At 28.4% G+C, this 57,671-nt stretch carries 58 protein-coding genes and 1 riboswitch (2 of these 59 cut by a window edge); of the genes, 31 read left to right on the forward strand and 27 right to left on the reverse strand.

Going from position 1 to position 57,671, the window contains the following annotated elements; translation table 11 throughout:
* The 4 genes from T483_RS0112150 to T483_RS0112165 all read right to left on the reverse strand — a co-directional run.
* Positions 1-328, reverse strand: partial view of a hypothetical protein gene (locus tag T483_RS0112150; protein WP_026887098.1) — the 5' portion only. Its footprint begins 275 nt before the window's first position; only the first 328 of its 603 coding nucleotides appear in the window; its start codon is at positions 326-328; its stop codon lies beyond the left edge, outside the window.
* 154 nt (positions 329-482) lie between these two features.
* Positions 483-1,085 carry a trimeric intracellular cation channel family protein gene (locus T483_RS0112155; protein WP_026887099.1) on the reverse strand — a complete coding sequence of 201 codons (603 nt, stop codon included), beginning with the start codon at positions 1,083-1,085 and terminating at the stop codon, positions 483-485.
* Between the two features lie 150 nt (positions 1,086-1,235).
* Positions 1,236-1,322, reverse strand: a riboswitch (glycine riboswitch).
* 449 nt (positions 1,323-1,771) lie between these two features.
* Positions 1,772-3,520 carry an ATP-dependent metallopeptidase FtsH/Yme1/Tma family protein gene (locus tag T483_RS0112160; protein ID WP_026887100.1) on the reverse strand — a complete coding sequence of 583 codons (1,749 nt, stop codon included), beginning with the start codon at positions 3,518-3,520 and terminating at the stop codon, positions 1,772-1,774.
* A 144-nt stretch (positions 3,521-3,664) separates the two neighbouring features.
* A complete protein-coding gene (locus T483_RS0112165) occupies positions 3,665-4,072 on the reverse strand; it encodes a GtrA family protein (protein WP_026887101.1) in 408 nt (135 codons plus the stop codon).
* A gap of 851 nt (positions 4,073-4,923) precedes the next feature.
* Here T483_RS0112165 and T483_RS0112170 point away from each other — a divergent pair.
* The 4 genes from T483_RS0112170 (at position 4,924) to T483_RS0112185 (ending at position 7,360) form a co-directional block, all read left to right on the forward strand.
* Positions 4,924-5,838, forward strand: a complete 915-nt coding sequence (locus tag T483_RS0112170; RefSeq protein WP_026887102.1) for a S66 peptidase family protein — start codon at positions 4,924-4,926, stop codon at positions 5,836-5,838.
* Between the two features lie 35 nt (positions 5,839-5,873).
* Positions 5,874-6,692, forward strand: coding sequence for a C40 family peptidase (locus T483_RS0112175; RefSeq protein WP_026887103.1), 819 nt, complete (start codon positions 5,874-5,876; stop codon positions 6,690-6,692).
* A 142-nt stretch (positions 6,693-6,834) separates the two neighbouring features.
* Positions 6,835-7,053 (forward strand): hypothetical protein, encoded by a 219-nt coding sequence (locus T483_RS0112180; protein WP_026887104.1) that lies wholly within the window; start codon positions 6,835-6,837, stop codon positions 7,051-7,053.
* A 1-nt stretch (position 7,054) separates the two neighbouring features.
* Positions 7,055-7,360 (forward strand): spore coat protein, encoded by a 306-nt coding sequence (locus tag T483_RS0112185; RefSeq protein WP_026887105.1) that lies wholly within the window; start codon positions 7,055-7,057, stop codon positions 7,358-7,360.
* 99 nt (positions 7,361-7,459) lie between these two features.
* Here the strand turns inward: T483_RS0112185 and T483_RS0112190 are convergent, their stop codons facing one another.
* The gene (locus T483_RS0112190) at positions 7,460-8,356 is read right to left on the reverse strand and encodes a DMT family transporter (RefSeq protein ID WP_026887106.1); all 897 of its coding nucleotides are present in this window, start codon (positions 8,354-8,356) and stop codon (positions 7,460-7,462) included.
* Positions 8,357-8,776: 420 nt separating this feature from the next.
* Here T483_RS0112190 and T483_RS0112195 point away from each other — a divergent pair, with 420 nt between their 5' ends.
* The 4 genes from T483_RS0112195 to T483_RS0112210 all read left to right on the forward strand — a co-directional run bounded on the left by T483_RS0112195 (position 8,777) and on the right by T483_RS0112210 (position 11,805).
* The gene (locus T483_RS0112195; protein ID WP_017211634.1) at positions 8,777-9,001 is read left to right on the forward strand and encodes a FeoA family protein; all 225 of its coding nucleotides are present in this window, start codon (positions 8,777-8,779) and stop codon (positions 8,999-9,001) included.
* 53 nt (positions 9,002-9,054) lie between these two features.
* Positions 9,055-10,863, forward strand: a complete 1,809-nt coding sequence (gene feoB / locus T483_RS0112200; RefSeq protein ID WP_026887107.1) for a ferrous iron transport protein B — start codon at positions 9,055-9,057, stop codon at positions 10,861-10,863.
* 78 nt (positions 10,864-10,941) lie between these two features.
* Positions 10,942-11,130 carry a FeoB-associated Cys-rich membrane protein gene (locus T483_RS0112205; RefSeq protein WP_026887108.1) on the forward strand — a complete coding sequence of 63 codons (189 nt, stop codon included), beginning with the start codon at positions 10,942-10,944 and terminating at the stop codon, positions 11,128-11,130.
* 153 nt (positions 11,131-11,283) lie between these two features.
* Positions 11,284-11,805, forward strand: a complete 522-nt coding sequence (locus T483_RS0112210) for a metal-dependent hydrolase (protein ID WP_026887109.1) — start codon at positions 11,284-11,286, stop codon at positions 11,803-11,805.
* A gap of 94 nt (positions 11,806-11,899) precedes the next feature.
* Here T483_RS0112210 and T483_RS0112215 read toward each other — a convergent pair whose 3' ends face one another.
* Positions 11,900-12,859 (reverse strand): DUF1189 domain-containing protein, encoded by a 960-nt coding sequence (locus tag T483_RS0112215; RefSeq protein ID WP_026887110.1) that lies wholly within the window; start codon positions 12,857-12,859, stop codon positions 11,900-11,902.
* Positions 12,860-13,222: 363 nt separating this feature from the next.
* On the opposite strand from T483_RS0112215, the gene T483_RS0112220 reads away from it, so the two are divergent.
* The 9 genes from T483_RS0112220 to T483_RS0112260 all read left to right on the forward strand — a co-directional run bounded on the left by T483_RS0112220 (position 13,223) and on the right by T483_RS0112260 (position 21,099).
* Entirely contained in the window at positions 13,223-13,651 is a 429-nt protein-coding gene (locus T483_RS0112220) for a 6-pyruvoyl trahydropterin synthase family protein (protein WP_026887111.1), read from the forward strand.
* Between the two features lie 12 nt (positions 13,652-13,663).
* Positions 13,664-14,332 carry a putative 7-carboxy-7-deazaguanine synthase QueE gene (queE, locus tag T483_RS0112225; protein WP_026887112.1) on the forward strand — a complete coding sequence of 223 codons (669 nt, stop codon included), beginning with the start codon at positions 13,664-13,666 and terminating at the stop codon, positions 14,330-14,332.
* An 89-nt stretch (positions 14,333-14,421) separates the two neighbouring features.
* Positions 14,422-15,015, forward strand: a complete 594-nt coding sequence (gene folE / locus T483_RS0112230) for a GTP cyclohydrolase I FolE (protein WP_026887113.1) — start codon at positions 14,422-14,424, stop codon at positions 15,013-15,015.
* Between the two features lie 68 nt (positions 15,016-15,083).
* Positions 15,084-15,743, forward strand: a complete 660-nt coding sequence (queC, locus tag T483_RS0112235; RefSeq protein WP_026887114.1) for a 7-cyano-7-deazaguanine synthase QueC — start codon at positions 15,084-15,086, stop codon at positions 15,741-15,743.
* Between the two features lie 30 nt (positions 15,744-15,773).
* The gene (gene queF / locus T483_RS0112240; RefSeq protein WP_026887115.1) at positions 15,774-16,277 is read left to right on the forward strand and encodes a preQ(1) synthase; all 504 of its coding nucleotides are present in this window, start codon (positions 15,774-15,776) and stop codon (positions 16,275-16,277) included.
* An 89-nt stretch (positions 16,278-16,366) separates the two neighbouring features.
* Positions 16,367-17,584 carry an NAD(P)/FAD-dependent oxidoreductase gene (locus T483_RS0112245; RefSeq protein ID WP_026887116.1) on the forward strand — a complete coding sequence of 406 codons (1,218 nt, stop codon included), beginning with the start codon at positions 16,367-16,369 and terminating at the stop codon, positions 17,582-17,584.
* 95 nt (positions 17,585-17,679) lie between these two features.
* Positions 17,680-18,333 (forward strand): (d)CMP kinase, encoded by a 654-nt coding sequence (gene cmk / locus T483_RS0112250; protein WP_026887117.1) that lies wholly within the window; start codon positions 17,680-17,682, stop codon positions 18,331-18,333.
* Between the two features lie 13 nt (positions 18,334-18,346).
* Positions 18,347-20,254: a bifunctional 4-hydroxy-3-methylbut-2-enyl diphosphate reductase/30S ribosomal protein S1 gene (locus tag T483_RS0112255; protein ID WP_026887118.1), complete on the forward strand. Its 1,908-nt coding sequence runs from the start codon at positions 18,347-18,349 to the stop codon at positions 20,252-20,254.
* A 236-nt stretch (positions 20,255-20,490) separates the two neighbouring features.
* Complete coding sequence (locus tag T483_RS0112260) at positions 20,491-21,099, forward strand: NUDIX hydrolase (RefSeq protein ID WP_026887119.1); 609 nt, start codon at positions 20,491-20,493, stop codon at positions 21,097-21,099.
* Between the two features lie 172 nt (positions 21,100-21,271).
* On the opposite strand, the gene T483_RS0112265 is transcribed toward T483_RS0112260, so the two are convergent.
* Positions 21,272-22,564 carry an NCS2 family permease gene (locus T483_RS0112265; RefSeq protein ID WP_026887120.1) on the reverse strand — a complete coding sequence of 431 codons (1,293 nt, stop codon included), beginning with the start codon at positions 22,562-22,564 and terminating at the stop codon, positions 21,272-21,274.
* A 301-nt stretch (positions 22,565-22,865) separates the two neighbouring features.
* Here T483_RS0112265 and T483_RS0112270 point away from each other — a divergent pair, with 301 nt between their 5' ends.
* The gene (locus T483_RS0112270; protein ID WP_026887121.1) at positions 22,866-24,188 is read left to right on the forward strand and encodes an ATP-binding protein; all 1,323 of its coding nucleotides are present in this window, start codon (positions 22,866-22,868) and stop codon (positions 24,186-24,188) included.
* 112 nt (positions 24,189-24,300) lie between these two features.
* Here the strand turns inward: T483_RS0112270 and T483_RS0112275 are convergent, their stop codons facing one another.
* Positions 24,301-24,813, reverse strand: coding sequence for a ferritin (locus T483_RS0112275; RefSeq protein ID WP_026887122.1), 513 nt, complete (start codon positions 24,811-24,813; stop codon positions 24,301-24,303).
* Between the two features lie 219 nt (positions 24,814-25,032).
* Between T483_RS0112275 and T483_RS31585 the strand changes: the two genes are divergently transcribed.
* From T483_RS31585 to miaB, 7 genes are all read left to right on the forward strand, one after another.
* On the forward strand, positions 25,033-25,176 hold the full coding sequence (locus tag T483_RS31585) for a hypothetical protein (protein WP_196244871.1): 144 nt from the start codon (positions 25,033-25,035) through the stop codon (positions 25,174-25,176).
* A gap of 268 nt (positions 25,177-25,444) precedes the next feature.
* Positions 25,445-26,083: a pentapeptide repeat-containing protein gene (locus tag T483_RS0112285; RefSeq protein WP_026887123.1), complete on the forward strand. Its 639-nt coding sequence runs from the start codon at positions 25,445-25,447 to the stop codon at positions 26,081-26,083.
* A gap of 175 nt (positions 26,084-26,258) precedes the next feature.
* Positions 26,259-26,768, forward strand: a complete 510-nt coding sequence (locus tag T483_RS0112290) for a hypothetical protein (RefSeq protein WP_026887124.1) — start codon at positions 26,259-26,261, stop codon at positions 26,766-26,768.
* Between the two features lie 70 nt (positions 26,769-26,838).
* Positions 26,839-27,060 (forward strand): hypothetical protein, encoded by a 222-nt coding sequence (locus T483_RS0112295; protein ID WP_026887125.1) that lies wholly within the window; start codon positions 26,839-26,841, stop codon positions 27,058-27,060.
* 48 nt (positions 27,061-27,108) lie between these two features.
* Complete coding sequence (locus T483_RS31590) at positions 27,109-27,279, forward strand: hypothetical protein (RefSeq protein WP_196244872.1); 171 nt, start codon at positions 27,109-27,111, stop codon at positions 27,277-27,279.
* 292 nt (positions 27,280-27,571) lie between these two features.
* A complete protein-coding gene (locus T483_RS0112305) occupies positions 27,572-28,441 on the forward strand; it encodes a GNAT family N-acetyltransferase (RefSeq protein WP_026887126.1) in 870 nt (289 codons plus the stop codon).
* A gap of 120 nt (positions 28,442-28,561) precedes the next feature.
* A complete protein-coding gene (gene miaB / locus T483_RS0112310; protein ID WP_026887127.1) occupies positions 28,562-29,935 on the forward strand; it encodes a tRNA (N6-isopentenyl adenosine(37)-C2)-methylthiotransferase MiaB in 1,374 nt (457 codons plus the stop codon).
* Between the two features lie 708 nt (positions 29,936-30,643).
* Here miaB and ybaK read toward each other — a convergent pair.
* The gene (gene ybaK, locus T483_RS0112315) at positions 30,644-31,120 is read right to left on the reverse strand and encodes a Cys-tRNA(Pro) deacylase (protein WP_026887128.1); all 477 of its coding nucleotides are present in this window, start codon (positions 31,118-31,120) and stop codon (positions 30,644-30,646) included.
* 810 nt (positions 31,121-31,930) lie between these two features.
* On the opposite strand from ybaK, the gene T483_RS0112320 reads away from it, so the two are divergent.
* On the forward strand, positions 31,931-32,920 hold the full coding sequence (locus T483_RS0112320) for a tyrosine recombinase XerC (RefSeq protein ID WP_026887129.1): 990 nt from the start codon (positions 31,931-31,933) through the stop codon (positions 32,918-32,920).
* A 147-nt stretch (positions 32,921-33,067) separates the two neighbouring features.
* On the opposite strand, the gene T483_RS0112325 is transcribed toward T483_RS0112320, so the two are convergent.
* The 3 genes from T483_RS0112325 to T483_RS0112335 form a co-directional block, all read right to left on the reverse strand.
* On the reverse strand, positions 33,068-33,793 hold the full coding sequence (locus T483_RS0112325; RefSeq protein WP_026887130.1) for a hypothetical protein: 726 nt from the start codon (positions 33,791-33,793) through the stop codon (positions 33,068-33,070).
* Between the two features lie 96 nt (positions 33,794-33,889).
* On the reverse strand, positions 33,890-34,324 hold the full coding sequence (locus T483_RS0112330; protein WP_026887131.1) for a hypothetical protein: 435 nt from the start codon (positions 34,322-34,324) through the stop codon (positions 33,890-33,892).
* Between the two features lie 143 nt (positions 34,325-34,467).
* Positions 34,468-34,971, reverse strand: coding sequence for a GAF domain-containing protein (locus T483_RS0112335; RefSeq protein ID WP_026887132.1), 504 nt, complete (start codon positions 34,969-34,971; stop codon positions 34,468-34,470).
* 248 nt (positions 34,972-35,219) lie between these two features.
* Between T483_RS0112335 and lexA (T483_RS0112340) the strand changes: the two genes are divergently transcribed.
* Entirely contained in the window at positions 35,220-35,825 is a 606-nt protein-coding gene (gene lexA, locus T483_RS0112340; RefSeq protein ID WP_026887133.1) for a transcriptional repressor LexA, read from the forward strand.
* Positions 35,826-35,966: 141 nt separating this feature from the next.
* Here the strand turns inward: lexA (T483_RS0112340) and T483_RS0112345 are convergent, their stop codons facing one another.
* From T483_RS0112345 to mutL, 4 genes are all read right to left on the reverse strand, one after another.
* Entirely contained in the window at positions 35,967-37,259 is a 1,293-nt protein-coding gene (locus tag T483_RS0112345) for an aminotransferase class I/II-fold pyridoxal phosphate-dependent enzyme (protein WP_026887134.1), read from the reverse strand.
* A gap of 66 nt (positions 37,260-37,325) precedes the next feature.
* Positions 37,326-37,571: an RNA chaperone Hfq gene (gene hfq, locus T483_RS0112350; RefSeq protein ID WP_026887135.1), complete on the reverse strand. Its 246-nt coding sequence runs from the start codon at positions 37,569-37,571 to the stop codon at positions 37,326-37,328.
* A 44-nt stretch (positions 37,572-37,615) separates the two neighbouring features.
* Positions 37,616-38,545, reverse strand: coding sequence for a tRNA (adenosine(37)-N6)-dimethylallyltransferase MiaA (gene miaA, locus T483_RS0112355; RefSeq protein ID WP_026887136.1), 930 nt, complete (start codon positions 38,543-38,545; stop codon positions 37,616-37,618).
* Positions 38,546-38,605: 60 nt separating this feature from the next.
* Positions 38,606-40,600: a DNA mismatch repair endonuclease MutL gene (gene mutL / locus T483_RS0112360; RefSeq protein ID WP_026887137.1), complete on the reverse strand. Its 1,995-nt coding sequence runs from the start codon at positions 40,598-40,600 to the stop codon at positions 38,606-38,608.
* 378 nt (positions 40,601-40,978) lie between these two features.
* On the opposite strand from mutL, the gene T483_RS31595 reads away from it, so the two are divergent.
* Entirely contained in the window at positions 40,979-41,134 is a 156-nt protein-coding gene (locus T483_RS31595) for a hypothetical protein (protein ID WP_196244873.1), read from the forward strand.
* 49 nt (positions 41,135-41,183) lie between these two features.
* Here T483_RS31595 and T483_RS0112370 read toward each other — a convergent pair whose 3' ends face one another.
* The 11 genes from T483_RS0112370 to lexA (T483_RS0112420) form a co-directional block, all read right to left on the reverse strand.
* Complete coding sequence (locus T483_RS0112370; RefSeq protein WP_026887138.1) at positions 41,184-42,347, reverse strand: class I SAM-dependent methyltransferase; 1,164 nt, start codon at positions 42,345-42,347, stop codon at positions 41,184-41,186.
* A 159-nt stretch (positions 42,348-42,506) separates the two neighbouring features.
* Positions 42,507-43,157, reverse strand: a complete 651-nt coding sequence (aat, locus tag T483_RS0112375; protein WP_026887139.1) for a leucyl/phenylalanyl-tRNA--protein transferase — start codon at positions 43,155-43,157, stop codon at positions 42,507-42,509.
* A 120-nt stretch (positions 43,158-43,277) separates the two neighbouring features.
* Entirely contained in the window at positions 43,278-43,454 is a 177-nt protein-coding gene (locus T483_RS31015; RefSeq protein WP_155268476.1) for a hypothetical protein, read from the reverse strand.
* A 57-nt stretch (positions 43,455-43,511) separates the two neighbouring features.
* Complete coding sequence (locus T483_RS0112385; RefSeq protein ID WP_035790146.1) at positions 43,512-44,375, reverse strand: pentapeptide repeat-containing protein; 864 nt, start codon at positions 44,373-44,375, stop codon at positions 43,512-43,514.
* A gap of 268 nt (positions 44,376-44,643) precedes the next feature.
* Positions 44,644-47,433, reverse strand: coding sequence for a DNA mismatch repair protein MutS (gene mutS / locus T483_RS0112390; protein ID WP_026887141.1), 2,790 nt, complete (start codon positions 47,431-47,433; stop codon positions 44,644-44,646).
* 184 nt (positions 47,434-47,617) lie between these two features.
* Positions 47,618-48,619: an acyltransferase family protein gene (locus tag T483_RS0112395; protein WP_026887142.1), complete on the reverse strand. Its 1,002-nt coding sequence runs from the start codon at positions 48,617-48,619 to the stop codon at positions 47,618-47,620.
* Between the two features lie 88 nt (positions 48,620-48,707).
* Entirely contained in the window at positions 48,708-49,076 is a 369-nt protein-coding gene (locus T483_RS29065; protein ID WP_035790134.1) for a hypothetical protein, read from the reverse strand.
* 290 nt (positions 49,077-49,366) lie between these two features.
* Positions 49,367-50,827 (reverse strand): NADP-dependent glyceraldehyde-3-phosphate dehydrogenase, encoded by a 1,461-nt coding sequence (locus T483_RS0112405; RefSeq protein WP_026887143.1) that lies wholly within the window; start codon positions 50,825-50,827, stop codon positions 49,367-49,369.
* A 268-nt stretch (positions 50,828-51,095) separates the two neighbouring features.
* Entirely contained in the window at positions 51,096-51,875 is a 780-nt protein-coding gene (locus T483_RS0112410) for an ABC transporter permease (RefSeq protein ID WP_026887144.1), read from the reverse strand.
* On the reverse strand, positions 51,868-52,503 hold the full coding sequence (locus T483_RS0112415; RefSeq protein WP_026887145.1) for an ABC transporter ATP-binding protein: 636 nt from the start codon (positions 52,501-52,503) through the stop codon (positions 51,868-51,870). Before T483_RS0112415 ends, T483_RS0112410 begins: the two co-directional genes overlap by 8 nt.
* Positions 52,504-52,830: 327 nt before the next feature.
* Positions 52,831-54,399 (reverse strand): transcriptional repressor LexA, encoded by a 1,569-nt coding sequence (gene lexA / locus T483_RS0112420; protein ID WP_026887146.1) that lies wholly within the window; start codon positions 54,397-54,399, stop codon positions 52,831-52,833.
* A gap of 251 nt (positions 54,400-54,650) precedes the next feature.
* Here lexA (T483_RS0112420) and T483_RS0112425 point away from each other — a divergent pair, with 251 nt between their 5' ends.
* From T483_RS0112425 to T483_RS0112435, 3 genes are all read left to right on the forward strand, one after another.
* On the forward strand, positions 54,651-55,439 hold the full coding sequence (locus T483_RS0112425; RefSeq protein WP_026887147.1) for a Cof-type HAD-IIB family hydrolase: 789 nt from the start codon (positions 54,651-54,653) through the stop codon (positions 55,437-55,439).
* A 94-nt stretch (positions 55,440-55,533) separates the two neighbouring features.
* Positions 55,534-56,547, forward strand: coding sequence for a hypothetical protein (locus tag T483_RS29070; protein ID WP_051560368.1), 1,014 nt, complete (start codon positions 55,534-55,536; stop codon positions 56,545-56,547).
* Positions 56,548-56,635: 88 nt separating this feature from the next.
* Positions 56,636-57,671, forward strand: partial view of a DNRLRE domain-containing protein gene (locus T483_RS0112435; protein WP_026887148.1) — the 5' portion only. Its footprint extends 299 nt past the window's final position; the window shows 1,036 of its 1,335 coding nt (coding positions 1-1,036); its start codon is at positions 56,636-56,638; its stop codon lies beyond the right edge, outside the window.

Raw genomic sequence — 57,671 nt, forward strand, 5'->3', positions numbered from 1 at the left:
CGATTATAACTCCATATGCACCAAATATACCATGAAGAAGTATATCCCACCACCAAAACATACTATAAAACTTTAAAGTTTCTCCTAGATATAAAGTAATAAATATAAATATTATTGATGCTGATAAAAAACTAGATGGAAGGGTTATTTTTTTTAAATTAGCAATTCTAACAATAATAAAAGGAATAAATATACTTACAGCATCCCACAATAAAAAAAGTAAATAACTCCATGGATTAGATGAAGCACTCTTAATAGCTGTAATAATAATTAATATTTCAAATAATATTGCTAGTACTATGGCAATTTTACTGTTTTTGTTAATCATTAAAATCAACCCCTTTCTAATGTATAATATTTATATGGATTCTAAGTCTAATGATATCTTCTCCTTTTTTATATAAAAATATGTACTTATAAGAATAGGCTTGTCCTAAAGTAAATTATTTTTGTATTAATTTATTCTAGGATGCCTATTATAATTAGTTCTTATTAATTATCGGAAGATTTATTTTTTTTATATAACAAATCATTCTAATCGAGAAAGTGGCAATTAATGATATATGCTGAGAAAGATGAGTTCCTAGAAGTGGATATAAAAACCACAGTAAAAGTGAACCGAGAATACATGCGATACAATAAACATCAGTCTTAAAAATTTCAGGCTTTCTACTAGTAATTATATCTCTAAGCACTCCTCCGCCAACTCCAGTAATGCTTGTAGCGAATAGAAAGAGCATTAAATTATATCCACTTTCAAGAGCTTTAATTCCAGAGGAAACAGAAAAAGCCGAAAGTCCTATTGCATCTATTACTACAAACATAGTATTATATTTTAATTTTCCGCCAAGAATAACAGGAATTGTTGCACCTAAAATAATAAATGGAATTGTCTTATAATTTGAAAAGAATAATGGAATACCAACATTTGTTACAATATCACGGAGAACCCCTCCACCCATAGCTGTTACAGTAGCTAGAATGTATATACCAAATAGGTCGAATTTTTCATCAATTGCTATGTGAGCTCCAGATGCTGCAAATGCAAATATGCCTAAATATTCTAATATATTAATATCACTCATAAATCAAATACCTCTTTCAATTTAAATTTTGATGCATAAAAAAAGACGAACTGCGTAAACAATTCGCCTCTGTTATTGTACCTGAAAGATTCTCTTTTAATAACTAATTAAAAGATTGCTTCTTGGGTGTCATAAGACTTTCCAGAGTTTCGTCAGAATTCGGTCCTTTTGCCTGAGAGTTTGTTGCGGTTTCACCTTCGGCTCTACATTGTTTGTAGCATCTCCCAAATTCATCACACGATTACTATAATTAATCAAACAAATTATAATTTAGTTTTAATAACATGTCAAACTAAATATATTGATATTTATCTATTTTTATGTTCGAAAAATTTAAAATAATAAAACTAATTAAAATTTCTCATAAAACACTATATTATCTAGAGATTTGCGTTTAGCAGAATTCCTATAAGGAGATTCAGTAAGTACAGCTGAGTAACCTATAGTTTACCAACAACTTGACGCGTTATGATTGTGAAAAGTCCAACAAAACGAAATGAAAGGCTATATTTAGAGTAAAGATATAAAATAGCACATAAAAATGGAAGGCTACTATATTTACTGAATGTCCCAATATAAAGGGAACATTCACCAAATATATACAGCCTTCCACTTAGAATATTTAGAATAAATATTCTCAAAAAATTAAATTATGGATATATTTAATTTGACTCGATTAACTTACTTTAAGTTATTTGAATAACTAATTTGTTCAATTCATCTTCGTGTAAAGTCTCTTTTTCTAATAACGCTATAGCAATTTTATCTAACGAAGCTCTATTTTTATTTAGAATTTTTAGCGTTTCGTCGTATAGATCACTAACAATATTTTTACATTCTTCAATAACTGGGTTTCCATAACTACTATACAAAGGACCTACACTTGATAGATTTATAAGTCCTAAGGTTTCACCCATACCATACTCAGTAACCATTTTTAAAGCAATATCAGTAGTTTGAGATATATCTCCATGTGCTCCAGTAGAAATTTTATCTTTGCCAAAAATAATTTCTTCTGCAGCTCTACCGCCTAGTGAAACTTTAATTTTATTTCTCAAGTAATCTATTCTGTGGTAGCTAGTATCCTCAGGAATAGATAGCGTGTAACCTCCGGCACCTTTTGTTGTTGGTATAATTGTTATCTTAGAAACTTTATCTTGAGGAAGTAGTAGCATATTAATCAATCCATGTCCGGCCTCGTGATATGCTGTGAGAAGTTTATCTTCTTCTTTAAGATAACTTCTTTCTTTCTTCTCATGCCCAGCTAAAGTTATAGAGTAGGCATTTTCTATATGGTAAGAAGTTATATAATCGCTATCGTCTTTAGCAGCTAATATAGCACTTTCATTAATTAAACTTTCTAGCTTTGCACCAGAAAAATATACTGTTTTTTTAGCTATATCTTTAATATCAATATTTTCATATGGTTTGTCCTTTAAATGAAGAGATAAGATTTTCTCTCTTGCATTAACATCTGGCAATGCAACTTCTATGTGTCTATCAAATCTTCCTGGTCTAAGAAGAGCTTTGTCCAACATATCAAGTCTATTTGTAGCTGCAATTACTACAATTCCTTCTTCTTGTCCAAATCCAGACATTTCAGTTAAAAGAGCATTTAATGTTTGATCTTTTTCATCATTATTAGATCCATTTTTTCCATTACCTCTTGCTTTACCTATAGCATCGATTTCATCAATAAATATTACAGCTTTTCCTTGAGATTTTGCCTTCTTGAATAAATTTCTTACTCTCGCAGCACCAACTCCAACATATACTTGAACAAAATCAGAACCACTAAGTGCATAAAACGGAACTCCTGCTTCACCTGCAACAGCTTTTGCAAGTAATGTTTTACCTGTACCTGGATCGCCATAAAGAATAACACCCTTTGGCATTCTAGCGCCATACTTTTGATACTTTTCTGGATTTTTAAGAAAATCTACAACATCCATTAAACTATCTTTAGCTTCTTCATTTCCAGCTACAGCATCAAAATTTAGAGCTGATTTCTTATCTTTACTAAAATCTTGCATTTCCATAGATGTTACAGAAGAAACGCCGCCTTTTGATCTGTATACAAGCATTGCAACTATTGCAAAAAGTGATACACCTAAAACTCCTGAAGGAATAGTTTTAGTAAGAGGGGGAGTGGTCTCATCCTTAACCTCTATTCCATTTAATAAGAGTTTTTCTTTTAAAGTATCAGTATGTGGGTTATCTGTAGAGTATTTATCACCACTGTTAAGTATTACAGTCATTTTGGGAGAAGTATCAACTATTACGGTTGATATTTTATTAGAATTAAGATCTTCATTAAAATAAGAGTAACCTTTATTAATTACCTTTGAGTTTATTGATGTTACTATCATTACTATAAGAGACAGAATCGCCGTTATTATAGGAATAATAATATAGTATTTTTTTATCTTATTCATTAAGTACCTCCAATTCATTAAAAGATAACTTAAGGCATACATATTTAAAACTTATTTTGTATGCCTAATATTGATTATACATATTTAAAATTAGAAGTCTAATTTCTTTCATTGATTTTACCAATGTAATTTTTGGAGAAATACTCAATTAATTTTTTTGTTGAATGCAAAAAATTTCATTAATATAAATGTAATTGGAATACCTATAATTGCTGCTAATAAATAGGCAATAAGCTTATTTAGGCCCAGAAGATTAAATACTATTACCACAACTATATTTTGGATGATAAAATTTGGAATATATGATATTACAAACTTGATAAATTTATTGAATTGCAGTCTTTCCTTAAAGGTTATAAAACTATTCAATAAATACGATATAATCAAACCTGAAATATAACCAACTATAAATGCTATATTTTCATTCAAAAAACTTGAATATAGGTAAGAAAAAGCAGTTCCGTTAAAGGTATTTATAACGCCTATTATTAAAAAGGTAATGAATTCTTTTGTATAGAAAGTATTTTTAAACTTTTGAACTATGTTATCCATAAATTGCCTCCCACATATTTTCTTATCTATGCTAATTAATTATCAAAGATGAGAAATCTGATCTTTATTTAATTTCGTTATATATTTTCAAAATACACTTTTGTATTATTCAATAGGATAAAAGCTAAGTTGATCCAATAAGTGAAAATTTATAGAAATATGAAATTCTAATTAACAACTGTCCAATGGAACCCTCCCCTTAAGAAATAAATTAGAATCTCTAAATTGATTTAATGATTATAAAGCATGTTTATTAATGAGCATATAGTTAGGATTGTTATGCATAATATCAATTAAATCCAATCTATTAGTTTATAAAAAAATTAAAGACGTTTCTCTATTTAAGAAAAATAGTACATTATTTTAAATATATTACATAATAAACAATATCACTTTCACTATAATATTATTCAACAAATTTATCAATAAAATTAACGTAATATTGTAAAACTGACTCAAGGGATTTAATTACATCAATAATATCTTTAGCTATAACTAAGCTAGTAGCCAATGCATAGCTTAATTATATTTATTATTTCTGAATAAACGCTTAACAGATTATAAAGATTTCACCTTCATTGAAAAATTAATTTAAAGAGAGTATTTCTACTATCATATTAACTCTTAAAACTTTGTAATTTACAAATATTTTAATAATATATTATAAAGAATATTTCAAACTCATATAATTAAGTGTATTTTATAAATGATTATAAAATATCATTGAACTTTTAAATATCGTCTGTGTGATCTAATAAAATTTAAAGTATAGATTATACGGACTTATATATTAAATACAATGATCTTTTTTATTAAGTTTGCAATGTAACAATTATATGGGAGATATAAATATGATAAGACCAAAATCTCTAAAAAAAGGTGATAGAATAGGATTAATTGGAACTTCTGGTCCAGTAAAAAAGGAAAGAATAGAACCATCGATTAAGGCTATGGAAGAGTTAGGGCTTGAAGTTGTTTTAGGGAAAAGCTGCAAATGCCACCATGGATATTTATCTGGAAGCGATAAGATCCGAGCAGATGATATTAATGAAATGTTCGAGGATAAAACCATAAAGGGCATTTTTGCTATAAGAGGCGGATACGGAGCTGGAAGAATTTTGGACATGTTAGATTATAATATGATAAAAAGAAATCCAAAGGTTTTTGCAGGATATAGTGATGTAACGGCCCTTCATAACGTATTTAATGAAAAATGTAAACTCATAACTTTCCATACTCCAATGGCATCAACTGAATTTTATAAAGGTGTAGACAATTATACAATGGACTATTTTATAAGAAACATATTCAGTGATAAACCATTAGGAATACTTAAAAATCCAGATGGACAGGAAATAAAAACACTAGTAAATGGAAAAGCAATAGGAAAGCTAGTTGGAGGAAATCTGTCTTTGATTACTTCTTCTATGGGGACTCCACACGAACTTGATACAAAAGGGAAAATATTATTCTTAGAAGATGTAGACGAATATCCATATAAAATAGATCGAATGTTACTTCAATTAAAGCAATGCGGAAAATTTAGAGATGCAGCTGGAATTATTCTAGGATCCTGGAATGGATGTAATCCAATAGAAGGAAGTAGCAGCTTAACGCTAATTGAGATATTTGAAGAATTGATAAAGACAGAAAATAAGCCAACAATTTATAATCTGGCTTGCGGGCACGGCACTCCTACTATAAGCATTCCACTAGGGGCAAAAGTAAAGATAAATGGGGAAAGAAAAGAAATTGTTATTCTTTAGTTGATCATTAAAGATTGTACGTTTGGGGGGATTAAATGAAAAATGCAGTAGTTATTAGTGCAATAGGGATATTAAAGAGTGAACCAAAAAATAATTCTGAAAATGTTGACGAAGTTCTATTTGGAATGAATGTTGAAATAGTTAGAAAGGAGTTTAATGACTGGTTTTATATAAGAACCCATTACAACTATGAGGGGTATATTAATAAGGTTGATTTAATAACAAATGATAAATTAGCAGAAAAGTGGGAAAAGGAGAAAAATTCAATAGTAATTAATTCTTTTGCAGATATTCTTAATAAGCCGCAAGCATCTGGGTATCAAATTGAAAGCCTGACAAGAGGAGCTAACTTAATTTCTACTTCTGAGCATAGTGAAGATAATAAGTTTACAAAAGTTATACTACCAAATCTTAATGTGGGGTGGATAAGAAGTAGTTTCATGTCAAATTTGAAGAAGAGTTATGATATAAATGATGAGGAAAGTCTTAGGGATAGTTTGGTATCTTCAGCAATATCATATATTGGTACTCAATATAGATGGGGAGGAAAAACGCCTCTTGGAATTGATTGTTCAGGTCTTTGTTCTATTGCGTATATGCTGAATGGAATTCTAATTTATAGAGATGCAAAAATTAAAGAAGGTTTTCCAATTAAAGAAATAAAATTTAATCAAATAAAAAAAGGAGATCTAATATTTTTTCCAGGACATGTTGCTATGTACTTAGGGGAAGGGAACTATGTACATTCCTCCACAAGTAATGATGTAGTGAAAATAAATAGTTTTAATAAAAATTCAGATAACTATAATGAGTATTTAGATAGAAGTTCAAAATTCTTTGGAAGTATATTTTAAAAGCAATTGCATAAATTATGTAACATAATCGTATATTGGGTTAATATATATTCTATGATGAAAAGAGATAAAATTTACACGACTATTAATAATTCAAAAACACATAATATAAAAGTAAAATATATTATGTGGAGGTAATGATATGAGAACACTTTCAGAAGCAGAAATATTATCTTTAACATCTGTTTTAAAGATGGAAAGTGATGGATTGGCAATGCAAAGAGCTGTTAGTTCATTAATTACGGATGGAGATTTAAAAAGACAATCAGAGGCAGGCTTATTAGCAACTGAAGGCAGAATAAAAGGAATTCAGCAATTTATGAATGAAAATGGAGTGCCAATTTCAAAGGAGGTATTGTAATATGGGAAGTATAATTGGAGATATGATTAAGAGTACCATTGATATAGATGATGAGATAATAGCATCAAGCATGCTTTCTACAGCTAAGGAAGGTGCAGATATGTATCTAAATGCAGCACTAACAAGTAGTACACCTGAATTGAGGGCTATATATTCAGCTTCATTAGGACAAATTGTTGAAGGTCATACAGCTCTTACAGAATTAACTGTTAATAGAGGATGGGTAAAACCTTATGATACACCTCTTAAACAATTAGAGGATTCTTATAATGAATCCGAAGATATAATTAACGAAATCAAAAAATAGTAAAAATGGCTTTTAGAAAAAGGTACCTGATTATAATATCATGGTACCTTTTTCTAAATTCTTAAACAAATATTAATTAGTTTTCAACTTTCTCTTATGTTAACTTGGAATTTTTCTAGGCTTGTTATATATTAAAAATAAGAATATGCCAAACAAAATAATTGTAGAACCAATAAGCTGTTTAAGAGTAACTATATCTCCAAAAATAAAATATGCTAATATACAAGTTCCAATGGGCTCACCTAAAATACTCATTGAAATTGTTGAAGTATTTACCCATTTAATCAGCCAATTAAAAATAGTTTGTCCCATTATGGTTGAAATAAATGCTAGACCAAGAAACCATAACCAATCTACTGATGGATATCCAACCAATGGATATCTACAAAATAAAGAATATGCTAGCAAAAATAAAGTACTTGATGAGTATGCTATTAAAGCATATACAATAAGAGATAAATTTTTCCTTAAATATTGGCCTATAAAAAAATAAACAGTTATAGACGCCGCGGCTATTAGGGCAAGAGAATCTCCAGTCAATGCTTTGCCTCCAATATTAAAGTCTCCAAATCCAACTATAAAACTCCCAATAATAGCTAAAATACCTCCACCAAGAGCAAGCCCCCTCAATCTTTCTCCAAAAAAGAAATACCCACCTGCAAAAGCAAATAGCGGCTGAAGAGTTACAAATATAGTAGAACTTGCAACAGATGTGTAAGTTAACGATTCAAACCAAAGCCCATAATGTAATGCAAGAAAGGCACCGGAAATGCTACCTAAAATCAATTGTTTATGTGATAAATTGATTAATTCCTTAATAGTACCTTTTCGTATAAGCAAAACGGGTAGCAAAATAAAGGTAGAAAACATCATTCGATAAGTGGCTATAATAGGTGCTGGAGCGCTTGAAAGTTTTACAAATATTGCAGATGTTGAAAGTGCAACAACTCCAATTAATAATATTAAATAAAGAAAAAAACTTCGACTATTGTTCATAACTTACCTCCAAATTAATTGTAAAAATGCATGACTTTATTATATTATTGAAAAATTTGTTCATCTATACAAATAATAATTATAGCAAAAATGCTAGTATTAATTAATCTATTTTTGAAATTTTGAAATCCTAAGTAATTTTTTATTAATAGACTAGTATATTTGATTTATAGAATTTTAAGTAATAAAATAATAGTATGAATTGTTAAATATATACTATTATTTTCAGTCTAGGAATATAAATATAGCCTTTAATGTTAAATCATATATGGAAATTATTTTATATTATTATGCAAGAAAAAAGTAACTTAAATATATCAAAAAAGTGAGTAAATATACCAATTTTATATTGCTTATTATAGGCAATAATGATATTCTTAATTATATGATAAATAATTTCATTTAGGAGGTGTCATTATTATGAGCATTTGCAGTTTAAATCCAGGAGAAAAAGGAATAATTTCATCTATTAAAGGAGATTCAAAATTAGTTAAGCGGTTGTTTGCATTAGGATGTATTGAAGGAACTGAGGTTGAACTTAGAAGAACAGCACCACTTGGTGATCCAATTATTATAAACTTTAGAGGCTTTGATTTAGCTATCAGAAAAAAAGATGCTAAGAATATATTATTAAAAAAATTATAATAATAGTGGCTTAAACATCTAAATTATTAGCAAAATAGGGGAGACTTAAATAAATGATAAACGTAGCTTTACTTGGTAATCCTAATGTAGGAAAAACTACATTATATAATTTACTCACTGGCTCCAATCAGTATGTTGGTAATTGGCCAGGTGTAACTGTAGACAAAAAAGAAGGTTTTCTTTTTGAGAATATTAAGATTGTTGACTTGCCTGGAATATATGCTATGGATACTTTCTCAAATGAAGAAAAAGTGTCCAAGCGTTTTTTAGAAGAAGGTAATGTTGATTTAATATTAAATATTGTGGATGCATCTAATCTAAATAGAAATTTATACCTTACAACTCAACTTAAACAATTTAATAAACCAATAATATTAGCCTTGAATATGATTGATGTTTGCGAAAATAAGGGAATTGTTATTGATTATAATAAGTTGTCTAAAGAATTAGATGTCGAGGTAATTCCAATTATTGCAGGAAAAAATATAGGAGTAGATAAAGTTAAAGAAAGACTTAAAGAAGGAAACTTTACTAAACCATTGAATCATAGAAAATTTGATTTTTCATCTGAAAAAGAAGCATATAGTTTTATAGAAAATGTATTAAAATCATGTATGACAAAAAAAGAAAACATGCAGGAAAGCATTACTGAGAGATTGGATAAGTTTGTTCTACATCCAGTTCTAGCATATCCTATTTTTCTTTTACTTATGGCCCTAATGTTTCAGTTAACATTTTCTTGGGTTGGGCAACCAATTTCAGATTTGTTGGATGACCTTTTAAATAATAACATTATACCGACTGCGCACCAACTATTATCGAATTCTTCTGCTTGGTTTAGTTCCCTAATTGTAGATGGTATTATTTCAGGTGTTGGGGGGATTATAGTATTACTTCCAATAATATTAGTACTATTTATATGTATAACTATTTTGGAGGATAGCGGTTATATGGCTAGGGTCGCATTCATGATGGATAAGTTAATGAGGAAAATGGGACTCTCTGGTAAAGCTTTTATTCCTATGATAATAGGTTTTGGATGTACAGTTCCAGCAATTATGACTGCTAGAACTTTAGAAAGTGAAAAAGATAGAAAACTTACAGCATTACTAGTGCCATTTATGTCATGTAATGCCAGGCTTCCAGTTTATACTGTATTTGCAGCTGTATTCTTTGATACTCATAGAGGATTAGTGGTATCTTCTCTATATCTACTTGGCGTTTTTGTGGCATTTTTGCTTGGTATTTTATTCAAAAATACATATTTCAAAAAAGATGAAGAACCCTTTATAATTGAAATTCCAGAATATAAGATGCCTAAAATATCATCTATTTATAAACAAACTCTAGATAAAGCTAGCGGCTTTTTACAGAAAGCTGCAACTATTATATTTGCAATGAGTGTGGTAGTATGGTTTCTGTCGAATTTTAATCTTCATGGTATGGTAAATCAAGTAGATGATAGTATATTAGCGTCAATTGGAAATGTTCTCGCACCAATTTTTAAACCTTTAGGTTTTGGTAATTGGCAATCAGCAGTATCCTTACTTTCAGGACTGCTAGCTAAAGAATCAGTTTTGGCTTCTATGCAAGTAATTTTTGCGGGGGATTTATCAGTAATTTTACCAATTCATTTTACTAATATTTCTGCATATGCCTTTTTAGTATTTATACTACTTTATACTCCATGTATATCTACAATTGGAACGATGCAAAAAGAATATGGAAGTAAATTAACTTTGTTTTCAATTTTCTTTCAGTTGGTTGTGGCATGGATTGCTTCTTTCCTAGTATTTAATTTGGGTGGTTTTCTTTATAACCTTGTGTATTTATTTTTAAAAACGAATAGTTTGTTTTTTTAATAATTGTTAAGAATATGATTAAGTATCATTATCAAAACTTAAATCATACTTTTATAATATCAGGTAGGTGAAGTTTCAATGATAGAAATATTAATTACGATTATAATAATTTCTTTTGCTGGATTTATAATTTTTAAATCTCTTAAGAATTCTTCAAAAGGAAAATGCAACTGTGGATGTAAGGGCTGTAAATCAGAAAAAATTTGTTTAGACAAAAGTAATACAGGTATAAAAATTACTCAAACAAATAAGCCTAATAATCAATAATAAAAATTAACATTAAATATATAAATTTATCCACTAAAAACATAGTATTTTAGTGGATTTTTCTTTAAATTATAAAATAGTCTATAGTATAATAACATAATGAAGAAATTTAAACCTATGATAAAATGAGAAACTGAAAGTAGGAATTAAAAAATGAATTACAAAACACATATAAATGGTGGAATACTAGCGGGCTTATATATGAACTGCCAAATGATCCACATGCCATTTTCATCTACAGCAATATTTCTTGGTGGAGCTTTTGTTGGTAGTATATTTCCAGATATAGATCACGGAAATAGTTACATTGGTAAAAAAACTAAAGGTGTATCAAAAGCAATAAATAAATTAGCTGGTCATAGAAAGTTATTTCATGCACCACTTGTATATTTATTTTTATATTCAGCTGTTATTGGCATGTTTATAAATAAATTCATGTTAATTGGTATAAAGGGGGTATTTTTAGGAATACTTTCTCACCTAGTTCTAGATAGCCTAACAGTTGGAGGTTTGCCATGGTTTTACCCCTTTAGCAAAAAGAGATTTTCAATTGGGATGATAAAGACAAATAGTAAAATTGAGGATATACTATGTGGAATGCTTATATGTATTAATGTAGTAATATTACTTGACATGTTTCACATAACTTCAATATTTACATTTACTCATAGATAAAAATATGAAAATAACCTAGAGATTATTTTAATTAATCTCTAGGTTATTTTTTATAAGACACATTTATGTTATAAAGAATAAATTTAATATAAATTTACCTCATTAAATTTAATTTAGATTTATCAATATTTTTAATTTCTCTTATAGCCAAACTGCAATAAATTAGTGTAATAATGCAGAATATAAGGAAAAATTCTGGTATTATTATTCCGGCAACATGTATTAAAGCTTCAAGTAAAAGTGGTAAACTCATCGCATAGAAACTTAGAGTACAAGCTCTAGAGTATTTTAATTTCACTCCCATAAACGAACCTATAGATATGGCAAGTGGCCCGAATATTAATAATCCCAAAATCAAGTTAATAATAAAGGAATTAATAGGGGTAACTACTAAAAGAACCATAGGTGTAAGTGTTTTAATTATAGAAAGATAGTAACCAGAACCTTCGTTATCAATATTTATACTAGGGAAATCGGAAAAGTTGATAGTTCCAGCTGTTCTATAATTTTTTCTAAGATATATGCTACTAGAATCAATAAATACAGCATCCTTGTAGGAATTTAAAATTGATTTATCAGTTTTACCTTTAGTATCAATAATAAAAGTGTAATAATTTAACTGATTTGAATCTACATTTATTATTGAGCCGTCAGTGTCGAAAGTTGAAGGATCATTTTCACGCTTGTCCTGAATACTTAAAGTATCAGAGTCAAGTGAATTTACTGTATTTATATTTCCCATAAAAGTTGATATTAAATCAAATAAAAAATCACCTTCATGTTTATAATAAATAGTTTCATCTGAATTAACAGATAATACGCCATTCTTAAGTTCAAAATTTGGTGCATTATTCACAAGCACATTTTGTATTAGAGATATTTCAGTAGCAATCATATTTATTTCTTTAACATTAGTTATTGTTGAGAATAGCAAAGTAACCAGAAAAACATATAATATTGATTTTCTAAGCCCTTGTATTAAAAATTCCCTGTATGCTTCAAAATTAAAGAAACTATAAGCGAATTTATGTTTAAATCCCATTATGTTTTTCAAAAAAAGACCTCCTAAAATAAAAGTTAGATAAATTTAACTGATTATTGCTAATTATAACACATTGGTTGAAAATGCAACAGAAAGTTTGCATAATTAAATGAAATATGTTATCATTACCAATATCAAGTGAAATTTTATGGAAAATTAAATACGGACAGTTCATTAAGACCATCCTGTCATTAAACAAAACTAGGCATTTTAATTTTGAATTATTTTGAATTTAAGATTAATTTTGTTGCGCTAGTTTCAGTCGCTCAAAATTAGTCTTTTTTGCATTTAACATGTAAAGTTAATTTAATTAATGGATGTTTTAATATAAACTAATCACTAAAACTTTTATATAAATTACGTAAGGAGAAAAGTATGTTTAAAATAAAAAGTGAAGTACAATTTGATATGGCACATTACTTAAGTGGATATAAAGGAAAATGTTCTAATATTCATGGTCATAGATACAAGTTAATTGCAAAACTAAGTTCTGAAAAGCTACATCAAGATGGCCAGCTTAGAGGAATGGTAGATGATTTTGGAAACTTTAAAAGTATATTAAAAGATATCGCAGAAGTTTTTGACCATAAATTAATTATTGAAAATAATGAAGATGGAAAAGCTTTGGCTAAGAAATTAGAGGAACTTCAAAATAACTTCAATATTTATTTAGTTGATTATAGACCTACCGCAGAAGAAATGTCTAGAGATATTTTTAATAGATTAAAAGCTAAGGGATTGCCTGTGTGTGAGGTAGAATTATTTGAAACTCCGAATAATAGCTGCATTTATACAGAGGATTAATGGAGGATAATTATGTTTAATATAATTGAAAAATTTCTATCAATAGATGGAGAAGGACCTACTTCTGGTGAACTTGCGACATTTATAAGATTTCAAGGCTGTAATTTAAGATGTTCTTGGTGTGATACAACTTATTCGTGGGAAAAAGAAAATACTTCAGAAATCTTAAGTGCCGAAGAAATTTACAAGTATATAAAAGAAAATAAAGTTACTAATGTTACTTTAACAGGTGGCGAGCCACTTATTCAGAAGAATATACATGAATTACTGGAACTTTTAAATTTAGATAATAAGTTAAAAGTTCATATAGAAACAAATGGTTCAGTTAATATAGGGCCTTTCAAGAAGAAATTCATAAAGAATAATATCAGTTATATTGTTGATTTTAAACTTCTTAGTAGTAATATGATGGATAGAATGGATTTGGATAATTTAAATATTGTAGAAATGAATGATGTTTATAAATTTGTAGTGGGAGGCAGAGAAGATTTGCAAATAGCATATGAAATAATATGTAAATACAATTTGACATCAAGGTGTGTAGTTTATTTGAGTCCAGTTTCGGGAAATATAGAAATGCAGGAAATTGTAGAATTTATGAAAGATAAAAATTTAAATAAAGTAAGATTACAAGTACAATTACATAAAATCATCTGGGATAAAAATGCACGCGGAGTTTAATCTGTGAGTGGTTACTATATATTATATAGACTAGCTTATAGTAAATTTCATTTTCATAAAAGGTTTAGAAATACAAGGAGGCTTAAGCTATGCCAAAGAAGATAGATATTAAAAAAATAGAGGAATGTATAAGGGAAATTATTGTTGCTTTAGGAGATGATCCTAATAGGGAAGGACTATTAGATACACCTAAAAGAGTGTCTAAAATGTATGAAGAAGTTTTTCAAGGTATGACTCTTTCAAATGGAGAAATAGCAGAAATGTTTGGAACTACATTTGAAAATGAAGATTATGATTCAGAAACTCATAACAATATGGTTGTAGTTAAAGATATACCAATTAACAGTTATTGTGAGCATCATTTAGCTCTTATGTATAATATGAAAGTTACAGTAGTGTATATACCAAAAGATAAAATAATTGGTCTTAGTAAAATTTCAAGAATTGCCGATATGGTTGGACGAAGACTTCAACTTCAAGAACGTATTGGAACAGATATAGCAGAAATAGTTTCTATGGTTACAAAAAGCAGTGATGTTGGTGTACTTATAACCGGAGAGCATGGATGCATGACCTCAAGAGGAATTAAAAAGCCAGGAACACTTACTACAACAACTACTTTTACAGGAAAATTTCAAAATAATGATTTGTTAAGACAAGAAGCTTTACTAATTATGAGATAAGTAAAGCACACAGAAATATTTCTTTGTGCTATTTTTATTAAATAAATTTATTTTAGGAGGTTTTAGATATGAATAATAAAGCGGTTGTTGTATTTAGTGGAGGACAGGATTCTACTACATGTCTATTTTGGGCATTAAAGGAATTTGATGAGGTTATAGCAGTAACTTTTGATTATAATCAAAAACATAGAAAAGAAATAGAATGTGCGACTAGTATAGCAAAGGAATTAGGAATAGAGCACCATATATTAGACATGGGTCTTCTTAATCAACTAGCGCCTAATGCACTTACAAGAAATGATATAGAAATAAAAGCTGGAGAAAATGGTTCTCTTCCATCAACATTTGTTGAAGGACGTAATATGTTATTTTTAACTTTTGCAGGAGTATTAGCTAAAGTTAAAGGTGCAAAACATATAGTAACAGGAGTATGCGAAACTGACTTTAGTGGATATCCTGATTGTAGGGACATATTTATAAAATCTCTTAATGTAACTTTAAATTTAGCAATGGATTATAATTTTGTAGTTCATACTCCATTAATGTGGATAGATAAAGCTGAAACCTGGAAGATGGCAGATAGCTTTGGGAAGTTAGACTATGTAAGAGAAAAGACTCTCACTTGCTATAAAGGAATTGTTGGCGACGGTTGTGGGGAATGTCCAGCTTGCAAGCTTAGAAAAAATGGTTTAGATAAATATTTAGAAAATAAGAAAAGTAATAATTAACATATAAAATAAATTTAAGGAGAAAGAATAATGAGTGAAAGTGGAAGAAAATCAAAAGAGCTTGATGGTATAACATTACTTGGAAATCAAGGAACAAAATATAATTATGGATATAATCCTGAAGTATTAGAAGTTTTTGAAAACAAGCACCCAGATAATGATTATTTTGTGAAGTTTAATTGTCCTGAATTTACAAGCCTTTGTCCAATTACAGGACAGCCTGATTTTGCTACAATCTATATAAGTTACATACCAAACATAAAAATGGTAGAAAGTAAATCTTTGAAATTATATTTATTTAGTTTTAGAAATCATGGAGATTTCCATGAAGATTGTATGAACATTATAATGAAAGATCTAATAAAGCTTATGGACCCAAAATACATTGAAGTATGGGGAAAATTCACTCCAAGAGGAGGCATAAGTATAGATCCTTATTGTAATTATGGAATGAAAGGAACTAAGTTTGAAGAAATGGCTAATCATAGAATGATGAATCATGATATGTATCCTGAAAAAGTGGATAATAGATAATAACCAACTTTAATGTATTGCATGACTAGGTTATAATAGATGGTAAATTAAAAACTGCAATATATTTATTAAGGAGCTGATATTTAAAATTGAGTAAAGTAATTGTTATAGGTGCAGGGCCAGCAGGAATGATGGCGGCTATACAGGCAGCAAAGAAACATGATGTAATATTATTAGATGGTAATGAAAGGATTGGTAAAAAGCTTTTTATTACTGGTAAAGGTCGATGTAATGTTACAAACGCAAAAGATATATCTGAGTTTTTTGAGTATATTCCAGGTAATCCTCATTTTCTTTATAGTTCACTATATAGTTTTACTAATGACGATACAATGAATTTCTTTGAAAACGAAGGAATTAAATTGAAAGTCGAAAGAGGAGACAGGGTTTTTCCTGAATCTGATAAGTCGTCAGACATAATAAGGGGTTTATCAAATGCTTTAAGCAGAACTGATGTGAAAATAAGATTAAAGTCAAAGGTTACTAACATCGAGTTTAAGAGTAATAGAATTACAGCGGTGGAAATAAATAATGAAGAACACTTGCATGGAGATTATTTTATTTTTGCAACAGGTGGTGCATCTTATCCACTTACTGGTTCAAGAGGAGAAGGACAAAAATTTGCAAGGATGCTTGGGCATAATGTCACTCAATTAATGCCTGCTCTTGTTCCAATAGAAGTTGTTGATTCAAAAACAAAAGAATTGATGGGTTTGTCATTAAAAAATGTAGAAGTTATAATTAAAGAAAAAGATAATAAAGTAGTTTATAAGAATTTTGGTGAAATGTTATTTACGCATTTTGGTGTTTCGGGGCCTCTTATATTAAGTGGGAGTAGATTTATAGAAAAGGGAAAGAAATATACTTTGCATATAGATTTAAAACCTGCATTAAACTTAGGTGAATTAGATAAACGTATCCAAAAGGATTTTGCTAAATATTTAAATAAAGATTTCAAAAATTCTTTAGATGAGTTATTGCCGCAGAAATTAATTCCTGTAATTATAAATAATTCAGGAATATCTGAAAATAAAAAGGTAAATGAAATAACAAGAGAAGAAAGAAAAACCTTAGTAAAAACTATTAAAGATTTAACCTTTGATATTAAAGGATTAAGACCTATAGATGAAGCAATTGTGACTTCAGGAGGTATAGATATAAGAGAAATTGATCCATCTACCATGAAGTCCAAAATAATAAAAAATCTTTCGTTCGCTGGAGAAGTTATGGATGTTGATGCGTTTACAGGAGGATATAATGTACAAATAGCTTTTTCAACAGGATTTATAGCAGGAAGTAATATTTAACAGTTAAAAAAATATTTTCTTGTTTGGAAAGGTAAAAAATTATATAATCTTATTAAAGGCATAAATTTATAGGATTTGGAAATGAGGAGAAAGTTTTGAAAATTTCAGTAGCAATAGACGGACCGGCTGGAGCAGGAAAAAGTACTATAGCAAAATTAGTTTCTAAAAGATTTAATCTTATGTATATAAATACAGGAGCGATGTATAGAGCTGTAGCGCTAAGAGCACAAGAAAAAAACTTGCAACCAGAAAATGTTGAAGATATTTGTAACATAATAGAAACCATGGAAATGCATTTTGAAAATGATGATCTGATTTTAAATGGTGAAAATATACAGGATAGAATAACTACTCCAAACATAAGTAGTATTGTATCTGGATATGCAAGCATTCCAGAAGTAAGAGTTATGCTTGTAAAACTTCAAAGAGAAATGTCAAACAAATTTAATGTGATAATGGATGGAAGAGATATTGGAACCGTTGTTCTAAAAGATGCGAATTTTAAATTTTTCTTAACAGCTAGCCCAGAACAAAGAGCAACTAGACGATTTAAAGAATTGCAGGAAAGAAATATAGAGTGTTCTTACAATCAAATACTCAAAGATATAATAGATAGAGATTATAAAGATACTCATAGGGTTACAGATCCGCTAAGAAGAGCAGATGATGCAATTGAAATTGATTCTACTAATTTAGATATTAATGATGTTGTTAATATAATTACAGAATACATAGGAAAAGGAAAATAGCAAGGAGATAGTAATGAGTAAAGTCATTTTAGCAGAAAATTCAGGTTTTTGCTTTGGAGTCCAGAGAGCTGTAAACGAAGCTATACGGATTCAAAAAGAACATAATTCAAAAATCTATACTTTAGGACCATTAATACATAATAATGATGTAGTAAAATATTTAGAAGAAAATAACATATTTTCTATAGAATTTGAGGAGATAGATAAACTAAATAAAGGAGATACTATTGTTGTAAGATCTCACGGTGTTTCTGAATCAGTTTTAGATTCGCTTGAACAAAAAGAACTGAAGGTTATAAATGCCACTTGTCCTTTTGTAGCAAATATTCAAAAAAAAGTTAAGAAATATTCAAAAGAAGGATATCATATAGTAATATTGGGGGATAAAAATCATCCGGAAGTTATTGGAATTAACGGATGGTGTGATGATAAAGCAATAATTACTAAAGACGGTACTTTTGATGAGGGCAATATACCTCAAAGAGTATGTGTTGTAGCTCAAACAACCGAAAAAATGAAAAATTGGGAAGAAACACTAAAAAACTTAAGTTCTGCAAGAGAAATATTGGCGTTTAACACCATTTGCGCGGCTACTGATGTTAGACAAAGAAGTACGAATAAAATATCGCAAAAAACAGATGCTATGATAGTTATTGGTGGAAAAAATAGTTCTAATACTACTAAGTTATATCAAATTGCTAAAGAAAACTGTGAAAATACAATTCATATAGAAAATGCAAAAGATCTACCAATGAATTTTATAAAAAATAATAATATAAAAAAAATAGGAGTTACAGCTGGTGCATCAACACCAGATTGGATTATTAGGGAGGTACTAGATATTATGAACACTGAAAATAATAATTTTGAAGATCAATTATCATTAATGAACGAACTAGACAAAAGATTTGTTATTGGCGATGAAGTACAAGGAGAAATACTTTCAAAAACTAGAGATTCAGTTATAGTTTCACTTGTAGGATACAAGTCAGATGGGGTTATTCCATTCACAGAATTATCTGCGAAAGAAGATCCGTTAACATTTGCAGAAAAACTTAACATAGGTGATACTATTAATGCAAAAGTTATAAAACTACAAAATAGTGATGGCTATGTAGTATTATCAAGATTGGAATATGAAAGAGAAGAAGCATTCAAAGAACTTGAGAAAATATACTCAGAAGGCAGTATTTTTGAAGTTAATGTTAAAGAAGCTAGAGAAAAAGGGATAGTAGCAGATTATAAGGGCGCTAGAATATTTATTCCAGCATCACAAATTGATATAAAGTTTACTAAAGACAAAAGTGAATATGTTGGGAAAAAATTAGAAGTTAAATTGATAGATTTTTCCCTAAAGAATCCTGTGAAATTAGTTGCTTCAAGAAGAGTCTTATTAGAAGAAAGCAAAAATACTGAAGATGCAAAAGCTTGGGAAAGTTTTAATCTTGGAGATGTTATAAAAGGTGAAGTAAAAAGATTTACAGACTTTGGAGCTTTTGTAGAAGTTAATGGCATAGATGGATTATTACATTTATCACAAATTTCTTGGAATCATATCAAAAAAGTAAGTGATGTATTAAAAGAAGGGCAAATTATTGATGTTAAGATCATTGGTCTTGATAAGGAAGCTAAAAAACTATCTTTAAGCGTTAAAGAACTTGTAGCTAAGCCTTGGGATAATGCTAAAGAAAAATATCCAGAAGGGTCTATTGTACTTGGTAAAGTAGTTAGACTAAATGATTTTGGTGCTTTTGTAGAATTAGAACCAGGAGTAGATGGGTTAGTTCATATATCAAAGATATCTCACAATAGAATAGAACATCCTTCTGAGGTTTTAAAAATTGGTGAAGAAATTAAAGCTAAGATATTAGGTGTTGATGAAGAAAATAAAAGAATAAGTTTAAGTATAAAAGACGTATAAAACAATAAAAGTAGAAGGAATATTTTTTCTTCTACTTTTATTATATTTATATATAAGCGATGATGATTTTTTACGAAATTACTTTTATTCTAGGAACAAGTGATATATACGTAGATTTTAACTAGATGCATAAGGTAAAGAATTGAAGTATAATCTTACTATATAAAACTATATAAAATGATTGCTATATATAATTTATAATACTTGAATTTTAATTGTTAGGAGGCTATATACTTATGAAACAAAATACAGTTACTAAAGTGAAATCTTTAGTAGAAACTAGGTTTTTGAGTTTATATGAAGCAGAATATGAAAATAAAGTTGGAAATATAAGAACATGGACAATAGCATCTAGAAAAAATAATGAAACTATACAAAAACAGTTTTTTGAGAATAAAGAAGATACAGCAGATGGTGTAATAATTGCAGCATATCATAAAGATAAAAATAAGCTTGTTATAATAAGACAATTTCGAATACCGCTTAATGATTATGTTTATGAATTACCAGCAGGACTAATCGATCCAGGAGAAGATTCTATTAGTACAATCGAAAGAGAATTAATGGAAGAAACGGGCCTTGGGCTAGTTCAAGTTATTAATCATAAAAGTCTTGATAAGGTATATGTTTCTGCTGGAATGACAGATGAGTCGTTAGCTATGGTTTATTGTACTTGTGAAGGCGAAATAAGCGACAAACATCTCGAAGATGATGAATGTATTGAGGCAATGCTTATATCCCAAGAGAAAGCTAAAGAACTTATACAGAGTAAAGAAAAATTTGATATTAAATGTTTTTTGCTCCTTCAAAGTTTCGCATTATTAGGAGAAAAAATATTTCAGTAATAAAAAACTGGTGTACACATTTTTTTGTGTACACCAGTTTTTTATTGTATGTTTTCCTCAATAATAAAGTTACAATTAAAATTCTAGCAAGCCAAGTGCTTAATTAGGTCTATAATGTAGAAACTTAGTTGCAATATATGTGGGGATTCATATGAAATTATATATGTTCATATTATTTAATAACTGAATTTAAACCGAAATATAATAAGAAAATAAATGATGTAAAATACATCAGAATAGAGACTTCTTTTCCTTTTTTATAGCATATCTTGCAAACAGGGTATAATATAAATCCCAAAGCTATACCATCAACGATACTATATGTCAATGGTATCAATATAATTGTTATAAAACAAGGAAATAATTCGCTTAAATCGTTGAAGTTTAAATTCTTTAAGTTTTGGCTCATTAGACATCCTATTATAATTAAAATAGGAGCTAAAGCTACATCTGGGATAATAGAAATAAACGGTATAAAAAAAATTGATAGAAGAAATAGTATACCAGCCATTAATGAAACTAATCCTGTTCTTCCACCAGCTGTTATCCCCGCAGTGCCTTCAACTGTTGACACAGAAGGACTTGAACCGAAAAGTGCACATCCAATAGTAGATAGTGATACTGCTATCATAGCCTTAGATGTCTTGTCTGATTTCTTTAGTACTCCTGAAATCTGACTATGAAGTATTCCGATATTCTCAAAAACTAGTACCAAAGTTAATGAAAATGTTCCAATCCAAAATTTAATTGTGTTTACTCCACTGAAATCTAATTTCAAAAGTATATCACTATATGCATTAAAATTCGGCATAGAGTAATTTATACTATGAGTATCAACAATACCAAGTTTTATACAAAGCATAGTTCCAATTATAATTGAAATCAAGAAACTTCCAGGTATATTTTTTAGAAACAAAATTAATGTTAGAATCATTATAACTATAAAAGCTAATACTTGAGTACTTGTAATATCACCAAGTCTTAACATGGTGGAGGTATCAGATACTACAATTTTAGATTTTTGAAATCCAACAAAAGTTATAAATAAACCAATTCCTACTGTAATAGCTTCTTTTAAATTTTGAGGGATAGCTTCAATAATAAACTTCGATAATGGAGTGATTGATATTAGCATAAATATTAATCCTGAGACAAAAACTGAAGCTAATGCTTGACAATAATTTAGCCCTAGAGTATGAACTATTGTATATGTGAATAATGCATTAATTCCCATACCTGGCATAATTATAAGTGGAGTATTACTTATTAAAGCAATTAACAAGCAACCTACAGCTGATGATATCGCTGTAGCAATGATTAGAGGCTCCATAGAAATGCCGCCATCACTTAATATACTGGCATTGACGATAATGATGTAAACTGCAGCAACAAAAGATGTTAGCGCTGCTATAGTTTCACTTTTAATTGTAACATTGTTTTCTTTTAATTTAAAAAATCTTTCCATCCTTTCAACCTATCTTTCATAACTCCCTCACCCTCCCGCGCTAAAATACGCATATTAATTATAACATCATTATCATTTCTGTCAACTTTTATATATAGTTTGAAATCTTATACAATTCATTTATATTCTATAGCATTTCATAAATATAATAAAGTAATATTAAACTATAGGCCTTGAACAGTAGACTTGTAGCTAACTTTTTGTGTATGTACATTATGATTTAAATAAGAAAAGAATAGTAAAACAACACTAAGAGTAGTAATATATTACTATACGTATTTTATAAAGGGGGCATACAAGTATGTATACAGAATTTGAGCAAATAAATAAAGCAAATATAATGATAAATTCATTATGTATTTTTAAAAATCTCAAAAATGATAGTGTTTTGTTAAAATATAAAACACTGCTAAAGTACCTTAATAACAAAGAAATATCGGCGGAAGAATGCATTGAATTCTATACGGATTTTGTTTACGAGATCTTAAACAAATCTAACGGGAGATCATTAAAAAGATATATAATTGATATGATTTTTCTCGATGATAATTCATTTACTAAAATAATTGATGGACAAAATTTATGTAATAAACTAATTTTGAATCAAGTATATTATGAGTTAAATGCATTACAGTACATATCTAGTGTAGAATCTTCTTTGATTAAAGATGCTATAATCATTAAAGGAAATGTTCAAGAGTTTGAAAAGGATATAGTTAAATCACTTATGGATTTTGATTTTGACTTGAAATATAATATTTCAAATAAAGCTATTGATAAATTAAAGTTAAGTATATTAAACTGTGATAATTGGGGAGATTCATTAGAAAGAATTTTAGAATTTTATAATCAATATGGAACTGGAGTCTTTGGTGAGTATAAAGCGTTTGTGTGGGAATATGAAGATGGTACACCTTATCTTAGAGGTATTGAATCACCAGATCCAGTTAGACTAGGCGATTTAGTAGGCTATGAATATCAAAAAGAAATTATAATAGATAATACAAAACAGTTTTTAAACGGGTATCAAGCTAATAATATACTACTATATGGATCAAGAGGAACTGGTAAATCTTCAACTGTTAAAGCTATTATAAATGAGTATTATGATGAAGGATTAAGGCTTATTGAAGTTGATAAAAATAAGCTATGTGATTTTACAAGGATAATTAGAATTCTTAGAGGTAAAAACTTAAAATTTATAATTTTTGTCGACGATTTAGTATTTGAAGAAGGAGAAGCTAGTTACTCGGCTTTAAAGACCATATTAGAAGGCGGAATAGAGAACAGATCAAGTAATATTCTAATTTATGCAACAACTAATAGAAAACATCTAGTAAAAGAAACCTTTAGTGAAAGATCAGGAGATGATGTGCATTCTAATGATACAATTGAAGAAAAACTTTCTCTAGCTGATAGATTTGGTATGACTGTGTCGTTCTATTCGCCTGATCAGAAAGAATTCTTAAAGATAATAGATAGAGCAGCAGAAGCAAGAGGGATTACAGTTGAGAAAGAATATTTGCATGCAGAAGCATTGAAGTGGGTAAGATGGTATAATGCTCGTTCTCCACGAACAGCAATTCAATTTATAAATTGGCTAGAGGGCACATTAAATAAATAAGTTTATATTAAAATTTTGCGATAAGTTTTGGATTAACATATAACTTTTTGGCTGATAAAATGCTAAAGCTAGTAAAGGAATTCTTTACTAGCTTTATTTTCTTTATAATAATTTAAGCATTAGTTGTAGGTGGCGTATATACCCTTGTGGCAAGTTCATCGTCTAACATATACAATGCTGCTGAGTTATTTTCACATCTCCTAATCTTCTTAATTATAGTATTAAATGTATTTTCTTCTTCAACTTGCTCGTTAATAAACCAATTAAGCAAACCAATTGTTGCATGTTCTTTCTCCTCAGTAGCTATATCAGCAATTTTATATAGCCTACTAGTAACCATTTGCTCATGTTCATAACCTGCTTCAAAGACATTTAGAATATTATCAAAATCCGAATGTGGCTTTTCAATTTGTTCTAAAGTTACAATCCCGTTTTTCTGAAATATGTAGTCATAAAATTTCATTGCATGAAATAATTCCTCTTGAGATTGAACCTTAAAGAAATTTGCAAACCCACTTAGATCAACAGATTCACAATAAGAAGCCATTGATAAATAAGTATAGGATGAATAAATCTCAAAATTAACTTGATCATTTAGCTTTGCGATTAGTTTTTCACTTAACATATTAATACCTCCCATAAATAAAAGCATTCTCCTAATATAATTAAAAAATATAGTAAAACTATACCCTATAATATAAAAGTCTAACTTTATATTCTGAATTTTTTAACTATATATTAATATATTACATCATATAACATAATTTATCAAATAATATTTATTATTATATTACATAAGTATTATTACAAAACTAATAATATAATAAGAGAGGAGATGATATAATTGACATATAAAAAGAAGGAAAAATTAATACCAACTACTGGCGATATGTCACAATCCAAAGTTAAATCTTTTGTAGAGAGAGAAGAACCTACAAATAAAGTTGTATCTAGAGGTAGAGACATTACAATTAATCAAAAGCATTAACATTAAATCTATCTTAAAATATTAAGTGAACTTAACAAAATACTTCATTAAAATCATATTTTGTTAAATGCAATTACTTATATTTTGAGATAGAAATTTTTCTTATTATGAAGATTTATCTAGCTTTATATGATAAAATTAGATAAATATAGAGAAAACTAAGGGGGACAAGTTATAAAAGAAGTTGTTATTATTATATATAGAAGTACAATGTTATTTATGGTAAACTATTAAAAATATTTATTTGTAATATGGAAGGATAGAAAAAATGTCGATAAACAGAAGTGCACCAGAAAATTTTTATTATGATAATGCAGAAAAAACTAATAAAAATTTTATCTATAAAAACCTTAAGAGAAGTAAATGCTATAACTGCAATTTTTCAAATTCAAATTTTGATTTTGCTAGCTTAAGAGGGGCTCATTTTAAGAAGTGTAACTTTTTTAGATGTAGCTTTAAAGGAGCTGAATTTATAGGATCAAATTTAAAAAGTTGTAAGTTTAAGGAGGCTAAATTCGAAGACACAATATTTGAGGGAGCTAATTTAGATGGCGCAAGTTTTGAAGGAGCTAAATTCAAAAATACTATATTTGTAAATTGTGATGTAACTAAGGCTAAGAATATAAATGAAAATGACAAGAACATCAGAATTTTCGATACAATGCCAGAAGTAGAGATAAGTGATGACTTAGAAAAACTAATTTTAAATATAATGGAAAATGAATTCATAAAGAAATCAAGAATCTTTGATACTAAAGATGGAAAAATAAACACTTTAACTTTATTAATTCTAAAAGAAAAATTTGATGACCAAACTTTGCTAGAAGGTTTACACTACATTAGATATGAGATTGACAGAGATTTTCATACATTAAGTTATGTTATAAGACTTATAGAGAATATGTAGATATAAGAAAGGAGTATTTCATTTTAAATGAAATACTCCTTTTTTGAGTTCTGAAAAATAAGTTAGCAAAATTATATATATATATATATAATTTTGCAATTAATATATATTTATTGAATATTTATATAATAATAAATATATTACAAGCGTTATTATTTTTGAAGGAAGAATATAAATGGAAAAAAATAATTTAATTAAATTAAACTATAATGGATCTTCAAAGAAAATAAATAAAATCAAAAACATAGATTCAGTTAATTTTAAGATATATACTCCTGAAATGATAGAAAAATATAAAGATTACCAAAAAAGAATATTAAAAATTAATAACGATAAAGTCAAAGCAAAGTTTATGCTATATAGAAAAATTTATAATTACTATTCTCAAGAATGTGATCTAAATATTAGTATTGAAAGAATTTATATTAAATCAAAGCTAGACTCATATACCTTCGGAGGATGTGGAATTGGTGCATCTATTTTGGCAGGATTAACAGCAAGTAGTATATTTTCTTATATAGATAATTATATAAAAAAGCTGAGTCCGACGTTCTTGGCTATATACATTGTATTAATTTTAGTATTTGGTCTTAAAGTTCTTTCCAACGAAGATCATAAGGTAGAAATGTATAATATGTTTTTAGAAGTATTAAATAATCTAGAATATGATAAAAATGAAAAATGAGGATAATTAAAATAAGGATAAAAGTCTACATTAGTGCACAATATATTCTTGTAGAAAGGAAGTGTTTATAATGAGTAATGAATCAAAATCAAAATCAAACAATCTCCAAAGCTTTTCTAGTACAGGTGGTACTAATGAATCAGATTTATCGAGCAAAGAAGAACTTAGAGAAGAAAAGAGTGCAGGTTGTAATCAATGGAGTTCTGTACCTCGTACTTATGACAAAGAAGAGTCTACACATAAACATGAGAAAACTGCTACAAATAATCAGTGGACATCTACATCTAAGTAAAAGTTTACTGTAATAAATACTACTTTAAATAAAGAAGGAGTGGATATTATGAGTGAAGAAAAGAAAAATCTTAATTCTGATAAAATGAATGATGGATATTATGATTACCAAGGTGGATATATTTCTTATGATCCTGAAGTATTAACAGAGCACTACACCGTAAAGGGCTTTGAAGGCAAAATAGAAAACAAACAATTATCGAATAGTAAATGGTGTTAATGAATAAAAATATAAATTATGTATATATATTAATATAAAATATTTAAAGTTTCCTTCACACAGATAATCAACTATATATGTGAAGGAAACAATTTTTATAAGTTATACTGTGCTTAATATTACAATCCTATGATTTTAAGCATCTTAAATCTTTAAATTAAAAAGTATCCTAGATATATATTTATCTATATATTATTCTATATATTAACATGTTATTTAAACTCATAGAAAGTTGACTATAGTTTTTGTAAGACTTATAATTTATTTATTAACGGGGAAATGAGGAGTTTTTATGGTTTTTTTAGAAAAATTATCTCTATTCAATATGAATCATTTCAAAAGATTGTACAGTAGGAATGAAGATGCATATTCATGTGATAAAAGCTTTTTTGAAATTTATGATGAAGAGTCTTTTGTAGTTAAGTATATAATTCGTAAACAGATTAGGCTTTTTAGAGTTAATAATGAATACGTAGGGTATATATGGTACGAATATCCTTCATACAATGGATTTAGTAATATATATTCTATATACTTAAAGGATGAATATATTCATTTGATTAATTCTAAAATACTATCATTCTTTAAGACTAATGCTTTTAGATTTGATATGTTAGCAAATTCAAAAGCTTCGTTTATAATGAAAAAATTGAATTTCGATGTTAACTCTAATAATGTCTTGATGAAAATAAGGACAAGCGACACCAAAAATAATTTTTATGAAAAAAGAGTATTTTTCAAACATTTCAAAGAAGGGCAAGATGAAGAGTTAAGATGTAAAATTCAGAATTTGGTCTTTAATGAAAAAAATAGACTTCCCTTAACCATTGATGATATATATAGAGAAGAAGAGGAAGATTATTATATAAAGGATTTTGGTGTTTTTATTTGCAGTAACAATGGACAAGTTGTAGGATATGGTCAAATTATTTTCAATAAAGGATTTTATACTATTGTTAATTTGGGTATATTAGAAGAATACAGGAAACAAGGTTATGGTGAGTTATTAGTTAGATACCTTATAGATTTGTGTTATAGAAATTCTATAAAAACTGTGTATATAAGAGTGGAAAAGAACAATTTAAAAGCTTTATCTTTATACAACAAAATTGGATTTAGAGAATATCAATCTTTTATTACTTGGTATAAAAAAATTAATTAATTAGCGTTAGGAGTTGTGTATAAATATAACTCCTTTAATTATGCATAATTCTAGTCTTTTATTTAGAATTATTATTTGTTATAATACTATAGAAATTGTAATTTAAACGGAGGAAAAATAATGAATTTTGATATAGAAAAGTTAGATAGCCAAAAAGCTAATACTAATAGTGAACAAAGATTATTCTTCATACAAACATATGGCTGTCAAATGAATGAAGAAGATTCCGAAAAACTTTCAGGCATGCTTAAGAGAATGGGATATGAAAGTACAGACAACAGAGATGAGGCATCGATAATTATATTTAATACTTGTTGCGTTAGAGAAAATGCAGAAAATAAAGTATTTGGAAATCTTGGTGCATTAAAAAGGCAAAAGGAAAAGAATCCTGATTTAGTTATAGGTATATGTGGATGTATGATGCAACAAAAAGGAATGGCAGATGATATACTGAAAAAATTTCCATATGTAAATATAATATTCGGTACTCACAATTCATACAAGTTCCCTGAATACTTGAATAGAGTTAAAACAGAAGGAGTTCAAATTAAAGAAATTATTGATAAAGAAACTGAAATAGTAGAAGGAATTCCTATAGATAGAAAAAGTGATGTTAAAGGCTTTGTAACTATTATGTATGGATGTAATAACTTTTGTACATATTGTATAGTACCTTATGTTAGGGGTAGGGAAAGAAGCAGAAAACCAGAAGACATAATAAATGAAATAAAGGACATGGTATCAAGAGGGTATAAAGAAGTAACTCTTTTAGGTCAAAATGTTAATTCATACGGAAAAGGCTTAGAAGAAGATATAACTTTTGCAGACCTTTTAAGAAAAGTAAATGAAATAGAAGGGATTGAAAGAATTAGATTCATGACTTCACATCCAAAAGATTTAACTTTAGATGTTGTATATGCTATAAGAGATTGCGATAAAGTATGCGAGCAAATTCATTTACCAGTACAAAGTGGTTCTGATAGAATTCTAAAAGAAATGAATAGACACTATACAAAGCAACAATATCTAGAATTAGCAAAGGAAATAAGAGCTGAAATTCCTGATGTTACATTTTCTACTGATATAATCGTTGGCTTTCCTGGAGAAACTGAGGAAGATTTCAACGAAACATTAGAACTAGCTAAAGAAGTTCGATATGATGCTGCTTTTACCTTTATTTATTCAAGAAGAAACCATACTCCAGCGGACAAAATGGAAAATCAAATACCGGATGAAATCAAACATGAACGTTTTAACAAATTAGTTGAAATAGTTAATGCAGGTATTGCTAAAGGAAACAAAGATGCAGAAGGAAAGATATATGAAGTTTTAGTTGAAGGACATAGCAAAAACGACGAATCAAAATTAACAGGTAGAACTAGAAATGGACGACTTGTTAACTTTGAGGGAGGAGAAGATCTAATAGGGAAAATAGTTGATGTTAAAATAACTAAAGCGAATTCGTTCTCTTTAATTGGAGAAGCTGTAAAGTAAAATATTAAATTATAATTCTAAATAGTCTGTGTACATTCTTGATAGGAGGGGATTGAGTATAATCCATTCTAAAAGAGTACGCAGACTATTTTCGTTTATATAATTAAATATCATCCATAATCGTGCCAACGACTCTTTTAATATCAAAAAATGCTTTCATAACTTGATAATAAGTTATTTTGTCATATTTTCATCTATTATATAAGAATTGATTATTTTATCAGGATAGTGGGAGAGTACGCTGAAATAATGAATTAGAGTTAGCATTAACACTTCTAATATTGATATTTATATTGATGATGAACATGTAGTTTTGGGTTTGTCGAGAATATAAATGCTATTTTTAGAGATGATATTTAAAAAGATTGAAGTATTTCTTAAATATTTATCCCATTCTAAATTAGTATATCTTTTAGATAACACACAACAACTATTCAAGGAACATTCTCGAACATTTGTTCTGCGTTATCTGAAATAGCACTTTAGAGTAACTATTGTTTAACATGTATAGTTTTATTAATGTTTTATAAAAGTTGTGATTTAGATTATTAAGGGGTTTAAGAGAAAAAACATTTAAGACAATAATAATCCTTTATGTAAGAAATGCTAATTCTGCCGTCAAAGAACATTTGTTCTATAAAATCCAAAGCTAATTATTTTTTTCATCAAAACTGTAAAGATATTTTACTATAGTTTTGGATTTAGTTATCACTTAACTATATCTACAAACGAACAATCTATTATTTTTTCGATATCGTTAGGGTTCATCTCTATTTGGGATCCTATTTTTCCTCCGCTAAATACAATTGTATCAAATAACAATGCATCTTCCTGAATGAAAGTTTTGAATATTTTCTTCATACCAAGTGGGGAACAGCCACCTCTAATATATCCTGTTACTTTGTTTATATCTTTAACATGAATCATTTCTATACTTTTTTCACCTGCCATTTTACTAGCTTTTTTCATATCTAATTCTTCGGCCACAGGAATAACAAAAACATAAAAATCTTTAGAATGGCCTTGGGTAACTAAAGTTTTGAAAACTTGATCAACATCCTTTTCTATTTTATGTGCGACTGCCACACCGTCTATTTTACCATCGTTATTTTCGTAGCTATGAGTTGTGTAACTGATTTTATTGTTATCTAAAATTCTCATAGCATTAGTTTTTCCTTGACTCATAAATTTAAGATTCCTCCTTGAGATTTAAAAAAATTTATATCTATTACTAACTATATTTAGATTATATCATAAAATTAAATATAGATTTTTCGATTTTGGAGTTAATTTTAATTTATAAATTTAGAATGCTGAAATATTTGCCTAAATCTGATCAAAATCTGAGTTTAGTTGTTATAGATTTGAATTTTAATCAAATGTAGAAAACATAGTTTTCAATAACGTTCGATTTTGTTTTTTTGTCAGAATCGAGGTGGTATTATTAGTAATATAACCATAAATATGTAATAGGAAAGTATTGTTGATAACAGTTATCAGCATAGAAATATAAAAGCATTTTTTGAACATAGACACTTTTATGGAGTTATGTATGAACTTGTGTTCATAAAACAATAAGTTCATATTTTGATAAAAAAATACGAACTTAAAGATAACTGTTAGAATCAAATCTTGATTTGCGTTTATAATTTTATTTCAATAATCGGAAACAATTATAATGTTTGTTTTATCAAAACTAATCGTAAAAGTTAATAATATATAAATCCCCAAAAACATAAGAATGTTTTTGGGGATTTATATAAATGAAGAAATTAAATTTCTAATATAATTTCTTAAAATATTGTAAAAATAGCTAATAGTTATTTCGCTAAATATACATTTAGCGAAATAATTGCATAAATTTATGATATTTGATATAATATTTTTAACTTAGTATAAAATTACTTTATTAGAATAAATTTTATCAATGATAATTTACATTATTAATATCGTAACTTAATTAATAAGAAATTTATAAATAATGCAGGTGGAAAAATGAAATACGATATTCAGGTTCTTCAGAACAAAAATCTTCCAGAAAGTTTAGTGGATTTTTTAAATTATTTAGAAACAATCAAAAGTACTTCTATAAATACAATTAACGGATATAGGATAGATTTGACTGTATTTTTTAGATTTATGATGATTTATAAAGGTAAAGTAAATTCTGACTCTGTTGAGTTTGAAGATATCAATATAAGTGTCATAGACGATGAGTTCTTAAGAGGCATTAAACTTAGAGATTTATATGCTTTTCTTTCTTTTACAGAAAAATATAGAGATAACAGCTCATATGCTAGAGCTAGAAAAGTTGCTACTTTAAAGTCTTTTTTTAAATTTCTTTTTGGAAAAGCTAAAGTAATTACAGAGAATCCGGCTTTGGAGTTAGAATCTCCTAAGATAAATAAGCGTCATCCTGTATATCTTACTCTAAACCAAAGCATTCATCTTTTGGAGTCCTTAAACAAAAATGATAAAAACTACTCTAGAGACTACTGTATTCTGATGTTCTTTTTAAACTGTGGAATGAGGCTTTCTGAACTTTGCAGCATTCAGATTGATAAAATCAGAGAGGATATTCTCACTATTATAGGTAAAGGAAATAAAGAAAGAACTGTATATTTAAACGACGCATGCCTTAAAGCTTTATCAAATTACCTAAATGTACGCGATGATTCTAAGGCTTTGCCAGAAAATAAAAAGTTTTTGTTTTTATCATCTAGAAACTTTCCTATAAATAAACGTACAGTTGAGATAATGATAAAAAAACATATAACAAATGCAGGGTTAACTGACGATAAATATACTCCACACAAATTAAGGCACACTGCAGCCACTCTTATGTATAAATACGGAAATGTAGATATAAGAAGTCTGCAAAGCATATTAGGTCACACCAATATATCAACTACTCAAATTTATACCCATGTTGATGATGATTCGTTAAGAGATGCTGTAAAATCAAATCCTCTTTCAAAATTGTAGTTTGTTTTAGCACGCCTATGACAAAAAATATCACTACTCTCCTACTATGCTTTAAGATGAGTTTAGATTCAAAAAAATAAAAGGTTACTTTAATCTCTATTGTAACCTTTTAATACTTAATATAAATAACTTTAGTCTTACGCAACGCTATGGTCTTATTGTGTTTCCGTACATTTTTCCAAACTCATCAACATATGCAGGTTCTTTCCCCTCATAAACAATAAGAGTATTTCCTTTTTTATAATAATGAGGTCTTGCATCGTGATTTGCATTATTTCCATTAACAGTCATTCCATTTGGTGTGATTCTATTAATATCCCACTCTAGTTCTGTTGGTGAATTATACTCGTATACCCTAACTACATCTCCACCTAATAAATAATCCGTTTCATTTCCTTTAAAGTAATCATTTTTAGTATTAGCTGATTCCGTAACATTATATCCGGCATTCGTGAAATCGTTTTTAAAATCAGAAGCTCCGTATCTTGTAGAATCAGTAGTTAGTCCTGTTCTATCCCTCGTAACATCCGAATTCGATCCAGCTACATTGTTTTGATTAGTATCCCCTCCTGCATTATTTTGATTGGCATTCCCTCCTGCAGTTCCATTTCCTGTTCCACCAATTCCATCCGATGAATTTCCGATACCATAAGTTCCACCTTGCATATTTCCGTCAGTACCATTTTGAGCATTATTAGCTCCAGTACCTGTTCCGTCTACACTTCCACTTCTAATGCCATCGTTTGTTATGTCGTTTTGTCTAGTGACATCATTATTTGCTCTTGTTCTTGACGTGTTACCACACCCAAACAAGGATATTGAAACCAAAAGAATTGTTGTTAAATTTAACGCTAAAATAGATTTTCGCTTCATAATAAAATCATCCTTTCCTGAAAATATCTTACGAAATTATTATGTGAAATAAAGCGAAAATCTATGCATTCCATTGTTCTTATCTACAAATTTCTTTTATTCAAGTGACTTTTTAATCCTTCTAACTCCTGGATAAATTTCTTCAGTCATTTCGTCAAGACTCATATCATCAGCCAGACTAATTTCATCTAAATATTCAATATGATCAAAAGCATCTTCGTAAGTATCATCACCCAAACCAAGGCCATTTTCATTGATATCATCTGATGTTTTGGCAAACTTACTATATATAGATTTTAGATCTAAATTATCTTCATTAATCTCATGTAATTCATCTTCACTTAAAGAAGCTTTTAAATGATTTAAAAATTCTTCTTCTAATAATTCATTTTCTTCTCGTGTTTTTGCAATGTCTTCTATTTTAATGGCTTTTGTATCTATACCATTGATTTGTAAACACTTACCACAATTATCACATAGTTTATTTTCATAGATATCGCAATAATCATCATCAGTATATTTATATGTCATTTAAAACACCTCATTTTTGTATTATGAAACTTTATTATATCAAAAATAGTAACTTAAAGCAAATTTTTAATTTACAATAAGATATATAATAAAAACAAATAATTTAAATAAGAATATTATTAAATACAATCTATTTATTTAATCTAAATTATATTATTCCATTCTATATACTTGCTAAGTATGCAAGCTGCTTTTTCTAGGTAAATTCTTTCTACTTCACTAAATCTTCCAAATTCTTCGCTATCTAAATCTAAAACACCAATAAGATTTTTTTCCTTAAGTATAGGAATTACTATTTCCGAATTCGAAGCAGCATCACACGCTATATGCCCCTCAAATTTATGTACATCATCAACGAGTAAAGTTTCTTTTTTCAATGCAGCCTTACCACAAACGCCCTTCCCTATTTCAATTTTTGTACAAGCAGGCATTCCTTGGAACGGACCTAATACTAGAGTATTGTTTTTAACTAAATAAAATCCGCACCAATTTATTCTATCTATAAGTGAATTGATTAGTGCTGATGCATTACAAAGTTTTGTTATTTGTGAATCTTCATCTCCTTGAATCAACCCTTCAAGCATTATAAGCATATTGTCTAATTTGCTTTCTGTGCTCATACCTTCAAAAATTTTAATATCAAACATATTTACCGCCTCACCTTGAAATTATCATCTCAAAAATTTAATTTTATAAATTTATTATTCTACTATAAAATAATACTACCATTTTTAATTAATTGGAATACTTAGTTAATATGTTGTGTTCAAATTGATTATATTTAAACACAATGCTTATCTTCTCTTTATAATTATTAAACGTAGTTTCAGAACACAAGTTTGCTATGTTATACAGTATATGTTATAATTATTAGAAGAATAGTGAGGTGTTTGTAATGTCAGACGAAAAAGATAAGCAATCAGAGATATACGAATTTTTAAAAAGTTATACAGAGAGCAAAGGTTATCCGCCTTCAGTAAGAGAAATTTGCGAAGCAGTCTCTTTAAGGTCAACTTCAACTGTTCATGGACATTTAAAAAGATTAGAAAAAAAAGGAATGATTAAAAGAGATCCTTCTAAACCAAGGGCTCTAGAAATAGCAGAACTTTCAATGCCTAAAAAAGAAATGGTTAACGTTCCTATTGTAGGCAAGATTACAGCAGGTTCCCCAATACTTGCAACTGAAAATATCGAAGATACATTTCCACTCCCATTAGATTATATAAAGCATGATAGGGAATTGTTTATGTTACGTGTATCTGGTGAAAGTATGATTAATGCAGGTATTAGAGATAATGATTTAGCCATTATAGAAAGTGCACAGACAGCAGCGAATGGCGATATAGTTGTAGCATTAATAGAAGATAGTGCTACAATCAAAAGATTCTTTAAAGAAAAAGATCATATTAGACTTCAGCCTGAAAATGATGCTATGGATCCCATAGTAGTAGATGATTGTAAGATTTTAGGCAAACTTGTAGGTATATTCAGATCATTTTAAACAAATTACTTTGTTATTAATTTATGAAATTATATTATAAGATAGTAAAGAAATAGACTATTAGATTGGATAATCTAATAGTCTATTTCTTATTTTATACTTCTGTTTACATATGAGTAACTAGTAATAAATTTAATCCTATTATTTAGCTAATTCTAATACTTTACTTAGTCCAATAAGTATTCCTATTTTTCCGTGATCAAAATTCAATCCGCCCTGAATATAAGCTATATACGGCTCCCTAACTGGTCCGTCAGCGGATAATTCAATTGTTGAACCCGAAATAAATGCTCCAGCAGCCATTACAATCTCACTATCATACCCCGGCATTGCCCATGGCTCACACACTGCAAACGCATCTATAGGAGACCCAGCTTGAATACCACTACAAAAGTTAATTAATTTTTTAGCATCGCCAAATTCAATTGCTTGAATTATATCAGTTCTTTTATCTGTTGATGAAGGAAATACCTTGAATCCAGCGATTTCCATTACACGAGCGCAGAATATTGCCGTTTTTACAGCTTCTATTGCTACATGAGGAGCTGAGAATAATCCTTGATAGAAACTTCTCATAAGCCCATACGTAGCGCCATACTCCCCTCCTACACCTGGTACAGTCATTCTATTAGCTGCTGCATCAACATACTGTCTTTTTCCAACAATATACCCTCCTCCTGGAGCAATACCACCACCTATATTCTTCATAAGCGATCCAGCCATTATATCTGCACCATATTCTGTAGGTTCAACAGCTTCAATAAATTCTCCGTAACAGTTGTCCACGAAGATAATAACATCTTCACGTATTTGTCTTATATGTTTAATTACTTCAGATATTTCAGAAACTAAAAAAGATTTTCTCGAAGCATAACCAGTGCTTCTTTGAATATGTATAAGTCTAATATCCGAGTCATTTCTCAATGCTTCTTGAATTTTATCAAACTGAAATTTGCCTTCATTATCTAAATCCACTATATCGGTTTTTATTCCGTATTGATCTAAAGAACCAGCATTTTTCTTCTCTGATAGTCCAAGAACCCCAAGTAAAGTATCATAAGGGAGTCCAGAAACACATAATATCTTATCGCCAGGTCTAACATTACCAGCAATGGCACATCCAATAGCGTGTGTTCCGCTAACAAAATGTGGACGAACAAGCCCTGCTTCAGTATTAAAAATATTAGCATATACTTTATCTAATGAGTCACGACCTAAATCATCAAGTCCATAACCCGTAGTATTTGTGAAGTGAGAATCGCTAATTTTTTCTAACTGAAATGCTTTTAATACTTTAAGTTGATTAAATTCTCTAATTTCATCATATTCCTTAAATTGAGCTTCAGTATCACACAAAGCCTGTCTATATATTTCAAATGTCCTTTCATTAATATTATAATTTTTGATTAAAAATTCTTCTGTCTTTTTTAACATATCTAAGTCTCATCCTCCAAAGTTTAGAAACACCTAAAAATAAATAGGCAAAACAATGCCTATTTACTAAGTAGTTTCGTATTCGTTATCCGCAAATAAAATTGGTTTAGTTGGCGTTATAGTTGATATCGCATGCTTATATATAAGCATTTGCTTATTATCGCAATCCAAAATAACAGTGAAATTATCAAATCCCTTTACAATGCCTTTTAACTGAAATCCATTTACCAAGTGGATAGTTATTTGTATCTTATTTTTTCTCGCATTATTTAAAAATATATCTTGTAGATTGTTTTGTTGCTTATTGACCAAAATATAACACCTCCATAAGTGATTTTATTACTAATATTATACTGCTAGTTCTTTATTATGTCATTAATAACTTTATCTAAAATTTCATTATCACTCATACTATCCTTATCTAAAAATACACATCTTTTATCACGTCTAAACCATGTAAGCTGCCTTTTAGCATAATTTCGCGATCCTTGCTTTATCATCTCCACTGCTTCTGCTAAAGTTATTCTACCCTCTAAATAATATAATATTTCTTTATAACCTATCCCCTGCATGGATTGAATATCTGAATTATAACCCATTTCCTTTAATCTTATGCATTCATTTAGTAATCCCTTTTCCATCATTAAATCAACTCTTTTATTAATTCTATCGTACAATTTTTGTCTATCCATAGTTAATACATAATAATATACATCATAATCACTATTATAAAAATCTAACCCGGCATTGTATGAACTAAAAGGTTTGCTGGTAAGTTTAAAAACCTCCAACGCTCTAATGACTCTTTTCCTATTATTAGCATGAATTTCCTTGTAACTTATAGGATCAACATCTTTAAGCATCCCATGTATATATTCATTGCCTTTTTCTAGAGCTAAATTCTCTAGATAATCTCTATAGCTTTCATCTTTTTCCGCTTCTGTAAAAGTCATGTTGCAAGTTAATGAATTAATGTATAAACCTGTTCCCCCAGATATTATCGGAAACTTTCCGTTATGTATAATTTTTTCCAATGCTTCTTCACCAAATTGCTTGAAATCTGCTACCGAAAAAGGAATATCAGGTTTTATTATGTCAATTAAATAGTGCTTTATTCCGTTCATTTCATCTTTCGTTACTTTTGCAGAACCTATATCCATATATTTATAGATTTGCATGGAATCAGCTGAAATAATTTCTCCATTTAAATTTTCTGCTAATTTTATTGAAAGATCAGTTTTTCCTACTGCAGTAGGACCACCAATAACTAATAATTTTTGCTTCATTATTTTATCCTCTCGTTAATAATTTTAAAGTTTATATTTATTTAGAATAACATAGAAATATTATATTATTCTTTTAAATTTCTTATCAATGTCTATACTTGTAAATTTTATTATTACAGGTCTTCCGTGTGGACAATGAAAAGGATCATCTATATATCTTAAATCTTCAATTAATTTAATCATCTCATTCATTTCCAACTTGTCATTTCCCTTAATAGCTGCTTTACATGCTTTAGTTGCAATAGCATTATGTTTCACTTCAGTAGTTTTGCCATTACCTAAATTCTTTAAATTATCAAGTATCTCTAAAAACAAGTTTTTGGGATTAAGCCGCCCTAAAAAGTAGGGAACTTCTTTTAGAGATAATGAGCTTCCACCAAACTCTTCCAATAAAAAACCAGCTTCTCTAAATATGCCTTTATTCTCTTCAAAATAAGAATAATCATCAATGCTCAAATCAATTATACTTGGAATAATAAGAGGTTGAATTATAATAGTACCTTCTTCAATCTCTCTAAGATATTTTTCAAATAATATTTTTTCATGAGCGGCATGCTGATCAATCATATATAAAGTACCGTCATACTCACCTAGTATATAAGTTTTGTTATATTGGCCGATTATAGTAATTGGTGGAAATTTAGCAATAGGATTTTGTTTAGAATTTTCATGTTCACTTTGTGTACTTACGTTTTCTATACGTTCAAAATTATATTTCACTTCATCTTCGCCGTTGTTAAGATCATTTTCAACAAACTCTTGTATATTTGAATTAGGTTTAAGATCTACAGGAATACTTACCGAGTCCTCATCTGATTCATTGTAGTCAGTGTTTTCCATGACTATTGTTTGATTCGCATATTTCAAATTCGGTTCATATATAATTTCAACGCTACTTTCGTTATTAATCCTAAGATCTTTCCCTTGAGATATTAATGTCTTTGCAGCAGAACTTGCAAATTTAACCTTTTCTTCTTCTTCCTTTATTTTAAAAGTAATCTCCTCAAAGGTTGCCCGTGGAACTTTTTTTGTATTTTCTTCTTCTTTTATTGCAAAAGTCTCAAAAACTTCATTCTTTAACGAGGTGTGAACTGCACCAAAAATCTTTTTGAATATCGTTCTCTCGTCATTAAATTTTATTTCAGCCTTTGTTGGGTGAATATTAACATCTACATACTCAGGATATACCTCTATAAACAGTATAAAGAACGGAAATTTATTTACAGTTGAAAATGATTTAAATGCTTGTTCTACCGCTACTGCTAATGCTCTATTTTTTATATATCTATTATTTACGAAAATACTTTGATTATTTCTTGATCCTCTAGCTATTTCTTCAGTCCCTACATAACCATAAACAGTTATTAAATCAGAGCTATCACTAAAGTAAAGTATATTATCTATTATGGTCTTTCCGTATATGGTTCTTATTACATCCTTAAGATCTCCGTTACCAAAGGTATGCAATACCTTTTTGTGATTGTTATATAACTTAAAACTTATTTTAGGATTTGCTATAGATAGTCTTGTTACTATATCATTTATTAACGAACTCTCTTTTGATACAGATTTTAAGAATTTCTTTCTAGCAGGAACGTTAAAGAATAGATCATGAACTTCTATTATAGTACCTCTATTTATTCCACACTCCGCTACTTCCGATGCTTTACCGCCTTCAATAGATATTTCGTATCCAAAAGCTTCGTTATCCTGCTTAGACTTCAGATTAACTTTACCTACAGACGCTATAGATGGCAGTGCCTCACCTCTAAATCCAAGAGTGTGTATATTATAAATATCTTCTGACTCTTGTATCTTACTTGTAGCATGTGGAAGAAATGCTTTTGCTATATCATCTTTATAGATTCCGTCTCCATCATCTATTATTCTAATAAGAGAAATTCCACCTTCTTCTATTTCAATTACTATATTTTTAGAATTTGCATCAATAGAATTCTCAATTAATTCTTTAACTACCGATGCTGGTCTTTCTACAACTTCTCCTGCTGCAATTTTATTTGCTGTATCTTCATTTAATATATTTATTCTTTTCAAGCTACATTTTCCTCCTTTCAGTAATCATCGTAAAACGTAAATAAGAAAATCACTTCTAAACAAACTTTGTTAATTAACACATTAAATTACTCATAATACATTGTTATTATTACATACTTGTTTAATATATTCAATAATATTGCAAATACTGGTATGTGACTTATCTGCAATTCTAATAAACTTTTTTAAATATGTTTTTACCCTGTCTTTTAAATAATTTTAATATTCTTAATAATATCGCCATTAGAATAATATTATATTTAATTTACATATAAATAACAATTTAAATATAAAATACATTTACAATAAATAATATTTGTTGCTAATATGGTTAAGCTAATATTAGCAATTAAATATTTTCTATAAGGAGGCTTTACTATGAATGATAAAGATTTTTATAATTCAACTAAAAGTGTATCTGATCCAGCATCACAAAACTATAATAAGGAAGTAAAAGAAAAAGCACATCAAGAAAGTCCATTTGGGGAAGCTGAACCTTCTTCTCATACTGAATTTAAAAAGAAAAGACACTAAAATCATAAATCCACGACAAAAATTAAATAATGTCGTGGATTTGTGAACTTTAAATTAAATTATCATCTTTCAATAGATTATATAATGTAGGATTAAAATTAAATTGGTTAATTAGGTTCCTAACTTCCAATAAAGCTTTTTCTCTTTTATCTTTAGATATGTTAGACTTGGACGCCCTAATCAATATATTTTTAGGAGAATGTGCAATATCGATAAATTCTAGAAGTTGTGTTTTGTATCCTATGCATTCTAAAAGGTTTGCTCTAACAGAATCAGTCATAAGTGCTGCAATTCTTTCTTGAACTATTCCATACTTTGTTAATATAGACAGTGAATCTGTCTTCATCTGGGCGTTAAATTCGTGCTGACAACAAGGGACAGAGAATATTAATTTAGCATTCCATTTTATCGCATTATACAATGCATAATCCGTAGCTGTATCGCATGCGTGTAATGTTATTACCATGTCAACTTTATTGTTATATTTAAAACCATTTATATCTCCAAGTTCAAAGTGCAAATTTTCATAGTTATAACTTTTGGCTATATCATTACATTTTTTTATAACATCAGCTTTAAGATCTAAGCCAATCATCTTTACCTTAATATTCTTTATTTCTACAAGGTAATAGTACAATACAAATGTTAAGTACGATTTTCCACAACCAAAATCTAAAACAGTAAGTTCTTTATAATCATTTTTCTTGATCTCGTCATCAATAATTTCAACAAACCTATTTATTTGCTTGTATTTATCATATTTCGAGTTTACTACTTTTCCCTCTTTTGTAAATACACCTAAATCTATTAAAGGATCAATAATCATACCTTCTTTTAATATATAATTTTTTTCTTTATTATGAGCTTTGTTAAGTGTTTTTTTATTATCGCTTTTTTTCTTACTTAATAGCACCTTTCCTTTTTTTGATATTTTCACCTCAAAGCTAGCAGAATTTGACCATGCAGAAATTTGCTTATAATTAGGTTCTACATACTCTATAATTCTTTCTTCCAAAACATCCATATCAATATTTTCATGAAATACTTGCTTATCAGTATATTTTTCTATTTGATAATACATTTTGCTATTACTTTCTTTGAGATTTATAGCAATTTTATTATACTCAAAACTTTTATTTGTCTTATTGCTAATTACCAACTTTATAACATCGTCTTTTATTATTTCTCTAATTGCTTTTTTCAAATCTTCCATACTTCAACTCACCTTATTTACTAATCTTGTTTATTAACAGCATTAATGTATTAATGCTTAAACCTATTTTTATATTTTATATTAATTTCATCTACAATACTATGATTATTTATAGATAATTTCAAACTTAGGCATTTTTCATTTAAGATATTCTTTCGACTATAGTCTACCTTTTCTTAATAATTCCTTGAAAGTTGCCCATTCTACAAACTTCCCCCCCATACTTTCTAAATGCTTTGTATGCATCTGGCAATCTATAAATATGAAATTTTCTTTTTCAAGTTTTTCAGCAAGTTTTATTAATGCTATTTTAGATGCATTACTTACCTTAGAGAACATACTCTCTCCGAAGAAGCATTTTCCTATTTTAACGCCATATAAACCTCCCACTAGCTCTTCATTAATGTATGTCTCAACACTCATTGCATAGCCGTTATTAAATAAATTTACATATGCTTTTTTCATATCATTGCTTATCCAAGTTCCCTCATTATTATTTTCTCGAATATCCTTGCAGTTACTAATTACACCATAAAAATCTTTATTAAAAGTTACATGAAAGGTCTCTTTTTTTATAATTTTCTTCATTGATTTAGAAATTTCAACTTCATTAGGTATCAATATAAATCTTGGTTTGGGACACCACCAAAGAATCGGCTCACCTTCGTTATACCATGGAAATATACCATTACAATAAGCTAATATTAGTCTTTCTAATGACAAATCTCCCCCTATTGCCAAAAGTCCATCTTTTTCCGAGAGCTCTGGATTAGGAAATATTATCTCTTTTGTTAATCTAAATATGGGCATTATATTCACTTCCTTGCACTTTAATTCTTCTTTTAAAATTATTTTATCATATTCTAATACACAAATAATTTTTTACAAAAAAATAAGCTTGTAAAAGCTTATTTTTGTATTATAATCACTCTATTTAGATTTATTATTTAGTTCCTTATTAAAAAAAAGTGGTAATGGTGAATATGTTGTATCCATACCCATTGCAATTGAGCTTTCTATACCTTTGGCAATTGGATTTGAGATTACATATCTTGTCTCTTCATTCACAATAATATTTTCCTTCTCTGTTTTTATTTTATCTTTCATTTATAATCACCTCAAATTTTATTTTGCCTACTATTAAAATAACTATTCAGTAAAACATTAATATGTATTATCTTCCCAAGAAGCTGGACGTACTATTGGTTTTGGTAATCTTGTACTATGATCACCTTTCGCTGAATTAATTTGGGATTGTGTAATAAATAAGCTATCTTTAAGATTAGCGCCTCTAATATCTGCATCACGCAAATCTGCTCCAATAAGATCAGCATAACTTAAATCAGTTCCTCTAAGATCTGCTGCAATAAGAAATGATCCTCTTAGGTCTGCACCTTTAAGATTAATCTTTTTAAGATCCGCACCAATGCAATCTAATCTGCCCGCAATTGTTTTTTTGCGTTTAAAATTAGTTTTCTTACCATCAAGTATCTTAGTTCTAATAAATTCGCTTGTTTGCCTAAGTAAAGCATTAACACCATCTCTATGCGACTCTATATCTAACGACATAAGGTAATCTGGTGTTGATCTAGTAATATCTTCTGTTTCAGTTATTAAATTATTTATTCTATTTTTTATATTTTCATTAGTTTGTATTATTAACGCTTGTTTTAAATACCATAACATTTCATGAAGCTGTCTCATAATCAAAAAGACGTCAAACATTTTATCGGATAATTCAGGATTCTCTTTCCAATTATATCCAGCGTATGTGATTTGAGCAACCTTTTGTCCAGCACCAAAACAGTCGTAAGTTGTACAACCTTTAAGGCCCTTTTTTCTTAAATCTTTATGAATAGAACAACTAAAATTTGATTGTAAATTCAAGCAAGGTTTTCCAGCGCTTTTGTTGTTTGGAAATCCATCTGAAGCCGAAAAATATAATGCAACACAACAAAAACCAAAGCATTTTTTGCAATTAATTTTTAAATCTTCAAATGATTCTTCTTTAAATTTGTTTTCATTCATATATATCAAAGTAACTCACCCCGTAATATTATATATAATACAGTCATAACTCATAAAAGCAATTTTATACAAGAATATTATATTGTTTATTTAAAAACTTACGTTCTAACTGCATTTAAAGTTATTTTAACATAATTGGAATTATTAAACTACTCTAACACATTCAGAAATTTTTGCTTCTAAAAAAACATAACAATACCTTTTATGATAAAGTACTGTTATGTTTTGTTTTAAAGTATGGAAATACAACTATTACGTCATCATCTTATTAACTGTTTAATTTCTTAGCTTCAGCAACTAACCTATATAGAGTATTCATGGCTTCCATAGGATTTAAACCTAATATATCAACTTCACTAACTTCTTTTAGAAATGCCTCTTTTTCTATAAAAGTAAAATCTAATTGCATATTGTTAGAAGAATCCTTATTCTTATGTTTTTTAGGTGAATTTTCAGTCTTTTCATCAATTCTATCATTAGCTTTATTACTCTCTACCTTATCAAAAGAATCTTTTTCTTCAATTTTTTCTATATACTCGCTCTTACTTTCACAGGCTTTTTCAGTAATAGTAACTACATTATTGACTCCATTTATATCTACAGCAACTTCACTTTCTATGATTTCAGTGTTTGTTACTTTGTGTATATCAAAATTATTTTCTCCTTCGAGGCCTAGAAGAATTTCTTTTGCTCTATTAATAACATCATCTGGAAGTCCGGCGAGTTTCGCAACTTCTATACCGTAAGATTCATCTGCACCACCTTCGACTATCTTTCTTAAGAAGATTACGCTATCTTTCATTTTCTTAACAGCTACAGAATAATTCTTAACACCTGGTAAAATTCCTTCAAGCTTTACTAATTCATGGTAGTGTGTTGCAAATAAAGTTTTACATCTTAAATTTTCATTTCCGGTTATGTATTCAATGACAGACCAAGCTATTGAAAGTCCATCGTAAGTTGAGGTTCCGCGCCCTACTTCATCTAATAATACTAAACTTTTAGATGTTGCGTTCTTAAGTATATTTGATACTTCCCACATTTCAACCATAAATGTGGATTTACCACCAGCTAAATCATCAGACGCTCCAATTCTAGTGAATATCTTATCACAAATTGAAATATTAGCACTAGATGCTGGTACAAAAGATCCAATCTGAGCCATTAGTGTAATAAGGGCAACCTGTCTCATGTATGTTGATTTACCTGCCATATTTGGCCCAGTTATTAATAGTAATTCCTTATCACTTTGATTCAATGTAGTATTGTTGGAAACAAATTCACCTCTTCCAATTACCTTTTCAACAACCGGATGTCTGCCATCTACTATTTCAATAATTCCATTTTCGTTGATCTTAGGTTTTACATAATCATTTTCAAGGGCAATTAATGCTAATGTCGAAATACCATCTAGATTAGAAATTATTCTAGCACTTTTTTTAAGTCTAGCAATTTCTTTTTCGATGGAATCTCTTATATCAGTAAACAAAGAATATTCTAAGTTTATAAGCTTCTCTTCTGCACCTAGTATCTTGTCTTCCATAATTTTAAGTTCTTCGGTTATATATCTCTCAGCGTTTGCAAGAGTTTGCTTTCTTACATACCTACCTTCTGGAATAGAATTATAATTTGATTTTGAAATTTCTATGTAATATCCAAATACTTTGTTATAACCTACCTTTAAAGATTTGATTCCGGTAAATTCTCTTTCACGATTTTCCAGAGCTGCAATCCATTCTTTCCCATGAAGCTTTGACTGTCTTAATTCATCAACTTCTGAATTATAACCATCTTTAATTATATTTCCTTCTTTTATACTTAAAGAGGGCTCTTCTTTAATGGAAGATTCAAGTAATTCTCTTATGTCTGATAGCTCATCTAAATTTTCATAATATTCTTTTAGCAGTTCTGAATTAGCAGTTCCTAAAAGTTCTTTTATAGATGGTAATTTGTCTAATGAAGCTTTAAGAGATAACATATCTTTTGCATTCACATTTTTATTTGAAATTTTACCGACAATTCTTTCTATGTCATAAATATCTTTTAAAGAGCTTCTTAAATCCTCATTGAAACTAATTGAACTAAATGCTTCACTAACACCACTTAGTCTTTTTTCTACTTCAGATTTAATAATTAACGGTTCTTCAATCCATTTTCTAATTGTTCTACCACCCATAGATGTAGCACTTTTATCAAGAACCCATAGAAGAGAACCTTTTTTACTTTTTTCTCTTATGCTTTCGGTAAGTTCTAAATTTCTTCTTGAATTACCATCAATTGTCATGTAGTTAACTATTTCATACTGTTCTAATAAATTTATATTAGTTAAACTCATTTTTTGAGTTTCATATATGTATTTAAGTAGTACTCTGCTTGCAATTTCTCTTTCATTTACTAATCCAGAAACCTCTAAATCCGAAAATTGATCTATAATTTCTTCTTTTGATACGATAAATTCATTAAAGTCTTTCTCTGTTATAAGTGCAGTAGTTATACCTTTTATATCATCTATTAAAGATTGGCTAATGTTTTTATCTACTAAAATTTCTTTAGGTGCAACCTTTGAAATCTCGTCTAATAAAGTTATCTTTATATTATCAAAGGAAGTTGTTTTAAATTCTCCAGTACTTATATCCGAAACTGCTAAACCTATTTTTTCGTCACTTTCGTATATAGTCATTAAATATGTATTATCATTTTCTAGAGAACTATTAGCATCTATGAATGTTCCTGGTGTAATTATTTTTACAACACCTCTTTTAACAATTCCTTTTGCTTCCTTTGGATCTTCAAGCTGTTCACATATTGCTACCTTATACCCCTTATTAACAAGCCTTGGTATATATGCTGCTGCTGCATGATGTGGTATTCCACACATAGGAGCTCTTTCTTCAAGACCACAATTTTTTCCTGTAAGAACTAACTCAAGTTCTCTAGATACAGTTATTGCATCATCAAAGAACATTTCGTAAAAATCACCTAGTCTATAAAATAGAATACAATCACTGTATTCCTCCTTTGTTTTCATATATTCAACCATCATTGGCGTTAAAGCCATAATTAATTTCCTCCTTTTTATGTAGCTAGGTTACACTATTTCTCGACCTAGATTTATATATACTTAATTTAAGGTAATATTTATATAAATTTCATTATACATCTAAAAATCCCTAGAACAATTATAACAATTATCTTAGAGATTTTCATTAATATTTTATTTAACTGAAAATAGATATAAATATTTATCTTAAAAGGATTTTTCTAATTTTAGTTTTTCTTAAAATTGTAATTATTAATGCAGATAATAATAAAGAACAGATAAACCTAAGAATTGTATTTGCAAAAAGTACTGGTATAAACATTGCAAGCCATATCATAACTATTTGATGAGAACAATATATTCCTAAACTATATTCCCTACAGGCTTTAGAAACATTAGTAGAAATATCTTTTTTAGAATTAATTGCCCAGATTAAGATTAAAGGAGCTGCAATTATTGCTGATAAATACATATTAGCATCCTTAGCAATTCCAGTTTTATTTAAAACAAAGGTTTCAATTAAGAGTAATGTAATCGAAAGTATACTTAGCAATCCTGACTTTTTTATTTTTTTATTTAATTTATATTTATTAACCATTGCACCCAAAGATATAAAAAGAATTGATTCAGTAATACCTATTTGTGGAAACATAAATATTGACGTATAACTATTTATTAAAGGACTTATTATAGTTTTTTCAAATAACCTATAATAGGTATATCCAGTTGTACCAAATAGATATAATACAAATCCAATTATAGACAAGAGAAATAACTTGTCTCGTTTTAATAATGGAGAAATTATAAAAATAGTAATAATCAGTGAAGATATATACCAAAGGCTTCCTGTAACCCCTATAAATAATAATCTTTCAATAATTAAAATAGGAGGAGCGCTTAAGCTACTTAAAACAAGTGGAAATAAAGCTATAGTCTCTATAATCACCCATAAAACATAAATACGTAATAAATGCTTAATAGTTGATTTAGGCTCTTTTTCAGAACCAATTCTACTATATAAAAAATAACCTGAAACTATAAAGAAAAATGGCACAGCGAGTCTAGCAATACCCATACTAGTAGTAATCCATAGATCTTCGTTTATGGATTTAAAAGCCATTGTATGAATTGATACAACCGCAATTGCAAAAACTAAGCGTAATACATCAATCATTCCATAATGGATATTATTTTTTGTTTCCATATCACAACAATCTCCTTAATATATTAACATTTTAGATCAGGTACTTAGAATTTTAAATACCTACTCATTAGAACAATTATTCATAAGCTTATTTAGGAACTACCTTTAAATCATCAATTAGTCTATTAATTAATTCTGGAGATAAATATCTCTTCCCACGATATTTATTTATATAAAAGAATAATTCACTTTCTGTATTGATTATTTCTCTAATTTGATTATTTCTATTTTTCTTTATTACAACTTCTTGATTGTTTCGTACAGTAATTAATGCTTTTTTAAATACATCTTTTATATACTGATATTTTTCTTCAAATTCTTTTTGAGACTTTTCTTTCAAAGCTCCACTTTGGTAGCTTGTTGGCCCGAAACTAAGACCATAGTTTAAATAGAATCTTAATAAATACCCAGTTTCAAAATCATCATAAATTACATATGCATCTTCTTGATTGCTCATTTTTTTAACCTCCTACTTGCTTATATAAATATAATAGTACAAGTAATAAATCTTAGTTACATAAAACTTCTAAATCATACACTTTTAAAGCTCAAACGTCATTTAAGCCATATAAGAGAATTATATTAATATAAAAAATACACCAAGTTAAATCCAAATAATTCGAATTCAACTTGGTGTATTTTCCCCACATAGTGACTTATTATAAGATTTTTTCATTTGATTTTATATCAACTCAACAAATCTTCAATAATTAAAAGTAGCTAATAATTTGTTCAAACTTTATGTGTTTATCTAACTAAATTTATTACTGTTGCTTTAGGTCTAGACATAGATTCAATTGAATATCTTATCCCTTGAGTGCCTATTCCGGAAGCTTTAACTCCTAGGAATGGGAAATGGTCTGGACCTCTCTCTGTTTTATTATTTACTTGTACTGTACCTACCTCTAATCTGTCAGCTACATAAAATGCATCATCTATATTTTTTGTAAATACTGCACTTTGAAGTCCGTATTCTGATCTATTTGCTATCTCAATAGCTTCATCTTTATCTTTTACTCTTATTATTGGAAGAACTGGTCCAAAAGGCTCTTCCCATGCAAGCCTCATATCAGTAGTAACATTATCAAAAAGTGTTGGATATATTAAATTACCTTCTCTATTTCCACCAACAATTAGATCTGCACCTTTATCTTTAGCGTCATCTATTAATTCCATAACATAATCAGCCGATTTAGTACTAATTAAGGGTACAATATCTACATCTTTTTCTAATGGATTTCCGACCACAAGTTTATTCATTTTCTCTTTAACTTTAGAAATTAATTTATCAGCAACTTTTTCTAATACTAAAATTCTTTTTACTGCAGTACATCTTTGGCCAGAGTATGAGTAACCACCTGCTACAATATTATTGGCAGCAAGCTCTAAGTCCGCATCTTCTAAAACTATAGCGGCATCTTTTCCCCCTAACTCCATTAAAAGTGGCACCATGCTAGTTAGTTTTGAAATTCTAACACCAACGTCTGTACTTCCAGTAAAATTAATAAAGTTTACCCCTTTATGAGTAACTGCGTAATCTCCTATTTCACTGCCTCTACCTGTAATTGTATTTAATACTCCATTTGGTACTCCTGCTTCCTGAAAAACTTTTGCTAAGTATAAGCCACATAGGCTACCTTGAGTAGCAGGTTTTAATACTAATGAGTTTCCTACAATTATTGCAGGCGCTATCTTTGATGCTGATAGGTTTATTGGGTAATTAAATGGAGATATTGCAAGAACTACTCCTAATGGTTCTCTATTTACAACTGAAATTTTATTTCTTTTAAATCCAGGGAAAGTATCTCCTGGTATACTTTCACCAGACATATTCTTAGCTGTATCAGCAGTAAATCTTATAAAATCTGCAGTTCTATGAATTTCAGACTTTGAGCTCTTTCTGTCTTTACCAATTTCTCTGACCATGATATCAACAAGTTCATCAGTTCTTTCAACTAAAATATCAGCTGCTTTATATAAGATTTCGGCTCTTTCACTTATTGGAACTTTACTCCATTCTTTTTGTCCAGCTTTTGCAATATTTATTACATTATCAACATCTTCCTTTGTCATAGCAGGAACTGTACCTATTAACGAATTATCAAGGGGCGAATAGATTTCAATTACTTTGTTATCTTTACTACCGACCCATTCACCATTTATTAAATTTTTAAAGTTATTATTTTCACATTTTATACAATTAAACATTCTTTCACCTCTTTAATACATTTTACTAATTAATATTAATTATCATTTAATAATATAATATACTAATTATTATATTATATCCATATAAATTAATAAAACTTAATAATTAATTTATTTTTTTATTGGAAATACGCTTGATGTTATAGAGTATGGAATATAAAAAATTACTTCCTATGAATTTTATGAAAAATTTAAGATTAAAATTCATATTAATTAAAACTTTAAGAATATTGAATAGATCTTCATATAAGGCTTATGAAAATATTAGTTATTTTAACCTGTTATCTTTAGTAAAAAATGTCCTGTATCCAAGAGTTACAAACAAAACAGTTGATACAGCAGTACTGCCTAATATAGCAAGCATTATGCCAATCTGATATTTTATTGCAGTAATAGGAAATGTTCCCGAAAGAATTTGTCCTGTCATCATTCCTGGTAAAGACACAATTCCCATAGTCAGCATGTTATTCATAGTTGGAAGGATGGCACTATCGAAAGCATTATTAACAATTTTCCTAGTAGCATCAAGTGGGCTTGCTCCAAGCATTAACGAATTTTCTATTTCAATTCTTTTATCTTCAAAATCACTACATAGCTTATTCGCCCCAAGTGCAATACCAGTCATGCTATTGCCAACAATCATGCCTGAAATAGGAATAAAATATTGAGGATTAAACCATGGACGAACACAAAGAACCACTATTATAAAAAAAGCTGCAGTTAAAAGAGCACCAAATGTCATTGAAAAAGCAATTATACTTTTTAATTCCTTTGACATTTGAACTTTCACTCTTTTTATTGAATTATAGATTGCAAAAGAAATCATAATTATAATCATAAAAGAAGTTAACCACCAACTTGGATTATTAAATACGAACATGAGAACATAGCCCATTATAGTAAGTTGTATTGTCATTCTAGTTGAAGCAATCAATATTTGTTTTTCTCTTTTGATGCCTCTTGATTTAAAAATAATAAGCATTATTAGTACAAAAACATATGCAATTGAAAGTTGGAGCACTGATAAATTCATGACTGCATTATTCATAATAAGATTTCACAACCTCTCCCTTTTCAATTCTCACTATTGAATTATTATATTTCTGCGCTATTTGCTCTGAATGAGTGATCATTATAAGTTCCTTATTGTTTTCTAACACAAACTTTGAAAAATTATCTATTATAAATTGCTCAGTATCTTTGTCTAGTGCAGCTGAAGGCTCGTCTAACAAATAGGTATCAGCATCCATCAACATTACTCTAGCTAGGCATAGTCGCTGTTTTTCCCCGCCAGAAAGGTTACCACATCCATCAGTGAGTTTTTTATTAAGCTCCACTCTTTCAAGAATTTCTTTCATTCTACTTTTTGACGCAGGAAGTTTTTTTGAAAATTCTAATCCGATTTGGAGATTATCTTCTATATTGCCACTATAAATGATAGGAGTTTGACCTAACATAACTACATTTCTACGTAATATTATTGTATCAATTTTAGAAATATCTTTATTATTATAAAGTATAACTCCTTCATCGGGTACGTTTAGACGGTTTAACATGCGAAGTAAAGTTGTCTTTCCACTACCAGAAGGCCCTACAACACATGTAATTCGCTTATCTATATTCAGAAATTTGATATCTAATATATTTCTAAATTTGATATTTTTAATTTCAAACATATTAATTCACTTCCTAACCATATAGCTTTTATAATAATTTCTGCACATATAATTCCAAATGATTGATGACATAAACTTTATTATAGATAAAAAAATCTCAGGCGACTATGGAGCCGGAGAATTTTTTCACGCATCTGCCTTTTCGAGCGCATGTGAGAAAAATTTGGCAGGCGAATAAGATTTCTTTTTTTTATTCTTTTTAAAATACCAAAACGATTCAATAAAACTTTTTTAAGTTATCAACAGATTTTACTGGAATATACTTTCTAAAGAATAAAAAAAACCTTGTAACAATTATACCAATAATTACAAGGTTTTTCACTAAATCTATGAATTTTTAATAAGCCCAATAGCTACACCTAAAACGTTAAATTGTTGATCATCTATAATAATTGGCTGATATTTGTCATTCTCAGGTATAAGAGCGATTTTTCCATCAATAACTTTATAAGTCTTAAGCGTTGCCTCACCTTCAATATCAACAGCAACAATATCTTTAATGCGTGGCATATTTTGCTTACTTATTACTACGTAATCTCCATCATAAATATTTTTATTTATCATAGAATCACCTTTAACTTTAAGCATGAAAACATCTTTTGAACTTCTTACCCAATCCTTTGGTAAAGAATAGCTATCCTCAATATATTCGTTAATTAAAATCGGATTACCCGCTGCAATTTCATTAAACACGGGAATATTTACTATGTCGTCAACTTTTTCTTCAAAGTTATTATAATCTACATATATTTCATCCACTGATCCTGAGTCTTTTATAAATCTGTGAGATACATTTCTCTTTAAATCTATATATTCTATAGAACCTAAAGTAAGAGATGAACTTGATGAAAAATTCTTATTTGCCTCGTCTTTTCGTAATAAATTCTTATTAGTCTCATTTTTTTGAATCAACTTATCACTGCTATCTACAAATTCTTCGATCTCTTCAACTTCTATTTCTTTGTAAGATTCATTCAAAGAAATACATTTTCCCTTCATATCATACCCTAAACTAGAAAAGTGGCGTCCCTTTACAAGCCAAGCATTAGGAATTGCAGTTTCAAAAGTATCCATAATAAATGTTATACTAGAATAAGATTTTTCATTATATAGTGATTTAAATAATTCTAATTGAACTTTCGTAAGTTGCTGACTATTATCTATGAATATGTGGGTATAATTAATTATTGGAGCTTTTTTTGCTTCATTTAAAGCTAAAAGTTCCATGTCTTGAACATCTATTTTATTAAGCTTTCTTAAGTTATTAGTATATTCTTCTAAAACTTCAAAAATAGCTTGTCTTTGTTTGGAGTTTCTTCTAAGAATTTTAGATATCTCAATGTTTAAATTATTAATTCTACCAACTCTATTAGCACTTTGATACTCTTCAAGATTTAGATAATCACATGATTTAATCCATTTAATCTCGTCTTGTATAAATTTAATATGGTCCAAATTTAATATAGCTGGCCTTTTCTTTCCGTACTTTTTAGACACTATACGTATTGCGTCTTTAAGCTCAGCTTCACGTTCTTCAAAAGATGCCAAAGTAAGATTTTCATTATTATTTTTTACATATTTATTTAAATAATAAGAGACTAAAGAATCTATTGTCCTTATTTCTAATTTATCACTATTATCTTCATCAAAGAAGCTATTTTGATGATATTTTTCACCTTCAATATTTCTATAGACAGAATAAAAATAATCAGAATATTCTTCGTTACAAGCTGCGACAAGAATTTTATCATCCTTAGATATACAGTAATTATTAAGTAGTGATGGAATCTTATGTATAAATGCAGTGGTTTTCCCAGACCCCTTTGGACCTTTTATTAATAGATGACCATTTGGCTTATTATTAATTAGTTTTATTTGTTTTTTGTCAAATTTCATATTTCTCCCCTCCTTTTTTCATTTAATTTCACCTTATAAATCGAACATAAATTCTTAATTATTTTGTAATTATACTATACTTAATAGCTTTATGTAAAGTTTAGAGAAATAGAGTGAATTTGTCTATCAATTACCGAAAAATCTTTAAATAACTACTCAAACATTGTATTAATTTTATAAAATAGTTATAATAAACAAAGTAAAATAAGCCAGCTTTAATATATATACAAACGAAAAAGGAAGGTGACATAATGGAATCCAATATTATATTTTTTGATATTGATGGAACATTATTTAATGAAAAGACTTATACAGTCCCTAATAGTGCTAAGGAAGCTCTAAAAAAAGCACAAGAAAATGGACATCTAATCTTCATTAATACGGGGAGAACAATTATAGGAATTGATGATTGTGTTAAAGAACTAAATTTTGATGGTTATGTTTGTGGATGTGGAACTTACATAGAATTTAAAAATAAAGAAATACTACATAGAAATCTTGGAATAGATTTATCAAAAGAAATTGTAGCCAAGCTTCGCAAATATAATATCGATGCTATATTAGAAGGTAAGAATGATATTTATTACGATACCAATATACATTCTAAAGAAGTTCTTAGAATCAAAGAACGTCACATAAGGGAAGGATTTTATAAAGGTAAAACCTTTGATGACGCTGAAATTAACTTTGATAAATTTGTAATTTGGACTAATGAAAATAGTAATTTTGAAAGCTTTCATAATGAATTCAAAAGTTTATTTGAATTTATACATCGTGGTGAAGGCTTTTATGAATTAGTTCCTTTAGGATTATCCAAGGCATCAGGTATAGAATACTTAATAAATTATTTAGATATTCACCACGAAAACACATATGCTATTGGTGATAGTACCAATGATCTATCTATGCTTAAATATGTGAAAAACAGTATTGCTATGGGAAATAGTACTCCATTATTATTTGACTTAGTATCATTTGTCACAAAGGATATTGAGGATGATGGAATTAAATATGCTTTAAAACACTACAATATTATATAGAAAATTATTTATTTTTAGTTCCTCCTAAAAGAAATGTATAAAATAGCCCGTCGCTAAATATACATAGTAGAAGAAATCTTTTAGGAGGAATTTTATGTCCTTTATAAGAAAATTTGAGACTTTAATAAGAAAATCAAATAAGGACATTGCTAACATAAATTTGGATAAAGGTATTGAAATATATAACTATTCTCCTGAATTTAATTTAATATCATCAAAAAAAATATTAGAAGGAAGTTATACTTTTGCCGACCTTTGTTTCGATATAAATGAAGACGACACTATATATGGTTTAGTAAGTATACAAAAGAGTAATCTTATGTATTTATATATAAATGATAAAATTATTCTAAAAAATGTGCTGCTAAATTATAATTCCAATGTCTTTACAATTAAGTTCCCTTATATAAAAAAAATAGATGGCAATATCCATATTTTTTATTATTTGGTTAATAACTCAGGAATTTATTACACATTGATTCATTATTATAATATAAATGGAAAATGGGTAAAAAACGAAATAGATACTTCTAATTATAAAATACTAAGTAATTTTTCTGTGATATTTAAAGACTCTATGCCTATAATATTTTATTTTAAAGTAGTTAATAACTGTGAAGAACTATTTGTATCTATTTTTGATTTAAATATAAATAGCTGGTCTACCCCTTGCCAAGTAACAAATTCTAATAAATCTAAAGTATATTTATCTGTTATTATGGATTCTAAGAATAATTGTCATATCGCATTTTCTGAGAATAATTCGCGTAGATATTATTGCACCTACATAAAAGGATATATAAATGACAATCAATTTATCATTTATAACTATCAAACTATAAGCAAGACTGTTGCATGTACGTTCCCTAATCTAATACAATTGAAAAATATGCTTTATCTTCAATGGATAGAATACTCAAATTTATATACGAGCACTTCGTACGATATGGGGAAAACATGGTTGAATCCTTTTGCAGATAATTTAGCATATAACAATCCTTTTAAATGCTATAGTTATAAGTCAAATTATCATAATGATATAATAGATAACTCATCAGCTATATTTGCATATAATAACTCTCTAGAAATACTAGGACTCAAAAAATAAATTTATATTGGTATATAAGCAAAAGCACCTAATAATATAAAATTTCATAGTATAATATGAAACCTTTAAAATTTAAGGAGTAGTAAAAGTGGAAAATTCAATTAAAGCTATTTGTAATACTTCAACATACTTGGATAAATATCATTCGAATAAAAACTTTTCAAGTAACGATTCATTACTCGTTGGTTCCATAAACAATAGGTCATTAGGGAATAATCGCTATATTTCTTTATTAAATTTTCAAATATCTGAATTACATCCTGACTCTATAAAGAAAGTATATTTATATTTGTTTATTGAAGATATCAAACTAGATTTTAAAAATTCCTTTAGCTTTGGCGTTTTGGGCAACTATGGGAATATGGATATAACCGCCATTGATTGGTCAAACTTGCCAAAAAAGAATTATACAAAGTTATTAAATCATATAGTACATGGCTATAATATGGGATATTATTTAAAAATTAATGTTACTTCATTAATTAGATCTCTAGCAACTCATAACGAAAGCTACAATATATTTTTACTTCCTCAAAATCAGGATTCTAATTCAATTATTAAGTTATCTTCATTCGAGTCAAAATACCCTCCATATTTAGATATAATAACATATAATACAGATTCGGCAAATAATATAGATTTATCTGAAGAACTTAATATTGAAACTTATATTGAAGAACCTGTTGAAGAGAATACTTACGATGATGAGGAGACTGAGACTAATAATTCTGAAGACATTTCTACCTCAAAGGAATCTTCAAATGTTGAAAGAGATAGTATAAAGAATCAAGAAGAGGTTACATTAATTAATCATCTGCTTAATAAAGTTATGGAGATCTTAGTAAATCAAGATCTGAAAATGAACTCTTTAAACTCTTACAATGAATCTTTAAGTGAAGAGATACACAGCTTATCAAATAAACTTGCGAATATTGATGATAAGATATCTTCATTAGATGAGAATTCTACTAATTTAAAACAAAATGATATTGAAACGTTAAATATAAATATGTCATCATTAAATGAGGTCTTAGTAAATCAAGATTTGAAACTAAATTCTCTGAACTCTTACACTGAATCTTTAGGCCAAGAAATAAACAGCCTATCAAACAAAGTCGCAAATA

Source organism: Clostridium beijerinckii HUN142, assembly GCF_000621745.1.
Lineage (GTDB): Bacteria > Bacillota > Clostridia > Clostridiales > Clostridiaceae > Clostridium > Clostridium beijerinckii_A.

Bases quoted from the DNA above. Each gene is read 5' to 3' on its own strand.
- T483_RS0112155 (WP_026887099.1), bottom strand. From the start codon at position 1,085: ATGAGTGATATTAATATATTAGAATATTTAGGCATATTTGCATTTGCA.
- T483_RS0112160 (WP_026887100.1), bottom strand. From the start codon at position 3,520: ATGAATAAGATAAAAAAATACTATATTATTATTCCTATAATAACGGCG.
- T483_RS0112165 (WP_026887101.1), bottom strand. From the start codon at position 4,072: ATGGATAACATAGTTCAAAAGTTTAAAAATACTTTCTATACAAAAGAA.
- T483_RS0112170 (WP_026887102.1), top strand. From the start codon at position 4,924: ATGATAAGACCAAAATCTCTAAAAAAAGGTGATAGAATAGGATTAATT.
- T483_RS0112175 (WP_026887103.1), top strand. From the start codon at position 5,874: ATGAAAAATGCAGTAGTTATTAGTGCAATAGGGATATTAAAGAGTGAA.
- T483_RS0112180 (WP_026887104.1), top strand. From the start codon at position 6,835: ATGAGAACACTTTCAGAAGCAGAAATATTATCTTTAACATCTGTTTTA.
- T483_RS0112185 (WP_026887105.1), top strand. From the start codon at position 7,055: ATGGGAAGTATAATTGGAGATATGATTAAGAGTACCATTGATATAGAT.
- T483_RS0112190 (WP_026887106.1), bottom strand. From the start codon at position 8,356: ATGAACAATAGTCGAAGTTTTTTTCTTTATTTAATATTATTAATTGGA.
- T483_RS0112195 (WP_017211634.1), top strand. From the start codon at position 8,777: ATGAGCATTTGCAGTTTAAATCCAGGAGAAAAAGGAATAATTTCATCT.
- feoB (WP_026887107.1), top strand. From the start codon at position 9,055: ATGATAAACGTAGCTTTACTTGGTAATCCTAATGTAGGAAAAACTACA.
- T483_RS0112205 (WP_026887108.1), top strand. From the start codon at position 10,942: ATGATAGAAATATTAATTACGATTATAATAATTTCTTTTGCTGGATTT.
- T483_RS0112210 (WP_026887109.1), top strand. From the start codon at position 11,284: ATGAATTACAAAACACATATAAATGGTGGAATACTAGCGGGCTTATAT.
- T483_RS0112220 (WP_026887111.1), top strand. From the start codon at position 13,223: ATGTTTAAAATAAAAAGTGAAGTACAATTTGATATGGCACATTACTTA.
- queE (WP_026887112.1), top strand. From the start codon at position 13,664: ATGTTTAATATAATTGAAAAATTTCTATCAATAGATGGAGAAGGACCT.
- folE (WP_026887113.1), top strand. From the start codon at position 14,422: ATGCCAAAGAAGATAGATATTAAAAAAATAGAGGAATGTATAAGGGAA.
- queC (WP_026887114.1), top strand. From the start codon at position 15,084: ATGAATAATAAAGCGGTTGTTGTATTTAGTGGAGGACAGGATTCTACT.
- queF (WP_026887115.1), top strand. From the start codon at position 15,774: ATGAGTGAAAGTGGAAGAAAATCAAAAGAGCTTGATGGTATAACATTA.
- T483_RS0112255 (WP_026887118.1), top strand. From the start codon at position 18,347: ATGAGTAAAGTCATTTTAGCAGAAAATTCAGGTTTTTGCTTTGGAGTC.
- T483_RS0112260 (WP_026887119.1), top strand. From the start codon at position 20,491: ATGAAACAAAATACAGTTACTAAAGTGAAATCTTTAGTAGAAACTAGG.
- T483_RS0112265 (WP_026887120.1), bottom strand. From the start codon at position 22,564: ATGGAAAGATTTTTTAAATTAAAAGAAAACAATGTTACAATTAAAAGT.
- T483_RS0112270 (WP_026887121.1), top strand. From the start codon at position 22,866: ATGTATACAGAATTTGAGCAAATAAATAAAGCAAATATAATGATAAAT.
- T483_RS0112275 (WP_026887122.1), bottom strand. From the start codon at position 24,813: ATGTTAAGTGAAAAACTAATCGCAAAGCTAAATGATCAAGTTAATTTT.
- T483_RS0112285 (WP_026887123.1), top strand. From the start codon at position 25,445: ATGTCGATAAACAGAAGTGCACCAGAAAATTTTTATTATGATAATGCA.
- T483_RS0112290 (WP_026887124.1), top strand. From the start codon at position 26,259: ATGGAAAAAAATAATTTAATTAAATTAAACTATAATGGATCTTCAAAG.
- T483_RS0112295 (WP_026887125.1), top strand. From the start codon at position 26,839: ATGAGTAATGAATCAAAATCAAAATCAAACAATCTCCAAAGCTTTTCT.
- T483_RS31590 (WP_196244872.1), top strand. From the start codon at position 27,109: ATGAGTGAAGAAAAGAAAAATCTTAATTCTGATAAAATGAATGATGGA.
- T483_RS0112305 (WP_026887126.1), top strand. From the start codon at position 27,572: ATGGTTTTTTTAGAAAAATTATCTCTATTCAATATGAATCATTTCAAA.
- miaB (WP_026887127.1), top strand. From the start codon at position 28,562: ATGAATTTTGATATAGAAAAGTTAGATAGCCAAAAAGCTAATACTAAT.
- ybaK (WP_026887128.1), bottom strand. From the start codon at position 31,120: ATGAGTCAAGGAAAAACTAATGCTATGAGAATTTTAGATAACAATAAA.
- T483_RS0112320 (WP_026887129.1), top strand. From the start codon at position 31,931: ATGAAATACGATATTCAGGTTCTTCAGAACAAAAATCTTCCAGAAAGT.
- T483_RS0112325 (WP_026887130.1), bottom strand. From the start codon at position 33,793: ATGAAGCGAAAATCTATTTTAGCGTTAAATTTAACAACAATTCTTTTG.
- T483_RS0112330 (WP_026887131.1), bottom strand. From the start codon at position 34,324: ATGACATATAAATATACTGATGATGATTATTGCGATATCTATGAAAAT.
- T483_RS0112335 (WP_026887132.1), bottom strand. From the start codon at position 34,971: ATGTTTGATATTAAAATTTTTGAAGGTATGAGCACAGAAAGCAAATTA.
- lexA (WP_026887133.1), top strand. From the start codon at position 35,220: ATGTCAGACGAAAAAGATAAGCAATCAGAGATATACGAATTTTTAAAA.
- T483_RS0112345 (WP_026887134.1), bottom strand. From the start codon at position 37,259: ATGTTAAAAAAGACAGAAGAATTTTTAATCAAAAATTATAATATTAAT.
- miaA (WP_026887136.1), bottom strand. From the start codon at position 38,545: ATGAAGCAAAAATTATTAGTTATTGGTGGTCCTACTGCAGTAGGAAAA.
- T483_RS31595 (WP_196244873.1), top strand. From the start codon at position 40,979: ATGAATGATAAAGATTTTTATAATTCAACTAAAAGTGTATCTGATCCA.
- T483_RS0112370 (WP_026887138.1), bottom strand. From the start codon at position 42,347: ATGGAAGATTTGAAAAAAGCAATTAGAGAAATAATAAAAGACGATGTT.
- aat (WP_026887139.1), bottom strand. From the start codon at position 43,157: ATGCCCATATTTAGATTAACAAAAGAGATAATATTTCCTAATCCAGAG.
- T483_RS31015 (WP_155268476.1), bottom strand. From the start codon at position 43,454: ATGAAAGATAAAATAAAAACAGAGAAGGAAAATATTATTGTGAATGAA.
- T483_RS0112385 (WP_035790146.1), bottom strand. From the start codon at position 44,375: ATGAATGAAAACAAATTTAAAGAAGAATCATTTGAAGATTTAAAAATT.
- mutS (WP_026887141.1), bottom strand. From the start codon at position 47,433: ATGGCTTTAACGCCAATGATGGTTGAATATATGAAAACAAAGGAGGAA.
- T483_RS0112395 (WP_026887142.1), bottom strand. From the start codon at position 48,619: ATGGAAACAAAAAATAATATCCATTATGGAATGATTGATGTATTACGC.
- T483_RS29065 (WP_035790134.1), bottom strand. From the start codon at position 49,076: ATGAGCAATCAAGAAGATGCATATGTAATTTATGATGATTTTGAAACT.
- T483_RS0112405 (WP_026887143.1), bottom strand. From the start codon at position 50,827: ATGTTTAATTGTATAAAATGTGAAAATAATAACTTTAAAAATTTAATA.
- T483_RS0112410 (WP_026887144.1), bottom strand. From the start codon at position 51,875: ATGAATAATGCAGTCATGAATTTATCAGTGCTCCAACTTTCAATTGCA.
- T483_RS0112415 (WP_026887145.1), bottom strand. From the start codon at position 52,503: ATGTTTGAAATTAAAAATATCAAATTTAGAAATATATTAGATATCAAA.
- lexA (WP_026887146.1), bottom strand. From the start codon at position 54,399: ATGAAATTTGACAAAAAACAAATAAAACTAATTAATAATAAGCCAAAT.
- T483_RS0112425 (WP_026887147.1), top strand. From the start codon at position 54,651: ATGGAATCCAATATTATATTTTTTGATATTGATGGAACATTATTTAAT.
- T483_RS29070 (WP_051560368.1), top strand. From the start codon at position 55,534: ATGTCCTTTATAAGAAAATTTGAGACTTTAATAAGAAAATCAAATAAG.